The sequence below is a fragment of the Vibrio sp. Evd11 genome (genome assembly GCF_900382755.1).
In the GTDB taxonomy this organism is placed as follows: Bacteria; Pseudomonadota; Gammaproteobacteria; order Enterobacterales; family Vibrionaceae; genus Vibrio; species Vibrio lentus.
This window is the reverse complement of record NZ_OSDX01000031.1, coordinates 1-52992: the sequence shown is the minus strand read 5'-3', so window position 1 is coordinate 52992 and position 52992 is coordinate 1. Positions and strand designations below refer to the sequence as shown.

The window sequence follows — 52992 nt, the reverse complement described above, 5'->3', positions numbered from 1 at the left end:
ATAGCCTCAAGGAACAATCACCACCGCCCTAGGCGGTGGTTTTGAGGAGCCAATAAAACTAATATTAATAGAAATTAGAGATTGGTTCACGTAATTGTTTCAATAAAATTAAGGTTGTTTAGTTATAGTGTATTATGTTTGATTATTCTGTGATATGGAGGCGGATGTACTTTTCAGGAAAGCTGTATTTGAATTTTTTCTTCCTCGGTAAGTGCTTTTTAGCTTGTTTGCATGCTTTGCTGTCGCCTGATGCCCTAACCTTTTTAATTATGGCATAACCTTTAGAGTGCTTCATTTCTATCATCAGGTCGCAATAACCATCAAAATCAACATTACTCTTGTTAAGCCCTTTCAGCACTGTGACTTTGATTTTTTTGGCTACAGGGTTAGTTAATGCATCATCGGCGAGTAAGCTTGGCGACGTAAAGCATAACAAAAATACGAGATATTTCATACTGTTCTCAACTATGTGGCGTTGAAAACAGTATGCAAATTATTGGGAGAAGTATGAGGTTAAATTAGTACTAGAGATTGGTAAGCAAACCATAGTTTCAAAAGTTATGCCTTCTTTGAGCCTTTAGATTTGAAACCATTGTGAGGAAATACGTTTCGAATACGTTGTTGAATATTCTTAGGAATATCTTTCGTGAACTTCAGGTTATAACCTGAACGCTTTGCGTAAACCTTAAGCTCTCCTTGAAATGCATTGTTGTGGCCGATTTCTTGAAGGTTGTGCTTAAAGCTAGGCGGTAAATGCCCTTTTACTTGTTCAATCGCACCTTCTTTGAACTTTATCTTCAGAACCGGCCTATCAATTGCGACGAGCCAAAAAACCAATACGGCTCCGATTAAGATTACATACATCATAATGCCACCACTATTACTGCTTATTTGTCGTCGGAAAGAAGTTTACTCAAATCTTCTTTGAGACTGGTTACTGTTTTGCTGGCCTGCTCACTTCGAGACGCTTCACTAACCAAATACTCTATCGCATCAGATAACGTACAACCGAGCTCGTTTGCTCGTTGAGATAGCTTTTCCCAAACGCGATAATCAAGGTCGATAGACTTCTTCTTAGTATGAACTTGTTCGGCGTTGAAGTGACGTTTTCGCTTGGCTCTGATCGCTTGTTTAAGCTTGTTATCAAGCTCTGGCGACATGTTATTTGAGATCCACTCAAGAACGCCTGTAGGTTGGTGTTCTAGCTTCAACAAAGCTTGCACGGCAACATCAGCTTCACTTGAATCAATATGGCAAGTGATCGAATCACCTTCTTTCCATTTTTTTACCAGGTAGTTCCATTTCCAACCACATTCTAAATTTTCAAGCTGCTGATATTTCATGTCTAATCTCGAGAGTTAACCTAGTGACAGCGTAACCCATAATGGGTTATTTAACAATTATTGTCTTGAAAGAATAGACCAAGATCATACTTATATTAGCTTAGTGTTTAGTAACTACAACATAGACCTATATGACTCCCCGCTTTTTCTATATACTCCCTACCTTATTATCATAATCAGACATTTAAATGACTCAAGTAGATTGGCGACATGTAACGCCTCAGTACAATGAATATAGCGCTCAACTAGAGCAATTCCCTGACATCTCTCCTTTCACATTCTCAGATATTCAACATAGATTTAGAGATGCGCTAACCCGTTTTGTACGCCTATCCAATCTTTCACGAGTTCTACTTGTTAATGCGCCTGACAATTCGATCTATCGTCAACTCATCGTTGAATCTTTAACGACGGAGTTAAACAACGAAGCTCAGCCTGTTGTAAAAACCGAATCTTTAAATGCAGCCACTTTGTTTGACCAAGTTCAGTCTAAAAATGGTGACATTGTAGCAACAAAGCCAGGCCTACTTTCTAGAGCAAACAATGGCTATCTGGTTGTTTCTGCCAATCTGATCCTAGCAAACCCAGGAAGCTGGCTATTATTGAAATCAGCGCTTCTCGGTGAAGCTGTTGAGCCAATTAGCAGTTTTCCTGAACATCTAAATCAGGCACCTATCGAGGCACTGACATACAACATTAAGTTGATTGTTGTCGGAGACCGCGCTCAACTTGGTGATCTGGATTATCTAGATGGCGATATTCAAACAGGGTTTTGTCTATTCAGTGAAATAGAACAAGATATTAAGCTCTCCAATGAAAGCCTAATGCAATACCTTGGCTATCTTAAGTGGTTGCAACGTCGCTATAACCTTCCAACGATAACTCAAGAAGCTTTGGTAGGAATCCTAACGGCAGGCGCAAGAGAAACGGAAGATCAGAGCTACATACCGCTATGTCCGATTTGGCATAACGCGCTGTTGAATGAAGCGCTCATCGAAGCAAATGGTGGTGACATTGATATTCACCATATTCAGCAAGCTCAACAACACAAATACAACCGCGAGTCTTACCTTCCTGAACGTGCCCTCGATGATATTCGAGATGGCCAAGTCATCATCGAAACTGAGGGTGAGCAAGTCGGCCAAGTTAACGGCCTGACGGTTATTGACGTTCCTGGACACCCTATTTCTTATGGTGAACCGGCTCGTATTTCCTGTGTTATTCATTTTGGCGATGGCGACATTACCGATGTAGAAAGAAAAGCAGAGCTTGGTGGCAACCTTCACGCTAAAGGCATGATGATCATGCAAGCGTTCGTAAGCAGCGCGCTAAACCTTGAAGATCCGTTGCCATATGCTGCTTCTGTTGTGTTTGAGCAATCATACTGCGAAGTTGATGGCGATAGCGCTTCCCTTGCTGAGCTTTGCTCTCTGGTAAGTGCTTTGTCGGAATACCCTATTAATCAACAAATAGCGGTAACCGGTGCTGTCGACCAATTCGGTCGTGTACAAGCCGTTGGTGGGCTAAACGAGAAAATCGAAGGCTTCTACCATGTGTGTAAACACAACGGGCTAACTGGCGAACAAGGAGTGATCCTTCCAAGATCTAACTTAAGACATCTTGCTCTGAAGCCAGACCTAATTGAAAGCATCAAAAACGAAGAATTCCATATTTGGTCTGTCTCTAATGTAGATGAAGCTATTCCTCTTATTATGAACGCACCATTTAGAGACGAAAAACAAGAAAGCGTTCTGAGTAAAATCGCGGAACGTATTGAAAACTTTGAAAGACATGAACACCCAATTGGAATTGTTAGACGCATTAAAAACTGGTTTGTCTAGTACTGATCGGACTTGTTTAGCGTACACCTGTTCACTAATATGCACCTATCAAAAATCGGAGTAATTGATAATGCAAAACAAACGTGATTCTTACACTCGCGAAGAGCTTCTAGCATCAAGCCAAGGCGAACTATGGCCAGAAGGCCCTCAACTTCCAGCACCAAACATGCTAATGATGGATCGCATCACTAAAATGTCTGAAACTGAAGGTGATTTCGGTAAAGGTTTGATTCTTGCTGAGCTGGATATTACTCCTGACCTATGGTTCTTCGATTGCCACTTCCCTGGTGACCCAGTAATGCCCGGTTGTCTTGGCCTAGATGCAATGTGGCAACTTGTTGGCTTCTACCTTGGTTGGGTTGGCGGTAAAGGCAAAGGCCGAGCTCTAGGTGTTGGTGAAGTTAAATTCACTGGCCAAATCCTACCTACAGCTAAAAAAGTGACTTACGAAATTCACATGAAGCGTGTTGTTAATCGTCGCCTAGTAATGGGCCTTGCAGATGGTCGCGTTCTTGTTGATGGTAAAGAGATCTATGTGGCTAAAGACTTGAAAGTTGGTCTTTTCCAAGATACATCTGCATTCTAGTTTAATAGTTAGATTTTTAATAAAGCAGCCAATGGTTGCTTTATTTTTACGCCAACACCTTTAGTTATAGTGCATTAAAGTGTGACTAAATAACTCTGATCAATTATATGTCCACCAGCGAAACAATCTTAAATCACTTTATAAACGGCCCATTCGAGGTTTATAAGGCACTGTATAACTCTCAGAAACTAACAAGGCTCCAGTTGTTTAATCACAACATGGAGCCTTGACCTTTGAATATGTTCGCCCTATCTACTTATAGAGACCTGAATGCTTATCATCTTTGGCATCACGCCAACCACCTAGCCAATACGATTTAGAATCCATTTGGCTATATGGGCAAGCTTCTTGTGACCTGCCATTTAAACCAGCTTTGTAACCTTGAGATTGTGCTCGTTCTAGGCGATCACGCTTTTGTCTCTTCATAGTGCAGTCCTCATACGGGTGTTCGTTTACTAACATACAATGATTACAACTTCGTGGAGTTTTGTTGACTCCAACTTTAAGAATCGACCACTTTTGAACTTTTCTCAAGGCGAAAAAAAGCCCAAGTTCAGAATTGTGAACTCGGGCTCAAGAGATAAAATTATTTAAATTTTCTACGGAACCCTAACAGGCCAAGTACAGTCAGAGCTAACCAACCTAGGCTACCGCCTTGACGATCAACTTTATGTTCATCCATACCACGAGCTTGAATGTTAGAAGCATCACTCCCTTGTTTAGGAATCAATTTAACAGCAACGATCTCTTCAGTAGTCGACGAAGACTCTGCATCATTACAATAAGAATTGTGTGCCGTTGTGTCATAAGGGCGCGCGGAACCGTTGACGGTACATCTAATCGCAGTCGCTGAAATTACACCAGCATCATTAATATCTGAAGCATCGATAATTCGATATTTGTTATTGTTTCCAGAAGCATTACCGTCGTTTGTTAAATCATCCAGCCACCAAGCTTTATTGTTAAACAAGCTAGCTCTGCTTGCTTCTGTACCAGTCGCTTGATATGGATAAATAAAGCCTCGATGGCGTCGCTGCTTACCACCGCTTTCACGGATAGTTTCTGAGTCAATCTGACCAACAATTTCATTGAAGTTATTAATTCTACCGATTTTTCCTCCCGCACCATTAAAGAAAATAGATTGTGACCCATCGTTTAAGAACTTAGCACGACTCCATGTATCATTACCTTCATACGTAGACACAAACAATTTATCAGGAAAAGCGCCATTCTCCGCATTACTCTTATTATACAATTTAGCTTGTCCAACAATATTAAGGTGCTTGTTAATAGAACTCCCCGTCGAATTAGCATATGTGTCATCATCACCAACCTGAGAACCGTCAATCACTCTCTTGGTCCAGGATGCAGGAAGTGCGTTAGTATCAGAAATATAAACTGTCGCATTCATATGCTGATCATCGTAAGTATTGTAGCCAACCGCATAGATTTTAGTCCCGTCAACCGCAAAGTCCCTCAAGCTTCCTTGTGCTAGAAGCTCATCTTCTTCTTCCTTAGCTTTGGAATCCCAATCTAGCAATTGAGTATAGGATGAGTCCCAAATCGCAGCTTTAGAATTATAGGTGTTAAACGGTGTGGAACCCTCGTTTTCGTTTGAACGAGCCGTCGAAACGCTTCCTACAGTATAAACTCCATCAGTAGCCCATGCTCGTGATTGAACGGGAGTACTTGTCACATCCCCCCCAACAGTAACAGAAGGGAAAGCTTGGTTACGCTCAACAACAGAAGTACTGCGGTTCCCTATAGCTTGAGCATTGGAATCTAGAGAGTTGATTACCGTATTAAGACCCGAAGGCTCAATTTGCCCAGTCGAACCTTCAACAAAAGCTTTGAAATTAGATTGGCCGTTTCTTTCACGCTCATAAGCATACCAATATTGATCACCCCAGCCCCCCGATGTATCACAATTATCATATCCTAAGTAATCTCTACAATACGAACGAAAATAATCAGAGCCATCATCAGTTTGTGCGTAATAAAAAGCATTATCCGAACCAAAAGGCACTTCCTCTCTATGGCTCAACCCTTCAACACCTTGACGAGCTTCACCTGCGAGCAAATATCCATCACACTCAGACGCTGTCGCATTCTCATCAAAGCATCCAAGTGTACCAAGAGTGCTATTGCTAGAATCTTGAATTGCAACACCATGAACTTCATTGCCTGATACAGGGCTGTCCACTTCAATAATCGTATAAAGCGCAGCGTTGGCATTAGTTGCAGCAAAGACTAACGCTGCAACTGTTGTTAATTTAAATTTAGTACAAGTCATTATTACTTCTTAACTTTCCTGTTGTAGTGCCTCGAGCTCTTCCCAGCGCTCAAAAGCAACTTCAAGCTCCTGCTCTACTGCAGATAGCTTATCTAAAACTGGTTGTGTCTGCTCTACAGATTTTGAGAAGAAGTCTGGATCATTAACTTCTTGCTGCAGAGTTTCAATCTCGGTTTCCAATTCTTCCAAACGCAAAGGTAACGTTTCTAATTCTCGTTGTAGCTTATACGATAACTTCTTAGGTTTAGCTTTAACTGGCGCAGTTTTGGGAGTTTCCTCAACAACTTTCTCTGCCTTTGCTGGCTTTTCAGCCTGACGATACTCCAGTGCTTGTGCTCTTTGTTTCTGAGCATCGTGGTAACCACCAACAAACTCTTCAACTACACCGTTACCTTCAAATATCCAACTTGTCATTACCGTATTATCAACGAACTGACGATCGTGGCTCACGAGAAGCAACGTACCCTCATAGTTGGCAAGCAAATCTTCTAAAAGTTCCAATGTTTCGATATCTAAATCATTGGTAGGCTCATCGAGAATCAACAAGTTATTCGATTTAAGGAAAATACGAGCTAATAACAATCGGTTTTTCTCGCCACCAGACAGTGCTTTAACAGGGGTACGAGCACGTTTAGGAGAGAACAAGAAATCTTGTAAGTAGCTCAGTGCATGACGCTCACGTCCGCCGACTGTTACTTCTTGCTTACCATCAGCCAGGTTATCAATCACCGACTTCTCAGGGTCTAGAATTTCACGGTATTGGTCGAAGTAAGCCACTTCCAACTTAGTACCACAATGCAAGCGACCCGAATCAGGTTTAAGCTGATCAAGAAGCAGTTTAAGAACCGTACTCTTACCACAGCCATTTGGCCCGATAAGTGCGATACGATCACCGCGCATGATGTTGAAACTAAAGTCTGTAACGATCTCTTTGCCTTCAAATGCAAAGTTAAGGTTCTCTGCTTCAAATACGATTTTACCTGAACGTGTAGACGTATCGATTTGGATATTCGCTTTACCTTGTACTTCACGACGATCTTGACGCTCTTCACGAAGCTTTTTAAGAGCACGAACACGGCCTTCATTACGCGTACGACGCGCTTTGATGCCTTGACGGATCCAAACTTCTTCTTGTGCTAGCTTTTTGTCAAATTCAGCGTTTTGCATCTCTTCAACACGTAGCGCTTCTTCTTTCTCTAGCAAGTAGTTGTCGTAGTCACCAGGGAAAGAACTTAGCTTGCCACGGTCAAGATCAACAATGCGTGTTGCCATTGATTTGATGAAAGCACGGTCATGCGAGATAAAGATGATTGAACCACGGAAATCTTTTAAGAAAGCTTCTAACCATTCGATCGTTGCTACGTCTAAATGGTTGGTAGGCTCATCAAGCAATAATACGTCAGGGTCGCATACAAGCGCACGTGCCAGTGCGGCTTTACGTTGCCAACCACCAGACAGTTCCGTCAGTTTGGTATTTGCTGTTAGTTTAAGAGCGGCAAGAACATTACTTACGCGATCTTCAAAACGCCACGCATTGGCATGATCCAATTTTTCTTGAACGCGAGTAAGACGGTTTAAATTCTTTTCGCTAGGATCTTCTGCAATCACATCAAGTAAGTTGTGGTATTCCTTAAGCAACTCACCTATCTCAGCTAAACCACCAGATACGTATTCGTAAACAGAGCCTTGCTCATTACGCGGTGGATCTTGCTCTAAACGAGATACAACCACATCTTGTGTGATCTGCATCTTGCCGTCATCCATGGTGATGTTGCCAGACAAAATCTTCATCAACGTTGATTTGCCTGCACCATTACGGCCAACCAAACACACGCGTTCGTTTTCTTGCAGTGCGAAATCCGCACCATCTAATAATGGGTGATCGCCAAACGCTAATTGCCCATTATGAATTGTAAGTAATGCCATTCTTCTTTAACCAATCGTTAAGTTCTAACAAGCCAAATGGCCAGTTAAGCTCTGAGTGTTGAGACAAGTCAGAGCTTTCAAATTTAAGTACCGGAATAGTGACCCCGTAACGGGAGAAGAGCTCATCATCCAATGCGATATCCACCACATTGATCTGATGACTTATATTCAGCTGTTCCGTGAGTTTGAATGCCATCTCACATAGATGGCACCCTTCTGTACTGTAGAGAGTCAGCACTATATATCCTTATACAATCTCTTAATTACTTATGAGTAATCAACCAGCAGTTATGAATGTGCTTGTTGCGAGAGAAATCCAGAGGCAACGTCTTAGACGAGATATTCTGAGCTTTAAGACCCAGCTCTTCCAGACCTTCCATATCCATCTTGAAATGACGCTTATTGTTAGAGAACACAATCGTGCCTTCTTCTCTTAGAAGACGCTTTAAGTCTTCCATCAACTGGATGTGGTCACGTTGAACATCAAAAGATTGATCCATACGCTTAGAGTTCGAGAATGTTGGTGGATCAATAAAGATCAAGTCGTAAGATCCTTGCTCTTTCGCCAACCATTGTAAGCAGTCAGCTTGAACAAATTGATGTTGACGACCAACACGGCTGTTCAGTTCCATGTTCTCTTTTGCCCACTCAAGATACGTGTTCGACATATCAACAGTCGTTGTAGAGCGAGCGCCACCGACTGCAGCATGAACAGAAGCACTGCCTGTGTAAGCAAACAGGTTCAAGAAGTCTTTACCACCAGCCATCTCACCAATACGACGACGAGTAATCTTATGATCCAAGAACAAGCCTGTATCTAAGTAGTCATGAAGGTTAACAATCAGCTTAACGCCGTATTCGTTTACTTCTAGGTTAGAAGAGTCTTGAGCCATCTTCTGATATTGAGAACGACCCTTCTGCTTCTGACGAACCTTAAGCACGACGTTGTTCGCTTCAACGCCAGTCACTTGGATAGAAGCACGGATGATATCGGTTAAGCGACGCTTAGCTTTGTCTTCCGGCACATCTTTAGGTGCTGCGTATTCTTGAATCACAAGGTGACCCGGGTATACGTCAATCGCTACATTGTATTCTGGTAAGTCAGCATCGTAGATACGGTAACAATCTAGTTGCTCTTTCTTAGCCCACTTACCGATTTTGCCGATGTTCTTTTTAAGACGGTTCGCAAAATCAGGCGCAATCAATTGTTCTTGCTCACCAGTTGGACGCTCAGACATAGGACGGTCAGAAATTGAGTAGTTCTTCTGGTGACACGGTAACGCACCGTTGTTCAGTTTGAACTGTTTGTCTGCACGCATGCGCAAACAGCTAAGTAATTCATCAGAACTTGAGAAGATAGAAGCGTTGCAACCGCCAAACTCAGCCTTCAGTTGAGCACCAAATGCTGTGTAGAGTGCAATCAAGCCAGGCTCTGTACCTAAACGCTCACCATAAGGCGGGTTTGACACAATCACACCATCATTGAACTCTGCAGGGCGTTTAAGCTTTGCTGCGTCACCTACTTCGAATTCAATCAACTCTTCAACGCCAGCGCGGCGTGCATTGTCACGCGCCGTTTTGATCATTCGCTCGTCATTATCGTAACCGAAGAACTTACATTCTACTTTCTTAACGCCACGACGGCCTTGAACGTTTGCTTCTGCTTTCACTTCAGCCCAAAGCTCAGGTTCGAAATCTTCTAGTGATTCAAAACACCATTTCTGACGTTTCACACCAGGTGCCATGTTTGCAGCCATCATCGCTGCTTCAATCACTAGCGTACCTGAACCACACATAGGATCTAGGAAAGGTTTCGTTGCATCCCAACCACTACGAAGAAGAATCGCTGCAGCAAGAGTTTCACGCAGTGGTGCGCGACCTGATTCTGGACGGTAGCCACGTTGATGAAGGCCACTGCCTACCATATCCACACCAAGAATCGCTTTGTCGCGATGCAGACGAACGTGAATACGAATATCTGGATTTTCTTTGCTAATAGATGGGCGCGGTAAAGACTTCTTCTCGAAGCAATCTACAACGGCATCTTTTACTTTCATCGCACCGTATTGGCTATTACGAATTTCGTTGTTCGTACCATTGAAATCAACAACGAAACGCTTAGTGCTATGGAATTGATTTACCCAGTTAACCGCAGTGGTCGATAGGTAAAGATCCATGTCATCCATACAAGTGAATTCTGAAAGGACACGTACAAATCGAGAAGCCAAACGGCTCCACAAACAACAACGATAAATTTGCTCATTGGTGGCTTTGAATTTAACACCTGCTTGAACAGGTTTTGCGTTTGTAATCCCTAGTTGGGTTAGTTCTTCAACTAATAAATTCTCAAGGCCATTTGAGGTAACCGCTAGATATTGATTCATAGTGTTCTTTTATTGATAAAAATGAGCTCGATTATACCTGAATTTGCTATTAGAGCATCACACTAAACTCGTCTTTTCATTGAATCTTTCTACTAACTGCTTAGCAAATGCTCAGTCATGAAGCGATCGCTTACTCGCATCCCCTTACAACACAACAACTCTCAATCTCACAGAAATAACACTCATCATTAGGCTTAAACTACCAAGTGCATTTATATTCACCTGTGAATTGGTATATACCAAGCAAGAATTAGCACTGAAACTTAGCAACAAAAGACCCAAAACAGGGAATAAACAGAGGAAATCCGCTATCGATAATGAGAGAATCGATCGAAATTGAGGTTAAAAAAAGATACGTTTTTTACAAATTAAATAAGTGAACAACGTCATTCAAATGAATGAACTACGTCGTATTTATTGAGATAGGCTTTTTTAGGCACAAAAAAAAATCGGCTATTAAGCCGATTATGGGGAAGGTATTACAGGTTTATTCGTAGCGATGGTTGGTCGAAATAATGCTCTAGTGACGCTCTAGATTAGAGAATAGAGAATAGAGAATAGAGAATAGAGGTTAACCCACCATCGCAATATGCGCTTGATGAAGGATGGCATTTGCGTCAGTCATTCTATCGTGCATGACTTTAATCGAGTCTCCAAAGCGTAACCCTTTTGAAGGCGTTAGGAGGAACTCTTCTAAGTCTACAAATGCACATAAGCTCGCACACTCTCCTACTTCTAATACAATGAAGTAACCAAGGCTATGCTCGTTATTCATTTGTACAATATCCCCTTCTTGAGGATATTCATGGCCAGCGCCTTGTGAGTCGAAGAACCAGCTTTTAGGCTGTACAGGCTTATGAAAACGCTTCGCGGCCACACAATAAAGTGCAAGCTCGGCTTGTCGTGGCTCAGACAGTTCTAAGCCAGAAATTTGTTCTTTGAAGGTTTGGTAAGAAGATGCATCATCAACAGTGAATTCATTATCTTTAAAAGCGCAGTCCACCAGCTTATTGCGGACCAGATTCGTTTTAAAAATCATATCCTCTCCGAGGTTTAGCATCAATGAACATTGCTGCTCATCGTAATACCAACTCCATGTATCGCTAGGTTTAAGCATCATTTCGTCTCACACTGTTGAACCATTCCGTTAGGTAAAACGCAAAATTACCTTCAATTACAGTAATTTTACTGCTCAACAGGCAAAAAAAAAGAGGAAATGAATTCCTCTTTCTTATCGCTTTTCTCTACAACTCAGTGAGTTACAGTGTCTCTTTTATCAAGACAATACCGGATTATAGATTTTCAGTGACGACTATTAGTTTTCAACCTATAGATCTTACGAACTACCGATTTTACGAACTATAGATTCTTAACGATGTCACGAACAAGGCCTGGACCTTTGTAGATGAAACCAGAGTAAACTTGTACAAGCTTAGCGCCTGCCATCATTTTCTCTTTTGCAGCAACGTAAGAGTCAACACCACCTACCCCAATGATCGGTAGTTGGTCACCTAGCTCTTGATGAAGTTTACGAACAACTTCAGTACTGCGAGATTGAACTGGACGTCCGCTTAGACCACCCGCTTCGTCACAATGCTTCATGCCTTCAACGATACTGCGATCCAATGTCGTATTGGTTGCGATCACACCATCGATCTTATTTTTGATCAATGATTCGCAAATCTGGCTAATTTCGTCATCACTTAGATCCGGAGCGATCTTAAGAGCAAGCGGGACATATTTGCCATGCTTCGCTTCTAATTCGGATTGCTTGGTTTTTAGTTCAGACAACAGATCATCAAGTGCTTCACCATATTGTAACGAACGAAGTCCTGGAGTATTTGGTGAAGAGATATTTACCGCAATGTAACCCGCGTATTGGTAAACCTTCTCCATACAGATAATGTAATCTTCTGCGCCCTTTTCAATTGGCGTGTCTTTGTTCTTACCAATATTGATACCTAAGATGCCGTCATAGTTCGACTTCTTAACATTCTCAATTAGGTTATCTACGCCTAGGTTGTTAAAGCCCATGCGATTGATAATACCTTCGGCTTCAACAAGACGGAACAGACGTGGTTTGTCATTACCTGCTTGTGGACGAGGAGTAACAGTCCCTACTTCTACAAAACCAAAACCCATTGCGCCAAATGCATCAATACATTCGCCGTTTTTGTCTAGGCCGGCAGCAAGGCCAACTGGATTTTTAAAAGTAAGACCCATGCACTCTACAGGTCGATGAGGTAATTGTTGGCGATACAAAAGATCAATAGGTGTGCCGGTGAAGCGTTTGAAATTTTGGATTGCAAGATCATGTGCCTTTTCGGCATCAAGTTGGAAAAAGCCAGTTCTGGCTAGACGGTAAAGCATTGTGCCTCCGATAGAAAAAAGCGCCGTGTAAACGGGGCGATATTATTTACTTATTTACCCAACTATTCAATCTATTACTGTCTGTAAGGGTAAGATAATCGAGTTTGCTAACGAAAGAGGTTTATTATTAAGCAAACGTTACCGTGTCCTCCAGTGAATGGTCCATTTGACTATCATTCAGTAACGAACATCGTTTAACTCGGCCAATTAGAAGCGAACTTTATCAAGCATAAGTGACTCAACGAAATAATTGGACACGTCATTTACTATTCAGCAATACGATACTGTTCAGCCAAACGAAAAAGGCAGGCCATTAGGTCTGCCCTTGTTTCTTTTCGTTTTTATCTAATCGCTAGTCTGTCGACATGCAGTTTAGATTCAATAGCATCAATTCACGTAGTGCTACTGAGAACTTGGCAAACTCATGAACCGAACCCACTTTGAATTCGTTCAAGATGCTTTCCCAACGATGTAAAGACACAGAATTACTTTCCATCCAATCATCGAGCGCTTTAATCACATCGATGTCTGAAGCACAACCGCAGTTAAGCACTTGGCCAGTTAGCTGACGTTGTTGCCAATCCAGATCTTCTCTGAATGCTGCACGTGCCAGCGCTTGCCAGTTGTTGTCTACTGCTTGACCATTGATTTGCTTCAAGAACCAGTGCAAAGACAAACGGTCACCGAGGTTGAAGTAAAGCTTAGACGCTTGTTGTACTGTTTTACCTGTTTCACGAGCCACTGTGGATATATCCAGTGCTGAGTACAAGCTAGACAAACGCGCAACTGAATTAGCCAACTCAGCGTTTACGCCTTGGTCAATCCATAATTGTGCCATTGCGTTGTGCTCTTCTACTTCCGAAGCCACTAGGTTTTCATCCAGTTTCTCTGTGATAGTAAGAACATCGCCTTGGTAAAGTTCAATCAGTGCTTTCACTGACTGTTTACCTGTACGGTTTCTTAACAACCAACGCGCCAAGCGACGAAGTGTACGACGAACATGGTAGATCAATTCGTATTGAGCTTCAGAACTTGAAACATTATCCAGTTCACGGATGCTCTTCAGAACATGACCAAGACCGTAGATTTCACGTGATGCTGCGTAAGCATTTGCAATATCAACAATATTTGCGCCCGTCTCTTCTTGTAGACGAGTGACGAAGTTACAACCCATCTCGTTAACCATTTGGTTAGCCAGTGCCGTCGCAATGATTTCAGAGCGTAGTGGATGGTTATCCATATGCTGAGAATAGTTACGACGTAACGCTGTTGGGAAGTATTGCATAAGCTGTTGAGCATGGAATTCATCATTAGCGATATCATCACTAACAAGATCTTCTTTAAGCACCATTTTTCCGTAAGCAACAAGTACAGAAAGCTCTGGTCTTGTTAGGCCTTGGCCCTGCTTTTCACGCTCAAGCAGTGTTTCGTCATCTGGGATGTATTCCAAACCACGATCCAAGTACCCTGCTTTTTCCATAGTATGGATGAAGCGGATTTGCTCTTTGACTAAGCCAACACCTTGATGCTCAGTAACCGAAATAGACTCAGCTTGGCAATATGCGTCGTCTAGTACGATTTCGCCTACTTCATCTTCCATCGATTCAAGCACTTGGTTACGTTGCTTAACGGTTAGATCACCGTTAGAAACTAAACCATTCAAGAAGATCTTAATGTTTACTTCATTATCCGAACAGTCAACACCACCAACGTTATCAACGAAGTCAGTATTAACGCGGCCACCCGTCAGCGCGTATTCAATACGACCCAATTGAGTCATACCCAAGTTACCGCCTTCACCAACAACCTTAGCTTTCAGGTCACGGCCATCGATACGAAGCACGTCATTTGCACGGTCACCTACGTCAGTATGAGTCTCGTTTGAAGACTTAACGTACGTACCGATACCGCCATTCCAAAGAAGATCAACCTGCATAGACAAGATCGCTTTGATCAAGTCATTTGGTGCCATTGATGCTTTCTTAGTACCTAGCATTTTCTGAATTTCAGGCGTCAAAGAGATAGACTTCGCCCGACGAGAGAAGATGCCACCACCTTGAGAGATAAGATCTTTGTTGTAATCTTCCCAGCTTGAGCGAGGTAGATTAAACAAGCGCTCACGCTCTACCCAGCTTGATGCTGATTCTGGATTCGGATCGATGAAGATATGCATGTGGTTAAACGCAGCTTGCATACGAATATGCTTAGACAACAGCATGCCGTTACCAAACACATCGCCCGCCATATCACCTACACCAATAACGGTGAAGTCCGTTGTTTGACAGTTGATGCCCATTTCACGGAAGTGACGCTTAACGGATTCCCAACCACCTTTCGCGGTAATACCCATCGCTTTATGGTCGTAACCGTTAGAACCACCAGAGGCAAATGCATCGCCTAACCAGAAGTTGTATTCATCAGATACTGAGTTTGCGAGATCTGAGAACGTTGCTGTACCTTTATCGGCAGCAACAACCAAGTACGGATCATCTTCATCGTGACGAACAACACTCTTCGGTGGGATAACCTCGCCTTCAATGATGTTGTCTGATACGTCTAGTAGTGCACGGATGAAACGTTTATAACAACGTTGACCTTCAGCGAAGATCTCATCACGGCCAGACATCATGTGCTGACGCTTACAAACGAAACCACCTTTTGCACCAACCGGTACAATTACTGTGTTCTTAACTTGCTGTGCTTTAACTAGGCCTAGAATCTCAGTACGGAAATCCTCTTGACGGTCTGACCAACGTAAACCACCACGAGCGACTTTACCGCCACGTAGATGCACACCTTCAATGTCTGGTGCGTAAACAAAGATCTCAAACGCAGGAACCGGTGCTGGGATATCTGGAATCTCGCTTGGTCTCATTTTCAGAGCCAACCAAGGTTTAGACTGTTTGTTGTCGTCTAACTGGTAGTAGTTAGTACGAAGCGTTGCTGTGATCATTTCCATGTAGCGACGAATGATACGATCATCATCCAAGCTTTCTACATGATCCAACTGTTCAGTGATCTTCTTGATAAGATCTTGTTGGCCTTTCGCGCTGCCCTTCAATTTTGGATCAAAACGCTTGCCGAATAAGCTCACTAACCCTTTCGCTAGATCTGGGTAATGAGACAATGTGTCTTCAATGTATTGTTGACTAAATGGGAAACCAACTTGGCGCATGTAACGCGCATACGCACGTAAGATTGAGATTTCACGTCCAGAAAGAGCAGCACCCAATACCAAGCGGTTGAAACCATCGCTGTCTAACTCACCCGCCCAAATCGCAGCAAAGGCTTGTTGGAATAGATCGCGAGCTTCACGAAGATCAATCGTCTTGTCACTCTTATGCAGCATCGAGAAATCAAGGATCCAATAAGTCACCCCATTGGTCTTGCGTACTTCATAAGGTGATTCACCAATAACGCGCAGGCCAAAATTTTCAAGCATTGGCATAACATCAGACAGATGAATCGGCTCATCACTGTGGTAGAACAATTTCAAACGAACGGCTTTAGAGTCTGCCGCCTCTTCTTGAGGTCGGTAGAAAAGCATGCCAAGCTTGTTGTCTTCACTCAGAGCTTCTAGACGCTCGATATCTGCAACCGCAGAACCCGGCATCATGTCTTCTTTGTACGAACGTGGGAATGCACGCATGTACTCTTTCGATAATGGAAGACCTTTGCTTTCACCGAAGTTAGCAACGATTGATTCAGACAGGCGGTCATCCCACGTAGACGATACTTCCATTAAATTTTGCTCAATTGTTTTCACGTCCACATCCATGTTGTTGTTATCAACACGAACAATATAGTGCGTTCTTGCCAGTGGGCTTTCAGAGAAGTATGTCGTGAATTCAACTTCTTCTTCGCAACCGAAGTATTGCTTCAAGATACGCTGGGTTTGACGACGAAGCTCGGTGTTGTAACGATCTTTTGTTACGTAAACCATGCAGCTAAAGAAACGGCCAAACGGGTCTTTGCGAACGAACAAGCGCAGAAGATCGCGGTCTTGCATTTGTACAACGCCCGTACCAACTTCAAGTAGCTCTTCTTCTCGAGCTTGAAGCAGTTCATCACGCGGATAGTTTTCTAGAATATTGTGCAGTGCTTTGTAAGAGTATGAACCCTGACGGTAACCACTTGCATCTAAGATACGCTCTACTTTCTCGCGAACTAGAGGAATGCTTTCAACGGTTTGGTTATAAACAGCAGAAGTATAAAGACCCGTAAAACGGTGCTCACCGATTACCTTGCCGTTTTTATCAAACTTCTTGATGCCGATGTAATCGTTGTAAGCTGGACGGTGAATGCGTGAAGCCGTGTTGCCCTTTGTTACGATCAATACATACGGTTTTTTCGCTTCTAAGCGCGCCGAGTCAGAAAACTCAGACAGCTTAACGTTACGTACGCGATCCGAATTCGCAAACAAACCAAGACCTTGCTCCTTGGTCGGTTGCAGTTCAGTGTCGCCATTTACAGAAACAAGGTCGTATTCCTTGTAGCCCATAAACGTAAAGTTGTGCTCACCTAACCAACGAAGGAACGCAAGCGTTTCATCAAAGCGCTGACCATCAACTGGAATCGTCTCTTTTTGTTGTTCAACTTGATTTGTGACTTCTTCAAGTCTTTCTACCATTTGTAGCCAGTCATTAACCACAAGACCTGTATCGGTAAAGATATCCAACAGCTCTGTTTTAAGCGCTGTCATTTCAGCTTTGCTGCTAAGACGGTCAACCTCGATATGGAAAAGCGATTGGAATGCACCTTCATTGTTGCTGACACCAACTACACTTCCCTTATCAGAACGGGAGATTTGTGTTGGGTTGTGAAGCATAAGGTGAGAAGAGAGATCGAGGCGAGTTAATGCCATTTTTACAGAATCAACGAGAAATGGGCTATCTGGTACCACTATCTCAACGATAGTGTGAGTCGATTGCCAGCCTTGACGACTTACTGTCGGGTTAAAAACACGGACAGAAATTTCGTCGGCTTTCTTTTCATTGATGTGATGCCATAAGCTAACTACAGCACCGTATAAATCGGATTCGTTTCTCTGAGTTAGGTCGTCGTGAGAAACGTTACTAAACAAGTGTTGAGCAAGTTGAGTTACGAGAGGTCGATGAGCAAGGTCAAGTTTGTCTTGAATCAGTTTGTACACTTTTTCAAGTAAAACTGGAACCACAGTTTCACGTGCGGTCATAGTCACACTCCACAATTAGAATTATATTTTATTATTAGGGGGCTTACTTAAGCTGGTGTTTGAATTGAGCCGTTAAGCTCTTTCCTACTAACGAGTTAAGTAAAGGTAATGCATTCATTTATTGTAAAAGCATTATTGAGAAATAGTTAATTGTTTTGGAGGTGGTAGGAGGTGAAATGTTTGATTATGTGATTAAGATTCCTTTTAACTCACTAGGCACGCCAAGGTTTACAGAGCTTCTAACTTAATAAACTTATTTTTTTGGTCAGTTGTCAGTCTAAACTGCCCTCTAACCCCTATTTGTGTAAGAAATGGTCTGAACCGAGTTGCAGGTAACTGTAAACGTAATCCGGTTGTTGTGATCACTTGGACTTTACTTGCCGCACCAGAATAGCTGGCCAAAAACTGCTGATATGAGATGTTAAGTTGGAAAATATAGTGTTTCATACGATACCTGTACAAATATACAGTGCCGGTATTTTCTGGCACAAAACGATGTTTAACAGTGGAAATGTTGAACGGCGAAAATTGTTTAAAGGTGAGAACGTCTAAGTTTGACAGCTTGTCTAAGAGACTAACCTTACATTGATTCTGATTTCTCTTAATGTTTAAACAAAGGTTTAGCTTAAACAATGATTTTTGCCTAAGCAACCAATCTTGTTTGCAAAACGAGTACCCAAAAACAAAAAATCAGTGGCAGATATTCTCTACCACTGATGGTTTTTCGGTATTAATAAACAGTTTATTAGTAAGCCGCTATTAGCAAACAGTTACCTGAATGAGCGCGAACTTAAGCCTCTAGTGCTTTCGTCACTTTCTCAAATAAGTCTTTTGCTAGGTTGTCCATGTTCTTTAACGTCTCAAGTTCTTTTCTGATCAGAACTTGACGGGCATCGTCGTACTTACGGAACTTAAGTAGAGGGTCAATCAAACGAGAAGCCACTTGCGGGTTGCTGCTGTTCAGCTCACGTAGGATCTCACCAGCAAACGCATAACCTTGTCCTGACTTGTCGTGGAACTGAACCGGGTTCATGTTTAAGAACGAACCAACCAAGTTACGAGTACGGTTCGGGTTCTTCAAACTGAACGCTTGGTGTGACATAGACGCCTTAATCACCTCAAGTGCGTTTGAACTCGGGTTTGTTCCTTGAAGAGCAAACCATTTGTCCATGACAAGACCATCGTGTTTCCACTTGTCACTGTAATCCGCCATTAAAGTTTCACGACATGGGAGTTGTGCACTGTTCGCCGCGCCCATTGCTGCCATGGTGTCTGTCATGTTGTTCGCTTGCTGATACATAGCAACAACCAAGTCATTCCCCTGCTCAGTAAAAGCTAAGTAACTTAGACAAACTTTACGCAGAGTTCGCTTACCAATTGAATCGTGGTCGATCGTGTATTCTGTCAACGCGTTGCTGTGGTAAACCGCAGAAAGTTCATCTTCGAGCTCTTTCGCTAGCATCACTTTCATCGCTTTCAATACAGATGCAACAGCATCGATATCGACACGCTCATACCAACCAGACACTTCATTATGACTTGGTAAAGAAAGCATCTCTGCAATAAACGCTGGCTCTAAAGAATCACTAAGCAGTACGCCACGGAATGCATCAACAACAGAAGCTGAAAGTTCAAACGCTTGACCTTGTTGAACCTTCTCAACGTTACTACGGATGTACTTCGCCAATAGCATTTGACCCGCATCCCAACGAGAGAACTCATTGCGAGCATTCACCATCAGGAAGATCAGCTCTTCATCTGAATAATTGTATTCTAATTTCACTGGCGCAGAGAATTCACGAAGTAGCGATGGGACCGGTTGCTCGTTTACATTCTCAAACACAAACGTTTGTTCCGCTTCTTTCACATCTAATACATTGTGAACTGGCTGGCCGTTACATTGTAACTCAATCACGTCACCCGACGTTGCGTATAGTTCGATGTCTAGAGGAATATGCAGAGCCTGCTTTTCGGTTTGCTCATGAGTTGCCGCTGTTACTTGGCGAGTCGTTAACGTGTACTCTTTTTTCTCTGCGTCGTAATGGCTTTCAACAGACAGCATCGGCGTACCAGACTGGCTGTACCATAAACGGAATTGAGACAGATCAACACCCGATGCATCTTCCATTGCAGCTACGAAGTCTTCACATGTTGCCGCCGTGCCATCGTGACGTTCAAAGTACAGCTTCATACCTTTTTGGAAACCGTCTTCACCCAACAATGTGTGGATCATTCGGATCACTTCACTGCCCTTTTCGTATACCGTCAATGTGTAGAAGTTGTTCATTTCTATCACTTTTTCTGGGCGAATTGGGTGAGACATTGGGCTCGCATCTTCAGCAAATTGTGGACCGCGTATAGTTCGAACATTGTTGATACGGTTTACTGCACGAGAACCAAGATCAGAAGAGAACTCTTGATCACGGAATACCGTTAAACCTTCTTTCAAGCTCAACTGGAACCAATCACGACAAGTGACTCGGTTACCAGTCCAGTTATGGAAATATTCGTGACCAATGACTGCTTCAATACCTAGGTAGTCAGTATCGGTTGCTGTTTGGTCATTCGCTAAAACGAACTTAGAGTTAAATACGTTTAGGCCTTTGTTTTCCATCGCACCCATGTTGAAGAAATCAACGGCTACGATCATGTAGATGTCTAAGTCATACTCAAGATCGAAACGCTCTTCGTCCCATTTCATTGAGTTAATCAAAGAAACCATCGCGTGGTTTGCGCGGTCGAGGTTGCCTTTGTCGACAAATATTTCTAGGTCAACATTACGACCTGATTGTGTGGTGTATGCGTCACGAAGTACATCGAAGTCACCCGCAACTAAAGCAAACAAGTACGCTGGTTTTGGATGTGGGTCTTGCCATTTCACCCAGTGACGACCATTTTCAGCTTCACCTTCGTCTACTCGGTTACCGTTACTAAGTAGGAATGGATTCTCTGTTTTGTCTGCGATAACCGTTGTCGTGAATTTCGCCAACACATCTGGGCGGTCCATGTAATATGTAATACGGCGGAAACCTTCAGCTTCACATTGAGTACAGAATGCACCACCCGATTTGTAAAGGCCTTCAAGAGCACTGTTCCCTTCAGGGTTAACTTCAGTCACGATCGTGAGTGTGAAATCTTTCGGTAGTCCGCTCAGTGTCAGTTGAGTTTCAGATTGCTCAAATTGCGTCCACTCTTGACCCTCAACTAAAACAGAAACCAACGTCAAACCTTCACCATCAAGTACTAATGTCGAGCTTTCTTTCTCCTGCTTAACACTAGAAACAGCGGTAATGATGGATGCTGAATCGTACAAATCGAAAGTAAGATCGATTTCAGAAATAGTGTGAGATGGTGATTGATAATCTTTACGATACTTGGCTTGAGGTGTATGTGCCATGACGGGTTCCTTTTGATCGTTATACGTAATTATTTTTTAACTGTATATATCTAAAGGTTGAGCGCCAATAAAACAAGGGGAATATTAAAAAAAGGAGGCATTGTAGGAAAATGCCTCCATGTTTTGCTATTTTATCAATCAAATCAGACAGGAACGGCTAAGAAATGAACTGTGAACCATATTATCAACGAACCCGACTTTGTAGCGAGATATCGTGCTTATCGAATACGATTTAGCACCGCGAACATGTCTCCTTCTTCACCTTGAAGCGTCAATACATCACTGTTTAATGTGTAACGAGTACCATGTTCGCCATTTTCATACAGTAGTACTAGCTGGTCGCCTTCCGTGTAATACACTCCACGACGAACCACTTCACTGCCCACTTCATCAGACACTCGGAACATAAACACAAAGTCAGGTTGGAGTACTAGATCCATTTTTTGGATATTACTTGCACGTAAATCACTACCTGAAAGTTCAGCACTCGACCAAATACCAGCCAGTGCATTCGGTAAGGCTTTAGTAAACATGACGCCATTGAGGTTCAACATATTATGGTTACTGCTGTAGGCGTAAACTTGAGGCTCTGAGGTATTCAAACCCAAAATAATTGTGTCTTCATTGGCATTATACAAACCTTCCCAATGGTCGACACTATAATCTTTCTTTTGAATATCAATGGAGAATGAGTAGTTTGAATCGAGGGTAAGCTTGATTGCTCTAAAATTTTCAGTACCTTTTTCAGGGGCTGAGTTCATCAAATACCAATCACCAAGTAACAAAGGAAGGTCAAAATGAGATAGATTGCTATCACTTTTTGATTGTTGATCGCTCGGAGCGACCTCACTCCCAAAAGCAACAAAACTTAAACAAGATAAAAATAGTAGAACCCATTTCATACGCACGCCCTCGTTTTTTTTAAGCTTAGGCACGTAATGAATAGAAAGCGAAAAAATATGATCCAAGTCACTAAATTTTAAGTGCGAAGTAACTGGGTGACATAATTACTCGCAAAAACAGCTCTTAAAAATGAGTAATTCAGAATATTTTCAAGCTTAAATTGACAAAGAAACACCTTATTTTTGTCAAATCCCAGATACAAAAAAAGCGAACCTAAGCTCGCTTTTTACCAAACGCCACCTTTAACAAGGTACGTTAGGGTCTATTTCTTTATCATATCTACCATGATAGCGACTGACTCATCAAGATAGGCGTCTGGGGCTTCGTAGTCTTTAGGAATATCATCTAACGTTTTAAATGCCTCTAATTTAGCGGCTTTTTGACGTTGGTTGATACGCTCTAAACGAAGCACATCTGCATCATCACTTTCTTGCTGACGTACCTTTTCATTCAAAGAAAGGTCGTTATCGTCTTTATCTGCCTTATATTTTTCAATATCTTGCGCGATAAAGCTAAATTCCATGTCAGTAGCAATGCGAGCTTGATGTTGGGCAGTCAAAGCAATAATTTCTTCATCGTTACGCTGTAACACTGCGTAATTTGCTTTATCAATACTGTCCCAAGGCAGAGCATTATCTTCAACACTTTCACCAGTATCAGCAGGATCAATTGGTGTTGGGTAAGCAATATCAGGTACTACACCTTTGTTTTGCGTACTCCCACCATTGATTCGGTAGAATTTCTGGATTGTGTATTGAACGTAGCCCAACTCTTTATCGAATAAATCATAGATATGATTCAAAGAGCGATGTTGTTGCACCGTTCCTTTACCGAAAGAGTTTTCGCCAAGGATGATTGCACGACCGTAATCTTGCATCGCTGCCGCAAAGATCTCAGAGGCTGAAGCACTATAGCGATTGACCAATACCGTTAGTGGGCCTTGGTAACTAATTTCGCCATCAGTATCACTGTTCACTTTGACACGACCGTAGCTATCACGCACCTGAACAACGGGTCCCTCTTTGATAAACAAACCAGAGAGTTCGGTTGCTTCAGTAAGTGCACCACCACCGTTGTTTCGTAGATCAACAATAATACCTTCAACACCTTGCTCTTTAAGCTCAGAGATCAGTTTGTCGGTATCTTTAGAAAGGCCAACATAGAAGCTTGGTACTTCTAGTACACCAATCTTCTTGCCATCTTTCTCGATAACTTCTGATTTAACAGCGCGGTCTTCTAAACGAATCTTATCGCGTACAATTGTGACAACGTGACTTTTTGCATCTTTACCATCTGGCAAGATCTGCAGCTTAACTTTAGTCCCTTTCGGTCCTTTAATTAATTGCACTACATCGTCTAAACGCCAGCCGATAACATCAACAATATCTTCGCCATCTTGACCAACACCAACAATACGGTCACCATCGCTCAGTTGTTTGCTATTGGACGCAGGGCCACCAGCAACGAGAGATCGGATAACGGTGTAGTCGTCTGTCATTTGAAGTACAGCACCAATGCCTTCTAGAGATAGATTCATCTCAGACTGGAATTGCTCTGCATTTCTTGGAGAAAGGTAACTGGTATGAGGGTCAACTTCTCGCGCGAATGCGTTCATGTAGATCTGGAAAGCATCTTCGTTGTGCGATTGCGTAATACGCTTCATCGCATTGTTGTAACGCTTTTCCAAAACTTCTTGAATCTCTGGCCACTCTTTACCTGTAAGTTTTAGATTCAACGCGTCGTATTTAACACGCTTCCTCCAAAGCTCATTCACTTCAGCGATATCTTTTGGCCATTCCGCTTCGCTACGATTGAGCTCAATACTTTCATCAGTATCAAACTTAATCTCAGTATCTAGTAAAGACAGCGCATATTGGAAACGTTCAAAACGCTTCTGCATGGACAAATTATAAACATCGAATGCAATTTGGTTATTACCGGCTTTCAGTTGGTCATCAATTTGTTTAGATGAAGTAGCGAAAGAGTCAATATCAGCTTGAGTGAAGATATTACGGTTATAATCCAGCATCTCTAAATAACGATTAAAGATAGCTTGGGAGAAATCATCGTTGAGATTGAAGTGTTTATAGTGGGAACGAGTAAATCGAGAAGTAACACGTTTACTAGCAGTTTGGTGTTGAACCTCAGGAGCGAGTAGAGGTAAATCGTCCTGATTTAATTTGGCTTCAAGAGCCTGAGCTGAAGCTGCTAGCAAAAAGCTAGCAGCAATCAGTGTCAATTTTGAACGGCATTTCATGCGTAGGAGTATCTCCTTTAAGCGCGCAAGTGCTCCGCTTTAACAACCATTTGTAGGCCGTTTGCTAACTGAACACGCACATCTTCCTTATTGATTTCAACAATGGTCGCAGCCATGTTTCCTGTACCCATGTTCACATTTACTTCTTTACCAGTGATAAATTCATCGGCGTTCAAAGCGCGTGTTTCTACAGGCTTTTCTACTTTCGGTGCTTTAGGCGCTTGACGACGAGGCTGTTGAGCTTTCTTCGCTTTAGCTTTCGCTTTGCCTTCGTCACGAGCTTTCTGTGCTTGTTCTTTACGACGAGCCTGAACTTTCGCTTTGCTTTCTGCAAGTGTCGCTTTAGCGTGCTCAACGTGCTCTTCTTCTAGTGTGCCACATACGTTGCCGTCTAGGTCAACACGTTCTGCGCCAGCTTTTACGCCGTGCAGGTAACGCCATGATGATGTGTACTGTCTTAACGCTGCACGAAGCTGAGTCTTACTTACTTTTTCGTCTTCATTTAGACGTTCAGCAAGATCTTGAAAAATACCAATTTTAAGTGGTTTCGCTTCACCTTCTAGAGTAAAGCATTTAGGGAAACATTCAGCAACATATGCGATAACTTCTTTGCTGTTTTTTAACTTTTCAGTGTTTTCCATGTGGGTTCCTGGTTTTTGCGGTTTTCCGCGAGCATTAAGAAAATATTTTTACGTATTATAGAGAGATGCTTGGGAAAAACCACAGTAAGAGAATAATTTATGCCTTGTTCGCGTGCGAATTAAGCAGCTTTTCCACTTCTGCCATGAAAAATGTTAATCCGTCCTCGTCAATTTGAGAAAAACGACCAACATTTGGGCTATCGATATCAAGAACGCCCGCAATTTTCCCGTCAATCGAAAATGGTATAACGATTTCTGAGTTACTTGCAGCGTCACAAGCGATGTGACCTTCGAACTCATGCACATCATGAATGCGCTGAACTGTATTCGTCGCAACCGCAGTTCCACAGACTCCACGCCCTACAGGAATTCGAACACACGCAGGTTGACCTTGGAATGGACCAAGCACAAGCTCATCTTGTTGCATTTGCTTATCTTGCTTCATTAAATAAAAACCAGCCCAATTAAGTTCATCTAATTCCATGAACAATAGTGAGCTAATATTTGCAAGATTTGCAATTAGATCGGTTTCTGATTCAATTAATGCAACGGCTTGTTTGGTTAAGCGTTGGTAATGTTCTATTTTCATATTAACTTCCAATTAAATTGAGACTTCCATTATCAAGAGAACGCAGTAAGATGCGGCCATCAAACTAAATAGGACTTATTCTCATTACAATGAACAATTCAGAAGACACTATTAGCCGTTCTTGGTTGATAACTCAAGTAAAAAAACACAAGTCCAAATTACTGTTTGCTAACTTTGTTGCCATTCTTGCAACCTTAATTAGCGTCCCTATCCCTCTGCTTATGCCACTCATGGTTGACGAAGTTTTGCTTGATAAGCCGGCTTCAGGGTTAGAGATGATGAATCACCTACTTCCAGTCTCGCTGCAAACGCCAACTGGCTATATTGCTCTTACTCTCTTGTTAGTTATCCTGATGCGCTCTGCTAGCCAAGCGTTGAATATTCTACAAGGTCGTCAATTCACTTTGGTTTCCAAAACGATCACCTACCAAATGCGTAGCAAGATGATCGATAAACTTGGCCGCATTAGCATCCGACAATACGAAACCAAAGGCAGCGGCGGGATTAATGCTCACCTTATTACAGACATAGAGACTATTGATAAGTTCATTGGCTCGACCCTTTCTAAATTTATCATCAGCTTCTTAACGGTGCTCGGTACCGCTATCGTCTTACTATGGTTAGAGTGGCGTTTAGGGCTGTTCATTCTACTGGTCAATCCTGTTGTTATTTATTTTTCTCGTAAACTCGGTAGCCGTGTTAAACACCTCAAAAAATATGAGAACCAATCTTTTGAGCGTTTTCAGAATCGCTTAGTTGAAACCTTAGATGGCATCTACCAGCTTCGTGCCGCTAACAAAGAACGTATCTTTCTGGACGAACTGAAAGTTCAGGCAAACCAAGTAAGAATCGACGCCGATAAATACGCATGGCAATCTGAAGCCGCAGGTCGAGTGTCCTTTTTACTGTTTCTATTAGGTTTTGAACTGTTCCGTGCTGTGGCAATGCTGATGGTGTTATTTAGTGATTTAACCATTGGCCAAATTTTCGCAGTCTTCGGCTACTTATGGTTCATGCTCGGCCCTGTTCAAGAGTTATTAGGCATTCAGTTTTCGTGGTATAGCGCGAAGGCAGCGCTTCAACGTATTAACGACCTACTGCTACTTGAAGAAGAGCATCGACCGGTGAGTAAAGTAAACCCGTTCAATGAACACCAAGAAGTGACCGTCGATATTGAAGATGTTACATTCTCTTACACATTAGAAAACACTGTTTTAAATAGGCTATCCTTACACATACCTGCAGGTAAAAAGGTCGCTCTAGTCGGTGCCAGTGGCGGAGGTAAATCGACATTAATACAGTTGCTGATTGGGGTTTATCAAGCCGACTCTGGTTGTATTCGTTATAACGGTGAAACAACGGACGACATCAGCTTTGACGTAATTCGTAATCAAATTGCCGTTGTTTTACAGCAACCTATACTTTTTAATGACACATTGAGGCATAATCTGACCCTCGGCGCCGAATACGATGAAATGTCGCTATGGCGTGCGCTTGAAGTGTCTCAGATGCAAGATGTGATTAAGCAGCTAAGTAACGGTTTGGATACTCAAATTGGTAGGAATGGCGTTCGACTGTCTGGTGGTCAACGACAACGACTGGCCATCGCCCGTATGGTGTTGAGCAATCCGAAGTTTGTTATTCTTGATGAAGCAACATCAGCACTTGATACCGCGACAGAGTCAGCTCTGCACAAAGCGCTAAGCGAATTTTTGAAAGATCGCACAACTTTGATTGTGGCCCATCGATTATCAGCAGTGAAACAAGCTGATCTGATCTATGTTTTAGAAGATGGGCAAGTCACACAGACGGGAACACATGGTGAATTGGTTGAACAACAAGGACTTTATCAAACACTCTATGGCAGTGTGCAATCGCACGCCTGAAGTTTGTCGTTCTAGTAAGTTAAGTCATTTCGATGTTTTGACCAATGCTTCAACTTGGGAGGTCTTGTGACCTCCCCCTTTCATCCTGTCACCGCAGAATCGTTACCAAGCGATCAACCATCGTCCGGACAACCACAAGGTAAGCACTTGTGCGACAGCAGTTCTGTACGACTATGCCAAGGCTGTGAACTTCCAATAGACAAGATGGACATCCCACATGGGAAGTCAGCTTACTGCCCTAGGTGCGGAACTCAGTTATACCGCGGAGGCACACCTAGCCTCTCTGGAAACCTAGCGATCGCAGTGACTTGCTTATTGCTATTTATCCCTTCTCATTTCTTTGAATTCATCAGTATCCGCCTCATTGGTGTCATGATACCTGCCACATTACCTTCAGGTGTATTTACCTTGATGGGAGAAGGCTTCCCACTGCTTGGATTACTCATTTTATTTTGTAGCTCTATCGCGCCATTCCTTGTTTGTACTTCTGTGCTTATCACACACGCATCATTGCGTTTTAAAATTTTCACACCATTTCGTTATTCGCTAACGATTATCCAAACCTTAAAGCACTGGATGATGTTGGATGTGTTTTTGGTGAGTGTGGCCATCTCATGTTTCAAACTACAAGACTATTCCGATATTTTTGTTGGTCCCGGTTTAATTGGATTGATTCTACTGCAGCTATTCAGCGTTCTATTGGTAAGCCGCATTAGTGTGCGACGTTACTGGGAAGCTTGGGCTAAAGAATCAGACTACTCTTTTACAGAAAGCAAAAATGTTCACTGTCACAACTGTCATCTATCTCAGCCTGAAAGCGACGCTTGTGTACGTTGTCACCATGACTTATATCACCGCAAGCCCTACTCTATACAAAAGACTTGGGCACTGTTATTTGCGGCTTCCGTAGCCATAATACCAGCGAACGTTATTCCAATTTCAATCGTAATCACCAATGGGCAAAGGTTAGAAGACACGATCATTTCGGGTGTCGCCTCACTCATCAATACTGATATGTACGGCATCGCTGCGATTATTTTTATTGCAAGTATTGTGGTTCCAGTGGCCAAGATTCTCGGTCTCACGTACATACTGCTTTGTATTCAAATGAAACGAGCACGCTATCATAGGCAAAGAATGATCATCTATTTCATCGTGAAATGGGTCGGTAAATGGTCGGTGATGGATCTCTTTGTTATTTCGATCATGATGACATTGGTCGACCGTGGACAAATTTTAAACTTTACACCAGGTTATGGTGCTGTGGCTTTCGGTGTCGTTGTTGTTATGACAATGCTGGCAGCGGAAAGCTTAGATCCTAGGCTAATTTGGGATAACCACACCTCTAAAGATGAGTCAGTGAATGAACAACAATAACCAATCACAAACGTCATATTCACCAGAAGTTAGAAAAAACAAAGGGATCTCACCTTTGTGGATTCTGCCGATTCTAACCGTAGCACTTGCTGGTTGGCTGGTTATGAAGTCAGTACACGATGCAGGACAACGTGTGCAGATCTACTTCTCGGATGCCGCGGGGTTAGTCGCAGGGCGAACCACGATTCGCTATCAAGGTTTAGAAGTGGGTATGGTTCGTGATATCACGTTGTCCAAAGACCTCTCAAGCATTTATGTTGATGCAGACATCTATCCTGAGGCTCAAAAGCTTCTTTCAAAGGGAACGCGTTTCTGGCTGGTAAAACCAACAGCAAGCCTATCTGGCATTTCTGGTTTAGACGCCCTAGTTTCGGGTAACTATATTGCGATTCACCCTAGTGAAACCAAAGAGAAACCAGAAACGGTGTTTCACGCCTTGGAGTCGTCACCTTCTGACTTATTGGCGTCGAAAGGTCTCAATATATCGTTGACGACTAAAGACCTTGGCGGCGTATCTGTCGGTTCACAAATTGTTTACCGCAAGATCCCGATTGGTGAAGTTTATAACTATCAACTCAATGAAAATGCTAAGTCGGTAACCATTCAAGCGGCCATCAAAGACGAATACAGCCATATCATTACCGACCAAAGTCGTTTTTGGAATGTAAGCGGTTTGGGGGCGAGTATCGGCTTCTCTGGTGTTGACGTACGATTAGAGAGCTTAAGTGCCCTACTTGGCGGCTCCATTGCGGTCGACTCTCCGGGAGAAGGCCAGCCCGTTGAAATGAACACCGAATTTAAGCTCTACCCTGACTTAAAAACCGCGGGTCGTGGTATCTCAATCAAGATAGCGGTACCAGACGACAACAAGATCAGCGCAACTGGCGCACCTATCATGTACAGAGGCATCGAAATCGGTCAGGTTACCGATCTATCGTTGAGTAAAGGTCGTGAAAATGTCGTCGCTTCTGCCGCTATTCAACCTGCATTCAGCGACTTTTTGAACAGCGGAAGTAAATTCGTTCTAGAAGAGGCTGAACTATCTCTAACGGGCATGAAAAACCTTGCTAACTTAGTGACAGGTAACTTCCTGACATTAGTACCCGGTGAAGGTGAAAAATCTCGCCGATTTACCGCTATCCGCAAGAACGAATTCAGTCAGGAGCAAGAAAAGTCTGTTGCGATTCGTCTAACCTCTAACAATTCATTTGGTTTGGATGTCGGAACCCAATTGCTTTATAAAGGCATAGCCGTTGGCTCAATCATTGATGTTGGGCTGGTTGAAAGTGTTGGAACCGGTAGCGACAAGCATGAAGTATTCATGGACGCGCTGATCGACAACCAATATGCACACCTTATCAAAAGTAATAACCGCTTCTTCGTGACAGGCAGTGCAACGGCAGAGCTTACAGAGTCAGGGTTAAGCGTCACTGTCCCGCCAGCCAAACAGCTGTTGAGCGGGTCTATTAGCTTTGTAAGTGAAGGCAACAGTAAGTCTCGCTCTAACTATCAATTATTCCAAAGTAAGTCATTAGCAGAGATCGCGAAGTTCAATCAAACTGGGTCTAAAAAGATGTCGTTGTTTGCCAGTGAACTGCCTTCTATTTCGAAAGGAAGTCCTCTGCTCTACCGTAACCTTCAAGTCGGTAGTATTTCTAACTTTCAGCTTGCCGATGGTGGCGTAAGAATCGAAGTAACCATCGAAAACCGTTACACGCACTTGATCAACAAGCACACGGTTTTTTGGAATCGCTCAGGTGTTGAAGTCGATGCCTCTTTATCAGGTATCAGTATTAAAGCCGCGCCGGTTAAAACATTGATTCAAGGCGGTATTGCCTTTGATTCACTACCAGGGATCGACAACAAGCTGGGTAACGTTTGGAAGCTATATGCCGATTCGAAATCTGCAAGAAAGTTTGGCCGTGCGATTACCATCACCTCTTCTGGCGACCAAGAAGTCAGCAAGGGCATGGCGATCAAGTATCAGGGCGTAACAGTTGGTGAAGTGACTCTCGTGATTCCGAACTTTAACAAAGGTGGCATCGAAATTACCGCTCGCGTTTTACCGGAATACGTTGAGAAAATAGCCGTCGCAAACAGCCACTTTTGGTTAGCAGAGCCAGAGATCGGCCTAAACGGTATCAAAAACGTATCAGCACTACTCTCTAAACACATCAATGTTGAACCAGGAAAAGGCGGCAAAACCACGGCATTTAAGCTCAGCCAAGGCCCCGTTCAACCTGAAGGCAAAATGTTTACGTTGCAGAGTGAAACAAGAGGTTCGGTATCTGAAGGCACACCAATTCTATTCAGAGAACTAGAGATTGGATCTGTGATTGACGTACAGCTAGGTGAATTCGCTGACCGTATTATCTCAACCATTCAAATCAAACCTGAATTCGCCTATCTGATCCGCTCAAACAGCGTTTTTTGGAATGTGTCAGGGGTTGATGTCTCAATCGGTTTATCTGGCGCAAACATCAAGGCTGGTACAGTAGATAGCTTGTTAAGAGGCGGGATTACTTTCTCAACGCCACCAACGAATGAACTCCAACCGTTGGCAGAAGAAGACCAATCTTTCTATTTATATCCTCAAGCCGAGGATGAATGGAAATCTTGGAGAACCGCCATACCTCGCCCTTAGCGAACTAAGTATCTACACTGAAACACACACGATTCAACTTAAAATGCAGCCAAACGGCTGCATTTTTATTGTTTGAAGCAAATTTGGTTTAGGACAATCTCATTTTGCTTTAAACTGCGCGCATTAACGCTATAAACCGAGATACCCTTTTGCACGCTAACGTATATATCCCAGAAGAATTCCTGACTCATATTGAAGGCATCATGCCAAGCCATCTAGATATGGCTTCATTTGTCGCTTCTTGTCAAAAGCCACTTCGTAAAAGTATTCGAGTGAACACACTGAAGATCAGTGTTGAAGATTTCCTCGTACGCGCGAAAGACAAAGGTTGGGAACTGGAACCAGTACCTTGGTGTGAAACGGGTTTTTGGATCACTGCAGATGAAAGTGAAGCGCCTTTAGGCAATACAGCAGAGCACATGTCTGGCCTATTCTACATTCAAGAAGCCAGCTCGATGATGCCACCGTCAGCTCTATTCCAACGTGAAGAGAATTATCAAGCCGTGTTAGACACCGCTGCTGCACCCGGCTCAAAAACGACTCAAATAGCGGCCTTGATGAATAACCGTGGCGTACTGGTTGCTAATGAATACGCAGCAAGCCGTGTGAAAGTCCTGCACGCCAACATCGAGCGCTGTGGCGTGCGTAATGCAGCCCTAAGTAACTTTGATGGCAGAGTCTTCGGCGGTTGGCTACCAGAGCAATTTGATGCTGTGTTGTTAGACGCACCCTGCTCTGGTGAAGGTACGATTCGTAAAGACGCTGACGCGATGAAGAACTGGACGTATCAGTCTGTGGTCGATATTGCTGACACTCAAAAAGATCTGATTGAAAGTGCTTTTCATGCTCTCAAACCTAACGGCGTGCTGGTTTACTCAACGTGTACACTAAGTACCGAAGAGAACCAACAAGTATGTCACCATCTAAAAGAAACGTTTGGCGACGCAGTTGAATTCGAGTCTTTAGAAAACTTATTCGACGATGCAAAAGCGACGACGACCGAAGAAGGCTTTCTTCACATCTTCCCGCAGGTTTATGACTCGGAAGGTTTCTTCGTTGCACGTATCCGTAAACTCGCTTCTGTGACACCACCAGAAGTGAAAAAACGTTTGGGTAAATTCCCATTTGAAAAAGCCAATAAGAAAGCGCAGCAAGAAGTCGCTGATCAGCTTTTAGGCGCACTGGATATCGAGTTACCAAGTGACACGCAGGTATGGATTCGTGACAAAGATGTTTGGCTATTCCCTGAAGCACTAGAGCCGATGATTGGCGAGTTCCGTTTCTCTCGTATGGGCATCAAGATCGCAGAGACCCATAAGAAAGGCTACCGCTGGCAGCATCAGGTAGCGACAACGCTCGCAACGGGCAACGAAGCCAACGTTGTAGAGCTGAATATTGAAGACGCACGTGAATGGTTTATGGGACGAGATGTTCGCCCAGAAGGCTTGTCAGGTAAAGGCGAAGTGCTGGTTAAATACAACGGCGCGATCATTGGCCTTGGTAAGTGGGTTGGCAACCGAGTGAAGAACGGTTTACCGCGAGAGCTAGTACGCGATAAGAACCTGTTCTAATTATGCTTAAAGCATGCGAATAAACAAAAAGCCCAAACAACGTAAATTGTTTGGGCTTTTTCTATTCACATCAGATAACTCGGTGCGATTAAAAACAATGTCGAATCAACACTTAATTACATAAATATCAATTCAAGTCACTATTTGCGTTATGGAAAATCGCACATCGAGAAATTTAAACTAGACTTCAGTCTATCAGACAAAGAATTACAACGATTAGCGTAGGCTCTTTGGAGCCCTTTCCCCTAAGCCCAAACAGGAAAGTTTGGGCTTTTTTTTAACCGAGAGACGCGCTTATTCTGCTAAGCGAATGCCTTCTTTATCAATAGAGATTTTACCTGACTTGTACAGACCACCGATGGTCTTTTTGAACGTACCTTTACTGGTTCTGAATGCCGTAAAAATCGCTTCAGGTGAAGACTTGTCGTTCAATGGTAAAAAGCCGCCTTTCTTCTCAAGCAGATCTAGAATCTTAGTGCTCAAGTCATCCATCTTCGCAACACCGACTTTTTGAAGAGATAAATCAATCTTACCGTCTTCTTCACGAATGTTTTTGATGTAGCCTTTTAGTGATTTACCAATGAATAGCTTACCAATAATGTCTGATGGGAAAATCATTCCCCAGTGTTCGCCATTAACGATCGCTTTGTAGCCTAATTGGCTGCGCTCAGCGATGATAAGGTCAACTTGTTCGTTTTGCTTATAAGTCGCAGGCGTGTTGTCTAACCATTTGTTGAACTTCGTTGTTCCAACAATACGGCTCGATGCTTTATCGATATACACATATACTAAGATTGACTGACCTTCGTTTAAACGGCCACGCTGCTCGCTGAAAGGAACCAGAAGATCTTTGCCTTTCACACCCCAGCTCATGAATGCACCAGTGCTGTTTACACCTTCAACCGTCATCAAACCAAACTGCCCTACTTGAGCGATAGGTTTTTCAGTGGTTGCAGCGATCTGGTTGTCAGAATCAATGTATAAGAAAACATCTAGCTTTTGACCAATTTCAACACCTTCAGGAGTAAATCGTTTCGGCAGCAACACCGTTCCATAGTCGCTAGCGTCAAGGAATACACCGAAGTCCGCTTGTTTTACTACTTCTAGGTTGTTTATTTGACCAATATTAATCATCAAGATTGTCTCTACTTTAAATTTGGCGGTGATTATACGTGATCTCTGATATGCTTTCGCTAGTTTCATTCATATTTTTATATTCTAGGAGACATCGTTGATCACCGTTGATAAACAAGATGCGATAACACTTAAAATTAACCATGCGATGGCTAAGACAAAAAAGCTCGATATGGACGTTTATCTATTCATTCCCGGTGAACTCGGACTGACGCCTGAAGTCCTTTCTGAAAGCGCATTTTTCTACAGTTCAATTACTCAGAAACGCGCTTACTACAGTGATAAAACGCTGCTGCCTCTAGTACACAGCCGTTTAGCAAAACGTGGTCGACTCTCCATCACGCAGTATCGTGTTAGTTTGAGTTTGTTCGCTTATCAATATGTTATCGCGTTAGACAAAGCCGTCAGCAGCTTGAATAAAAATGAGAGTGACAATGTCACGGCTGATGAAGTTGATGAAGTCATCGAACTGGCTCTCGATATATTAAAGAAACTGCGCCGAAGTATTCCTTATGAAGAAAACCTTAAACGCTACTATGCAAATATAGATAACTACCTGTCTTGGTACACAGAGCAAAGGTTTTTATCGCTGGTTTCACATATGCCACGCGGCAGTGAATATTCCACCATCAAAGAGCGCCTATTAACGCTTTGTGATAAAGAAACTGCCCACCGCAAGCTGAATCGATACAACTCAGCCAAGGTTCGAGAAGATGTCACTCGTTTGAGTAACAAGATGCGATTGCTGCGTCGTTTGATTGAGCACCCTATCGTCCTCAAAGAAAAGACGACATCAATGGGTAAGAACGTGAAGAGAGCCGTTAAAGGTATCGCAACGGGCTTGGTCATGGTGGTGGTTACCACGACCGTCATATTAGCTCGTGACTTCCTAGGAGAGATTACCGCGTCTTTCATCGTGTCCATGTCATTCATCTACGCTTTGCGTGAAATCTTCAAGGATGATTTAAGGGATATACTTTGGCGTTGGCTGCGCAAAGGAAAACCAAAGTGGAAGCGTCGCTACTTTGACCCGACAACAAATAAGTCAGTCGGTCATAAACTTGAATGGTTGGATTACGCCAATTTCTCTAAGTTAGCGGACAAAATTCAGTTGATTCGTAAGAAGCGAGTTGTTCAGCGCGAAGAACAAATTTTGCATTATCGTTCTCAAACCGAAATGTCGACATCGACGTTTATGAGTGGTTACGAAGAGACGCGTGAAACACTGTCCGTCAGCCTGAGGGCTCTCACTCGTTTGATGGATAAGAGTTCAAATAACGTATATCGACTAAATGAAGGTCAAGTAAGTCGTGAGTCAGTAGAAAAACGTCACCTGCTGAACTTGATCATCAAAGAGAACAATCATGATAGCGAACCGACTTATTACCGTTGGAAAATCGTAATGAACCGTTCAAAAATCGTTGATATCGAGCAGATCACTCAAGAGTCATAATCTTTAGATATGTAGATACGAAATAGGGTATGTGGGTACAAAATCCACATACCGCTCTTTCAGTTCTCAAGCGTTTCTTACTGCCTTCACAAAGCTTTTAGCTACTTTCTAGAAGGCACTTTCTTAATAGAAAGCGTTAGCGTGAATTCAGCCATCGGTTCATCGCCATGCAGAGACGGACAAGTCGCGATAATCGTCACAGGTTGGTTAACACGCTCTCCAGTCGACATGGTTTCAGCCAACATGGTATTGATTAGCTCTCCATCGTTACACGTAAAATGTACATCTCCCTCAGGGCGCTTCAAAAAATTGCCCGTCACCTCTTTAAATGCCAGCGAAATTTTTTCACCTTGTTGCTGCGACTTACTCATGGCAAGAAAACCGCCTGCGACATCAGCACCTACAGCCAACACACCAAAATACATGCTATTAAGGTGATTCTTCGTTCGCCTTTTAAGAGGGATTTTAACTTCAACATGTTGGTTATCCAATGCGAGTAGCTTTGGGCGACACAACCAGATCAATGGCACTTTGAAAAAGCCAAACATACTTAAATAGAAATTTGCTTTTTGTAGAGGGGTCAACATTCGGATTACCTAATCAAATCAGTCATCAGACCAGTTAATCCGTTAGCGATAGAGATGTCAAAAAAATGTTACAAAAAAGAGATATCACGTCTCCATGATATCTCTTCATTTTCAAACTCTTGCAACAAGGGAAGATTAAGCCGTAATAACGGTATCAACCCCTTCCAGATCCGCAATATACCCTTGAAGTCTTGGGTAATCGACCAAACCTTGAGTCACGATTAGCACAGGCTTCTTCGCGTGTTGAGTCGCTTTTACGATGCTAGAGATTAACGTAATCACCGCTTCGTTCTGTGGGTCAAACGCATGTTGTTGCGCTTCATTCTGCTTATCAACGCCCAACGCAAATTGAGTCAGACTATCAACGTTCACCGCCGCACCGTCAAAGTAATGCAGAAGTCGCTCACTAAGTAGAACGGCAGAAGGGACATCACACGAGAAGAGCACTTTTAGGCCATTCAAGCCGCGTGGTAAACCTTGCTCAGCTAACAGATCAATGATTTTCGCTGCATCACTCAGAGCTCGGACATAAGGAACAACGATTTCAACGTTGATGCCTTGCTCACGCAGGGTTTTGATCACCTGACACTCTAGCGCAAAAGCCTTGCTGTATTCTGGTGTCGCATAACGCGCTACACCGCGTACACCCAGTGCAGGGTTTACTTCTTCAACTTCGCAGTTGCCGCCAAGTAGAGAGCGGAACCCATAGCTGTCGGCACTGCTCAGCGCAACACGAACCGCATTATGGTTTGGCTGAACTGCAGCTTGAATAGCGACAACTAAGGTTGAAACAAAATGTTCATCAACACTTTTATCACCAAGAATAGCGTCTAAAGAGGTTTTCTCAATATCAGACAAAGTATCTAAGTGGCTTTCAATACTTGGATGATAGAACACACGATCCATGACCAATTCAGACAGGGAAACGTACAAGTGGTTGGAATTATTATTATCATTATAAGAAGGCAGCACATCACCTAAGACAAGTTCTGGGTGCAAAGTGCTTTGATTTTCTTGAGTCATTGCTGCTCCAGCATTTTTATGTTGTGTTCAAACGAAAATACCGATAGCTGCCTGTTAATACAAGTGAAAATCCCCTATTTGACGCTGGCCTGCTGATAAAAATAAGAATATTAGCAATAACTGAGATAACTTTGACGTAAGAGAGTTTATTCCTCTGTTCAATTCCGTTATCTTAACCACTTCGCAATAGAATAAAAAAGCTATCACATGCCATTAAAAACTGATGAGTTGAGAACCCAAGCTCTGGGTCCTATGCCAACTCCTGCCGAATTAGGCAATGCACACCCTATTACTGACGACGTTGCTGAGCGCATTAAAAACTCTCGCCGCCAAATCGAAGATATCCTAACGGGTCGTGATGACCGCCTATTAGTTATCGTTGGCCCTTGTTCTGTTCACGATACAGATGCGGCACTTGATTACGCTGAGCGCTTAAGTCAGATTCAAGACCAGTATAAAGATGAACTGTTCGTTGTCATGAGAACCTACTTCGAGAAACCTCGTACAATTGTAGGTTGGAAGGGTTTGATTACCGATCCGAATCTAGATGGTTCATACGCACTTGAAACTGGCTTAAACAAAGCACGTAAACTACTGCTTGATATCAACAAGCTTGGCCTAGCTACCGCGACTGAATTCCTTGATATGATCACGGGGCAGTACATTGCAGACCTTATCACTTGGGGCGCGATTGGCGCTCGTACGACAGAATCTCAGATTCACCGTGAAATGGCTTCAGCGCTTTCTTGCCCAGTAGGCTTCAAGAACGCAACCAATGGCAACATCAAGATTGCAATCGATGCGATCCGCGCTGCGCATGCTTCACACTACTTCTATTCTCCAGACAAGAATGGTCGTATGACAGTTTACCGCACTTCAGGTAACCCATACGGCCACGTTATTCTACGTGGTGGTGATAAAGGCCCTAACTTTGACGCTGAATCTGTTGAGAACGCATGTAAGCAACTGGCAGAAGTTAACCTTCCTGAGCGCTTAGTTGTCGACTTCAGCCACGCAAACTGCCAAAAGCAGCATCGTAAGCAGTTAGAAGTGGCACAAGACATTTGCGAACAGATCAAATCTAACAAAAACCAAATTGCAGGCATCATGGCAGAAAGCTTCATTAAAGAAGGTAACCAGCCAATGACTGACATCAATAACCTAGAATACGGTAAGTCAATCACTGACCCTTGCCTAAGCTGGGAAGATACTGCAACCATGCTAGACATGCTTGCAACTGCAATTAAAGATAGAAATTTAGCTTAAGGAACGAACACAATGCCATCATTTGACATTATCTCTGAAGTAGAAGCAGTAGAACTACGTAACGCTGTAGACAACGCAAACCGTGAGCTATCGACTCGTTTCGATTTCCGTGGCGTTGAAGCTAGCTTCGATTACAAAGACGAATCAGTAAAACTGACAGCGCAAGATGACTTCCAACTAAAGCAGATGCGCGACATTCTTCGTAGTAACTTAACGAAGCGCAACGTTGATCCGAACGCGATGGAAGCGAAAGCAGCAGACCAAACAGGTCGCACTTGGCACCAAACGGTTATCTTTAAGCAAGGCATCGAAACTGACGTTGCTAAGAAGATCGTTAAGCTAATCAAAGACAACAAAGTGAAGGTTCAAGCGTCTATCCAAGGCGACAAAGTTCGTGTAACTGGTAAGAAACGTGATGATCTACAAGCTGTTATGGCTTTAGTTCGTAGCGGTGAACTTGGTCAACCTTTCCAGTTTGATAACTTCCGCGACTAATTTCTGAGTTTTAGCGACTTCTTATTTAGGTTGCTCATTCATCAGCACAATATCGTGTTCGAAATAGCAAAAAGCCACTTCTTCGGAAGTGGCTTTTTATTTATCTAGAGGTTTTATTCAAGGATCGTAAGGTAAGTACGAACTGAACTAGATAGTTCTAGTCTTAGCTAATAACTTTAGCGGAAGACAGTTTCAAGTCTTTGCCGATTAATAGATTGAACTCAACACTTGCTGGTGGAATAAACACACACACACGTAAGTTCTCTTCCCTTGCCTTCTCAAGCTTTGTCGATAACTCTCCACTATCGCTGAAACCCTCTCTCTCGGCGTCTCTGCGGCACAAGTCAATGTAATCAAATGGGCATTCTTTAGGTGACAGCACCAATTCTGCTTCTTGCATCAGACGCAGCGCCTTCATTGAGAGAAGTTCTACATCTTGCTCGAACTCAATCCAAGTCACTTGCCCTTCATTATCGACAGGTTCCGCCAAAGATTGCTGATAATAAGCTTCAAGTTGCTCGCGTTCCGTGGCTTGATTGATGAAACTGGAAGACAAAAAACGCTCCCAGAATTTGCGGCGTTCATCAACAGTAGGAAAGGACTCTTTAATCGAATTGCGTTTTGATGCACCAAAGTCTGCGATCAAACCAATATTCTGAGGCAAGACGGTTTCGAGTTTTTCTCTAATATTTCTCACCAAAACAGGTGATGCCCCCCCGCTTGAGATCGCAATTTGGATTCTTCCGCGATTTATCATTGAGGGAGTGATGAAGTCACAGTAGGGTAAGTCGTCGACCACATTGACAAGAATACCCAACTTTTTTGCATCATTATGTACTTGATGATTTAGGTCTGGGTTGTCTGTGGTTGCCCACACTTGTAAGTAGTTTTTCGAGATAAGTTGTGAAGAATAAAAGTTTTGAACCCAATGGACTTTATTATCATCAACAAGCTGCTTTAAGTAAGGCTCTACCTTGGGGGACACTAAAGTGACATCCGCCCCAGCTCTTAACAAGCTATCTACTTTTCGGCAAGCAACCTCACCCCCACCCACCACTAAGATCGGCTTATTTTCTACATCTAAAAACATTGGGAAATAACGCATGTTCTTCCTTGAGATGACTTCAATAACTATTCAGCCATGCTACCAAATTTGGAGCATATTAATAACTATCCAAGTGCAATAAAAATATTTATTCACCAAATTTCAATCTTTCTGAAGTTTAATGTTTCATCATTGTGATATTGATTCAGAATATTTAGCTAGTCAATTGTCAATATAAAAATCTAAATCTCGTTGCACCAACAGTGTGAACCGCTGCACTATTTACATTAAGTTAACATTTGGTCATTCTAATTGTGTTCGGATTTGTGATTTCATTCAAAATTCTTTTTAAATTATACATTTGTGAAAGTACGGATCCTCTCCTAACCTTATAAATAGTTGTTTAAATCGCACACAGTTTCATTTGCAAAATGCAACCAGTTTGATTTGAGTAACAAGGTCTTAAAAAGCACAACACATATAGAAAAACTCAAATGAGCACGAGTATCAGGTGTCACCTGGTTAACAAGGAAGGATACAAATGACAAATAAACTAACACTTCTTGCTTCAGTAGTAGCTGCATCAACTGCGATGATGGCAACATCAGCATCAGCGGCAGAAAGCACTCTGGACAAAGTCACATCTCAAGGCTTTTTAACTTGTGGTGTAAGTACAGGTCTTCCAGGGTTCTCTAACCCTAACTCAAAAGGTGAATGGGAAGGAATCGATGTTGAGTATTGTCAAGCTCTTGCAGCGGCTGTACTCGGTGACAAGACTAAAGTTAAGTATGTACCTTTAACAGCGAAAGAACGTTTCACTGCCCTTCAATCGGGTGAAATCGACGTACTATCTCGTAACACAACATGGACACTACATCGTGACACTGCTCTAGGTCTGAACTTCGTAGGTGTTAACTACTACGATGGTCAAGGCTTCATGGTTAAGAAAGAACTTGGCCTTACAAGTGCTCAAGAACTTGATGGCGCTTCAGTATGTGTACAATCAGGTACAACGACTGAACTTAACCTAGCTGATTACTTCCGTAACAGTGGTATGTCTTACAAGCCAGTAGTATTTGATACTGCAGCACAAACGTCTAAAGGTTTTGATGCGGGTCGTTGTGATGTTCTTACAACTGACCAATCTGGCCTATATGCACTTCGCTTGAACCTAGCCGATCCTAAATCTGCGCAAGTACTTCCTGAAATCATCTCTAAAGAACCACTAGGCCCTGTTGTTCGTCAAGATGATGACAAATGGTTCAACGTAGCTAAATGGACACTTTCAGCGATGATTAACGCGGAAGAGTACGGCATCTCTTCTAAGAATGCTGATGAAATGCTTAAGTCAAAAGATCCAAACATCAAGCGTATTCTTGGCGTTGACGGTCCTAAAGGTAAAGGTCTAGGTATTCGTGACGATTGGGGTTACCAAGTAATTAAACAAGTTGGTAACTACGGTGAGAGCTTCGAACGTACTGTTGGTACAGGTTCACCACTACAGATCTCTCGTGGCGTAAACGCACTATGGAATGCGGGCGGCTTTATGTACGCTCCACCTATCCGTTAATAAATTTCCAAGCATCAATTAGGGCGGACTTTTCCGCCCTATTTATTAAATGGATTTGAGGTTATAGCAGTATGAAACCTAATGAAACTATTTCTCCAGCTCAGGCAAAGCCACAGCCCAAAAGTGCCAACCTTTTTTACAACCCCACTTTTCGCTCAGTTATTTTCCAAATTCTCGCTGTCGGAGCACTCTGTGCTTTCTTTTACACGATCGTAAATAATGCACTCACTAACTTAGATTCCCGTGGTATCGCCACTGGTTTTGATTTTCTCTCCCAAGAAGCTGGTTTTGGTATCGGCTTAACTCTCATTGAATACGACGAAACATTCTCATACGGTCGTACTTTCTTTATCGGTCTTCTCAATACCGCTTTAGTGTCTGTGCTAGGCATCATGCTAGCCACGATACTGGGCTTTAGTATGGGTATTGCTAGGCTTTCTTCAAACTGGCTAGTGAGCCGATTTGCGGCGGTCTACATAGAAATATTCCGAAATATCCCTCTTCTTCTACAAATATTTTTTTGGTATTTCGCCGTTCTACAAGCGTTACCTTCCGCTCGTCAAAGTATGAGCCTGGGTGAAGCTATTTTCTTGAATGTACGTGGTCTGTACTTCCCTGCCCCTGTCATGGAGCAAGGCAGTAGCATTGTTATCGCATCGCTAATTGCCGGTATCATCGCTACGTTTGTTATCAACATCTGGGCTAACAACAAGCAGAAATTAACGGGTCAGCAAACACCGATGGTGCGCATTGCCGCAGCACTCATTGTGGGTTTACCACTGGTTACTTACTTTGTTATGGGCATGCCTATCTCTGCTGAATACCCTGTTTTAAAAGGGTTTAACTTCAAAGGTGGTATTAGCATCATTCCTGAACTTGCCGCATTGATGCTTGCTTTAAGTATCTACACAGCTGCATTCATCGCTGAAATTGTGCGTTCAGGTATCAACGCGGTAAACCATGGGCAAACAGAGGCAGCGATGTCTCTAGGGCTCCCGCGAACAAGAACTCTTAAGCTCGTAATTATTCCGCAAGCATTAAGAATTATTATCCCACCACTAACCAGTCAGTATTTAAACCTGACTAAAAACTCATCACTTGCGATGGCCATTGGTTATCCCGATCTTGTATCTGTATTTGCAGGGACAACATTGAACCAAACTGGACAAGCTATCGAAGTAATCGCGATGACAATGGGCGTCTACCTAACTCTAAGCCTATTAACATCCGCTCTAATGAACATATACAACCGCAAAGTAGCGTTGGTGGAGAGATAAGATGAGTACACATCAATTTCAACCTGATCTTCCGCCTCCAGCGAATACCGTTGGGCCTGTCGGTTGGTTAAGAAAAAATCTATTTAATGGACCAGTTAACAGTGTCGTCACTGTGGTGCTTGCTTATTTTGCTTTCACTATATTGTGGGCAATAGCAGATTGGGCATTCATTAATGCTGATTGGATAGGAACGACACGAGATGCTTGTACAAGTGATGGTGCTTGTTGGGTGTTTATTAGCGTGCGTTGGGATCAGTTCATGTATGGCTTCTACCCTGAAGCTGAACTATGGCGCCCACGCTTATTCTATATCACGCTAGCGATATTCGTTGCTTTGTTAGCCTACGAAAGAACACCAAAGCGTACTTGGATTTGGTTATTTTTTGTAAACATCTACCCTTTCTTGATCGCTGGTCTTCTTTACGGCGGCATCTTCGGACTAGAAGTCGTCGATACACATAAATGGGGTGGATTGCTAGTTACACTGATCATCGCGCTTGTGGGTATTGTGGTATCACTGCCAATTGGTGTCGCACTCGCACTGGGTCGACGTTCAGAAATGCCAATCATCCGAAGTATGTGTACCGTTTACATCGAGATTTGGCGTGGTGTACCGCTGATTACGGTTCTATTCATGGCCTCGGTAATGCTTCCCCTCTTTCTATCTGAGGGGACAGAAACCGATAAGCTGATCAGAGCGCTTGTTGGGGTTGTACTATTCAGTGCGGCTTACATGGCAGAGGTAATCCGTGGTGGTTTACAAGCAATACCAAAAGGTCAATACGAAGCGGCTGATGCGCTAGGGTTAAGCTATTGGAAAAAAACCGGGCTTATCATTCTGCCTCAAGCTCTAAAAATCACAATCCCTTCAATTGTGAACACCTTTATTGGTTTGTTCAAAGATACCAGTCTAGTTTTGATTATCGGTATGTTTGATGTACTAGGGATTGGCCAAGCCGCGAATACCGACCCTGAATGGCTTGGTTTCTCCACAGAAAGTTATGTATTTGTCGCGTTAGTGTTCTGGGTGTTTTGTTTCGGCATGTCGAGATACTCGATTTGGCTAGAAAACAAACTTCACACCGGTCACAAACGATAATTAACAAGATCAAGGACGTATTATGACGCAGCAAACAGAAAACAACTCTCAAGGTCTTATGATCGAGTTAAAGGACATGAACAAATGGTACGGTGAGTTCCACGTTCTTAAAAACATCAACTTGGAAGTTAAAAAAGGCGAGAAGATCGTTATTTGTGGCCCTTCAGGTTCAGGGAAATCAACGATGATTCGTTGTATTAACCGCCTAGAAGAGCACCAAAAAGGCCATATATTTGTATCAGGTAATGAGCTAACTGAAGACCTGAAAAACATTGAAGCCGTTCGCCGCGATGTCGGTATGTGTTTCCAGCACTTCAACTTATTCCCTCACCTAACGGTATTGGAAAACTGCACCTTAGCACCAATCTGGGTGAAGAAGATGCCGAAAGAGGAAGCAGAAGCCATCGCGATGAAATTCCTCGAGCGTGTAAAAATACCAGAGCAAGCGGATAAATTCCCAGGCCAACTGTCTGGTGGTCAACAACAACGTGTGGCAATTGCTCGTTCTTTATGTATGAACCCGCAAGTTATGCTGTTTGATGAACCTACATCAGCGCTCGATCCAGAAATGGTACGTGAGGTACTCGATGTAATGGTCGAACTTGCAGAAGAAGGCATGACGATGTTGTGTGTAACGCACGAGATGGGTTTTGCTAAAGAGGTTGCTGACCGCGTTATCTTTATGGATGCGGGTGAGATTATCGAAGAAAACAACCCAGTCGATTTCTTCGAGAACCCACAATCGGATCGAACTCAGAACTTCTTGAGTCAAATCTTGCACCATTAATGTGATACTATACTGATATAGACAGAGGCGGCTTCGGTCGCCTCTTCGTTATTAAAGCTTCTTAAAATTGTAAACATGAAACGCTAGCAACAATTTGTTACATCTTGAGAAACACTTAAACGACTATTTTGATTATTATTTTAAGTATACAGAAGGAATGAAAGACTTGATTTTTCGAACTTTCAGCCCCATAAATGTACTAATAACTATTGAAGTCACCTTACGAGGAAGATTATGAACAGCCCTATGTTTTCACGCACAGCAACTCAAGAGAATGCTCTGCAAACCAATAAAGTGTTGCGTAACACATACGCACTACTGTCTATGACACTACTTTGGTCTGCTGTTGTAGCAGGCGTATCTATGGCGATGAACCTTCCTCGTCCTGGTCTTATTATCATGCTGGTTGGTTTTTACGGCCTACTATTCCTAACAGAAAAGAACCGTGACAACGGCATGGGTCTTGTGTTTACGTTCCTGTTTACAGGTTTCCTAGGCTACACGATCGGTCCAATCTTAAACATGTATGTCGGCGCAGGTATGGGTGATGTCATCCTAACTGCACTTGGCGGTACTGCGCTTGCCTTTATGGCAGCATCAGCTTATGCACTAACAACTAAACGCGACCTTTCATTCCTTAACGGTATGTTGATGGCTGGTTTCGTTGTACTGCTAGTGGGTATGGTTGCAAACATCTTCCTACAGATGCCTCTACTATCATTGGCAATGAGCGGTATGTTCATCCTGTTCTCGACTGGTGTTATCTTGCTAACAACGCAAAGCATCATCCGTGGCGGTGAAACGAACTACATCTCAGCAACTATCAGCTTATATGTTTCGATCTACAACATCTTCATCAGCCTACTAAGCATCTTAGGCATTATGAACAGCAACGACTAATCATAGTTCGTTCAAAATCGAGCCCAAGAACCTGTCTCTTGGGCTTTTTTGTATCTGTAGACGCAATATTCCTAGAGATAACGACAATATCTCTTGAGAAAGGTAAACGTGGTCATGTACCCTATTTACTGAGTTAAACTGATTCTGGACTAAACATGTTTGAATATAACGGCAAGCAAATCGAAACCGACGCTCAAGGTTATCTGTTGGATTACACTCAATGGGAAGAAGGTATGATTAAAATTCTTGCTCAAGATGAGGAAATTGAACTTACTGATGCACACTTAGAAGTCGTACATTTTGTAAGGAGCTTTTACGAAGAATTCAAGACCTCTCCAGCCGTTCGCATGCTCGTAAAAGCGATGGAAAAAGCGCACGGCCCTGAAAAAGGTAACAGCAAGTACCTGTTCAAATTATTCAAGAAAGGCCCCGCAAAACAAGCAACCAAACTCGCCGGTTTACCTAAACCAGCAAAATGCTTGTAGAACTAAAATAGCGCTAGGTTGATCTCAACGTAAAAAGTTAAATACTGTAGTGTCCTACAGTATTTTAAACTCCCCTACACGTACCTCCTGCCGCTCATGATCTTTAACTTGATGCATGGCGACATTGTCTACTGTTGCGCTCGGTGGTCCAAGATTAAGCCAAGCGTGTAACTTCTCAAGTTTCAGCACCTCTCCGACCGCTAACACTTCAACTCGACCATCATTTAGGTTCTTTGCATAGCCGGAAATGCCCAAATCCAGCGCCTGCCTACTGGTGTGATAACGAAATCCAACACACTGAACTACGCCTGACACGACAAAAATATACTGCAGAGTTTCCATAACGTTGCCTCATAAATTATATGGATGATATAGTTGCGATTCTATTCATTCACCATTTATTGGTGGGCTTACTTCGAGTATTACAATTATGAAAGAAATCCCGTTTCGTTGGATTGACAAATATCTCATTCACCTAAAAATCCAAGAAAAGTTCTATCTACTATTCTTATTACCTCTTATCGCCCTGGTTATACTGACTTTAGTTTTAGATAGCGCCGCGGACTCTTTACTTGCTCACCTTTATCAGGATGAATTGCTCCTGATGAAAGGGCTGATTGAAGCTGGACAACTCACCAAAGATCAGGTCGCTCAACTCATTAGCAATTCTGACACCATCTCTTTAGGATATGGCGCAGGATCTGTTTCTGTCATGAATGGAGCCTTCAGTTTAGTCGCAAGCCATGACCAAAACTTATGGTCAGCTCTATCTACTACTCAGGTATCGATTATTGCCGTTACTCTATCTCTGATCGTGTTAGGCGTTTATTACATAATGACGTTCATTGGCGGTGCGATGTTCTCTATGAACAAAGCATTAAGCACGTTAGCGAATGGCGATCTCACCTGTCGTATGAACTACTTCCTCGTTCGTGATGAATTCAGTGAGATCGCAATTACTATTGATAAGGTAGCCGAACGTGAACAAAACATGGTGCTATCGATTCAGGAGTCTGTCGCTCTCATGCAGCAGATCAGTTCTGACTTAAACCAATCAACACAACAAAGCTCAGACATCTCAGGTAATCAACAGGAACACTTGAATAGTCTAGCAAGTGCTACAGAACAAATGGCAGCAACGATCCGTGAAGTCGCAACGCTTGCTCACGAGTCTAGCTCTCAAACCATGGATGCCCGCGGTGTTGCACAGAGTGGCCAATTGAAGGTTTCTAATACTCTAGAGTCTATCTCCAATTTATCTCAAGAGATCCAGTCGGCTTCACAAGCAGTAGAAGAACTTGATGCCAACGCCGCACAGATCGATGAAGTGGTTGCGACCATTAATGGGATTTCAGAACAGACCAACCTATTAGCTCTCAACGCGGCTATCGAAGCTGCTCGAGCTGGTGAACAAGGTCGTGGTTTTGCTGTTGTTGCTGACGAAGTTCGTGCTCTTGCAGGACGTACCCAACAAGCTACCGTCGAAATTCAAAGCATGATTGAATCATTACAACGTAACAGCCAATCGCTCACCAAACTGATGGAAGTGACGGTTAACAATGCGAATGAAGGTCAAACGTTGATGTCAGAAGTGAACGTTGAGATCGGCTCGTTAGCTGAGAAGAATCAATCAATATCTGACAGCAGTACCCAAATCGCGACCGCCTCTGAAGAGCAAGGTGTCGTTGCTGATAATATTGCGCAGAGCGTTGCAGAAATTCGTCACCAATCGGACAGCATTTGCGAAATGATCAGTAAGAGTAATTCCAATGTCGATCAGCTGCGCAAGCAGAGCGACTCCATGGAAGGCTTACTAACAGGTCTGAAAGCATAATCATTAAGATCTGAACATAAAATATCGATACTTGGGTTGCTTCTGCAGCCCTTTCTTATTTGCTTTTCGATTTGACTTCCCCGACAATACGTCTCCTTCAAATTTCAACCAACAGAGTAAATCATGACTCCTTCTATTCATCTAGCTAAAGCCCGAGACAAATCGTTACGTCGTAAACACCCATGGGTATTTTCACGCGGTATCGATAAGGTTGAAGGCGAGCCACAACAAGGTGAAACTGTAGACGTATATGCTCAAAATGGTCAGTGGCTTGCAAAAGCAGCTTACTCTCCTGCTTCTCAAATTCGTGCTCGTGTTTGGACATTTGAAAAGGAAGAAATCAACAAAGCGTTTTTCATCAAAAGATTTAAAGACGCACAATCACTGCGTGAAGATATTATCGAACGCGATGGTTTGACAGGATACCGCTTAACGGCAGCTGAATCTGACGGCCTGCCAGGTATTACTATCGACAAATACCAAGACTTCTTAGTTTGCCAACTACTGAGCGCTGGCGCAGAGTTCAACAAGAGCATTATCGTTGAAGCGTTAGTCGAGTGCTTCCCTGATTGCAATATTTACGAACGCTCTGACGTAGCGGTTCGTAAAAAAGAAGGCTTAGAGCAAACTGTCGGTGTACTGCATGGTGAAGAGCCACCTAAGTCAGTGATCATTGAAGAAAACGGTGTGAAGATCAGCGTGAACATAATGGAAGGCCATAAAACGGGCTTCTACATGGATCAGCGTGACAGCCGTAAAGAGTCAATGAAGTACGTTAAAGGCAAAGATGTTCTTAACTGCTTCTCATACACTGGTGGTTTTGGTCTGTATGCCCTAAAAGGCGATGCTAAGCGTGTAATCAACGCAGACGTATCTCAACTGGCTCTTGATACAGCTAAGTTCAACGCTGAACTGAATGAGTTCGACATCTCGAAAAAGCGTGCTGTATTCCTAAACGCAGACGTATTCAAACTACTTCGTGAATACCGAGATCAAGGCACTAAGTTTGATGTCGTTATCATGGATCCACCAAAGTTCGTTTCAAGCAAAAACAACCTAACATCAGGTGCTAACGGCTATAAAGACGTTAACATGCTTGCGATGCAAATCCTTAAGCCGGGCGGAACACTACTCACCTACTCTTGCTCTGGTTTAATGGGTGCTGATTTATTCCAAAAAATCATCGCTGATGCCGCTCTAGATGCAGGCAGAACAGTGAAGTTTGTTGAACGCTTTGAGCAAGCTGCCGATCACTTGATCGATACAGCTTACCCAGAAGGTTTCTACTTGAAAGGTTTTGCTTGTAAGGTTCTTTAATTTCAGAGCCTTAGAATCAAGCTTCTATAGCAAAACAGATGTATTAAAAAAGGGCCTTTCGGCCCTTTTTTGTTATTGGTCTGGTAAGTTCACAAAGAGTTGATTAACCAAGTTACTCAAATCACTGCTTATCACACTACCGTCACCTTGAGCGTTCACAGAGTCAAACTGATTCCCCGTATTATCGAGTACAATCGTTTGTGTCTGACCACTGTTATTGGCACCTTCAGAGATAGTGATCACCAGATCTTTATCACCACCGCCGTTATCCACTTTTTCAATAGCGATGTGTTCTAAAAGATCTGACATATTATTCTCAGTCGGCAGCAGTTGAGAGATATCCAAATGGTCTTCACCCAAAGCAAAGTCGGTAATGGTATCAACATCGCCTTGGAATGGTTGGTCAACCCATTGGAACAAATCGTCACCGTCATCCCCGGTTAAAATGTCATCTCCAAGGCCACCAATAAGGATGTCATTACCATCCTCACCTCTCAAATGATCATCTCCTGAGCCTCCAATAACAATATCATTACCGCTACCGGCACGAATGTAATCATTTTCTGAGCCACCATCTAGATAGTCATTCCCAGAACCGCCAGAAATCAAATCTATGCCAGACTCACCTAAAATCACATCATTTCCAGCACCACCTTGACCTACATCAGCCCAACTTGGCGCCACGTACGGAGATTCAAGAGTACCGTCTTCATTGTTCCCTTGGTAAATATCGTCAACATCCAGTTCAACGAACTCTGTAGCATCCTGCAAATCGAATGCCGCATTGCTGCCACTATCGCCAAGATGGATAATGTCATCAAAATCACCACCTTCTACATGGTCATTATCACCACCGGTAACAATCAAATCCGCGGCATCAGTCAGTGAAGGGTTTTGCTGGCCGCGTTCTACTTTAATACCGTTAACGGTTATAGATGGTTCTGGCTGATTTTGCCAATCATCGCCATGGTTACTTGAAACGGTCCCTTGAGGCATATAAACCGCATTGATACCTACTCCATCAGATATGATGTTTCCGCTGTGCCCTGTCATCGTAACTGACATAGTAGCTGTATCACTATTACCATTCTTATCGGTAGCTGTGTACGAAATTTCCACTATGTCACCAGCACTAGCGCTATCGTTCGGCACAAACAAAACTTTACCATCGACAATTGATACTTGACCTAAAGCTGGATTGACCAAAGCCACACTGGATAAAATCAAAGCTGATGTCAATGCATGTGGGTTGTAATCATTCGCTAGTACATCAATCAAAACAGGAACCAACTCAATAGTTGATGTCACGTCATCGTTAGCATCGAGCACTGGAGCTTGGATATTAAAAGTCATACTGCTATTGCTCGTATCGCCATCTAAGTCGGATAGTTCATAATCAAAATCTAACGAAATATCGTTATCAACAACAGCAGCGAAGAATTGGTAAGACCCTGTAGCCATGTCTAACACTAACGTATGACTATTGTCGATAAAATCGATATTTCGCTACCGCCTATCGCAGTACTAACACCTGATTCCAAACCTGAAACAGATACTGTACTACCATCATAAGAAACTGTTGTTCCACCGTATTTCACTTCAGAGACGTAACCGCCATCAGCTCCAAAACCACTAATAGAACCGTTGCTGCCGTCGTTCACAACCTCACCTGAAATAGGATCAACAACCGATTGAAGAATGATTGGTGGAAGCTGAGTAATATCAGGAACAACAACGGCTCCTATTTCACTGTCTGTTGCGCCGTTATTGGTACGGCTTCGCCCATTCCGTAAGCCAATGCCGTAATATCGTTAGATTCTACGAAGCTTTCCCAGCTAGATTTTTCCGAGTCTGTTAAGGCACCGCCAGAATTTGGCGCACCATCAGATAAAAAGTAAGTAATGTTAGATGGGTTACCGTCAACCTTACCTACGTCAGTCCAGTGGTCCATCGCCGCATCAATAGCACTGTCGTAATAAGTTGCGCCATCTGCCGTCAAATTATTAATAAGATCTAAGGCTTCGGTAACAGACATCCAGCTTGTACCACTTGCGCCATCTTGGGCATTTGAACTGCCTGAAAACGTGACTATTTGAACCTGTGTTACACCTAAGCTTTGGTATTCAGCAAGCAGCTGTTTCGCCGCGTCTTGCATAATCGACAATCTAGACTCGTTCGTAATAGTGCTTTGACCCGTAACTGAATCCCACGCCATAGAGCCGGATACATCCTAGATAAGCTGCACGTTTGCACCAGCTTTTGCTGAGGGTTGTAAGTCATTAATAATCGGCTGAGCGACAGGAACATCATCATCGATAGTTAGAGAAATAGATCCGGTTTGAGTACCAGTTTCGTTACTTACAACGATCCCAATATCAATGGACATTTCGTCTAATGGAACATTGGCGTCTAAATGATCGACCGGCCCATTGAGAGTCACAGAGTAACTCCCAACATCATCGATAATGGCAGTAATCACTGCTAGACCATTCGCACTACCAATTAAGGTTTGGCCACCGTTTGATGAAGACCAAGTGATATTTTGTCCCGCTGATGTATAACTCTCCGAAGGCTCTTCTAAAACTATACTATCCGCGTATAAAACCTCTATATTGCCAGAAACAGTTTGTACTGAATCAAAATCTTCAGAAACATCTCGAGAAACACTCGTAACCTCTGGTGACGGTTTTACTATTGAATCCGTAACGATCGTTACCTGTGCTGACGCACTCTCTAAATCAGTAGAGTCTTCCGCTTTATAATCAATAGTCTCGGTTACTTTGGCGTCCACTACGTCTACGCCTTTAAAAGTAATATTTGAATTTCTATTTGGATTAGCGGAGCCATCTTGGGTAGTAAAAACTCTTAACTCTGTAAATGGTACAAATCCGCCGTTGCCATCTGGGATAGATACATTAACTATAGAGTTGCCATTACCGTCTATAGAAAGCGTATATTCATTACCAGAATTTGAAGTGTTTTCAGTATTAAAGTTAAATGCCCCAACGACATTGCCAGATGCGTCTAGTGCAACGACATTAATTTCACCATCTGCACTACTGTTAGCATTGTAGTTACCAAAAACGCTTCCAAATTCTAAATTAGCAGACAAAATTTCGGCGCCACTATTTCCAAAATCAACAGAAATAAATTCTTTTGATGTAACGTCTAACTCACTTTGACCGCTCTTACTGGTTGAGACGCCAAAGCCATCTTCTACTCTATAGCCATCGTAATTAAGTTAAACCCCTGGATTACTCACTACGTCACTACCTACTGGGGAATTACCAGTATAAGTTCTAGCTGAAATAGAAACTAGGTCGTTGAAGTAACCGATTGATGTACTTCCATTCGAAGTGTCAATTAGTGATGAAAGATCTGACGCGCTAAAACTAAGCTGCTCGGCAATATTTGAATCGACAACATATTCAAAGTTGTCCGAATCGCCATACTCTTGACCCAGGGCAAGATCATGAAAACCCCTTATGGAATAAGGGATGACGTGAAGTAATATTTTC

The 52992-nt window shown here is 42.9% G+C and carries 44 protein-coding genes; 17 read left to right on the top strand and 27 right to left on the bottom strand.

Going from position 1 to position 52992, the window contains the following annotated elements:
- Positions 1 to 142 precede the first annotated feature (142 nt).
- The 3 genes from ED652_RS14265 to matP form a co-directional block, all read right to left on the bottom strand.
- Positions 143 to 454 carry a hypothetical protein gene (locus tag ED652_RS14265; RefSeq protein ID WP_122055240.1) on the bottom strand — a complete coding sequence of 104 codons (312 nt, stop codon included), beginning with the start codon at positions 452 to 454 and terminating at the stop codon, positions 143 to 145.
- 104 nt (positions 455 to 558) lie between these two features.
- The gene (locus tag ED652_RS14260; RefSeq protein WP_076672107.1) at positions 559 to 867 is read right to left on the bottom strand and encodes a DUF3634 family protein; all 309 of its coding nucleotides are present in this window, start codon (positions 865 to 867) and stop codon (positions 559 to 561) included.
- A gap of 20 nt (positions 868 to 887) precedes the next feature.
- A complete protein-coding gene (matP, locus tag ED652_RS14255; protein ID WP_017106977.1) occupies positions 888 to 1343 on the bottom strand; it encodes a macrodomain Ter protein MatP in 456 nt (151 codons plus the stop codon).
- Positions 1344 to 1531: 188 nt separating this feature from the next.
- Between matP and ED652_RS14250 the strand changes: the two genes are divergently transcribed.
- Together ED652_RS14250 and fabA are read left to right on the top strand one after the other, a co-directional pair.
- Positions 1532 to 3184, top strand: coding sequence for a Lon protease family protein (locus ED652_RS14250; RefSeq protein WP_122055239.1), 1653 nt, complete (start codon positions 1532 to 1534; stop codon positions 3182 to 3184).
- A 70-nt stretch (positions 3185 to 3254) separates the two neighbouring features.
- Complete coding sequence (gene fabA, locus ED652_RS14245; protein ID WP_029223508.1) at positions 3255 to 3770, top strand: bifunctional 3-hydroxydecanoyl-ACP dehydratase/trans-2-decenoyl-ACP isomerase; 516 nt, start codon at positions 3255 to 3257, stop codon at positions 3768 to 3770.
- Positions 3771 to 4022: 252 nt separating this feature from the next.
- Here fabA and rmf read toward each other — a convergent pair whose 3' ends face one another.
- The 14 genes from rmf to ED652_RS14175 all read right to left on the bottom strand — a co-directional run bounded on the left by rmf (position 4023) and on the right by ED652_RS14175 (position 25724).
- On the bottom strand, positions 4023 to 4196 hold the full coding sequence (gene rmf, locus ED652_RS14240) for a ribosome modulation factor (RefSeq protein ID WP_017074275.1): 174 nt from the start codon (positions 4194 to 4196) through the stop codon (positions 4023 to 4025).
- Between the two features lie 160 nt (positions 4197 to 4356).
- Complete coding sequence (locus tag ED652_RS14235; protein ID WP_122055238.1) at positions 4357 to 6063, bottom strand: DUF3466 family protein; 1707 nt, start codon at positions 6061 to 6063, stop codon at positions 4357 to 4359.
- A 9-nt stretch (positions 6064 to 6072) separates the two neighbouring features.
- Positions 6073 to 7989 (bottom strand): ABC transporter ATP-binding protein, encoded by a 1917-nt coding sequence (locus tag ED652_RS14230; protein WP_122055237.1) that lies wholly within the window; start codon positions 7987 to 7989, stop codon positions 6073 to 6075.
- Positions 7967 to 8227, bottom strand: a complete 261-nt coding sequence (locus tag ED652_RS14225) for a glutaredoxin family protein (RefSeq protein WP_017106982.1) — start codon at positions 8225 to 8227, stop codon at positions 7967 to 7969. The genes ED652_RS14230 and ED652_RS14225 overlap by 23 nt, the downstream gene beginning before the upstream one ends.
- A 25-nt stretch (positions 8228 to 8252) precedes the next feature.
- Complete coding sequence (rlmKL, locus tag ED652_RS14220; protein ID WP_076678184.1) at positions 8253 to 10373, bottom strand: bifunctional 23S rRNA (guanine(2069)-N(7))-methyltransferase RlmK/23S rRNA (guanine(2445)-N(2))-methyltransferase RlmL; 2121 nt, start codon at positions 10371 to 10373, stop codon at positions 8253 to 8255.
- Between the two features lie 571 nt (positions 10374 to 10944).
- Positions 10945 to 11493, bottom strand: coding sequence for a cell division protein ZapC (locus tag ED652_RS14215; protein WP_017086279.1), 549 nt, complete (start codon positions 11491 to 11493; stop codon positions 10945 to 10947).
- Between the two features lie 239 nt (positions 11494 to 11732).
- Entirely contained in the window at positions 11733 to 12743 is a 1011-nt protein-coding gene (gene pyrD, locus ED652_RS14210) for a quinone-dependent dihydroorotate dehydrogenase (RefSeq protein WP_017106985.1), read from the bottom strand.
- 352 nt (positions 12744 to 13095) lie between these two features.
- Positions 13096 to 17937 carry an NAD-glutamate dehydrogenase gene (locus tag ED652_RS14205; RefSeq protein ID WP_122055236.1) on the bottom strand — a complete coding sequence of 1614 codons (4842 nt, stop codon included), beginning with the start codon at positions 17935 to 17937 and terminating at the stop codon, positions 13096 to 13098.
- Between the two features lie 228 nt (positions 17938 to 18165).
- Positions 18166 to 18384, bottom strand: coding sequence for a DUF2835 domain-containing protein (locus ED652_RS14200; RefSeq protein WP_122055235.1), 219 nt, complete (start codon positions 18382 to 18384; stop codon positions 18166 to 18168).
- A gap of 343 nt (positions 18385 to 18727) precedes the next feature.
- A complete protein-coding gene (gene pepN, locus ED652_RS14195; protein WP_122055234.1) occupies positions 18728 to 21334 on the bottom strand; it encodes an aminopeptidase N in 2607 nt (868 codons plus the stop codon).
- A 218-nt stretch (positions 21335 to 21552) separates the two neighbouring features.
- Positions 21553 to 22236: a hypothetical protein gene (locus ED652_RS14190; protein ID WP_122055233.1), complete on the bottom strand. Its 684-nt coding sequence runs from the start codon at positions 22234 to 22236 to the stop codon at positions 21553 to 21555.
- Positions 22237 to 22499: 263 nt separating this feature from the next.
- A complete protein-coding gene (gene prc, locus ED652_RS14185; protein WP_122055232.1) occupies positions 22500 to 24494 on the bottom strand; it encodes a carboxy terminal-processing peptidase in 1995 nt (664 codons plus the stop codon).
- 17 nt (positions 24495 to 24511) lie between these two features.
- Positions 24512 to 25135, bottom strand: coding sequence for an RNA chaperone ProQ (gene proQ, locus ED652_RS14180; protein ID WP_009846654.1), 624 nt, complete (start codon positions 25133 to 25135; stop codon positions 24512 to 24514).
- A 97-nt stretch (positions 25136 to 25232) separates the two neighbouring features.
- Positions 25233 to 25724 (bottom strand): GAF domain-containing protein, encoded by a 492-nt coding sequence (locus tag ED652_RS14175; RefSeq protein WP_122055231.1) that lies wholly within the window; start codon positions 25722 to 25724, stop codon positions 25233 to 25235.
- 89 nt (positions 25725 to 25813) lie between these two features.
- On the opposite strand from ED652_RS14175, the gene ED652_RS14170 reads away from it, so the two are divergent.
- From ED652_RS14170 to rsmF, 4 genes are all read left to right on the top strand, one after another.
- Positions 25814 to 27610, top strand: coding sequence for an ABC transporter ATP-binding protein (locus ED652_RS14170; protein ID WP_017110703.1), 1797 nt, complete (start codon positions 25814 to 25816; stop codon positions 27608 to 27610).
- Between the two features lie 147 nt (positions 27611 to 27757).
- A complete protein-coding gene (locus ED652_RS14165; RefSeq protein ID WP_254051702.1) occupies positions 27758 to 28987 on the top strand; it encodes a paraquat-inducible protein A in 1230 nt (409 codons plus the stop codon).
- Positions 28974 to 31631, top strand: coding sequence for an MlaD family protein (locus ED652_RS14160; protein ID WP_122055229.1), 2658 nt, complete (start codon positions 28974 to 28976; stop codon positions 31629 to 31631). Before ED652_RS14165 ends, ED652_RS14160 begins: the two co-directional genes overlap by 14 nt.
- A gap of 149 nt (positions 31632 to 31780) precedes the next feature.
- Positions 31781 to 33202: a 16S rRNA (cytosine(1407)-C(5))-methyltransferase RsmF gene (gene rsmF, locus ED652_RS14150; RefSeq protein ID WP_122055228.1), complete on the top strand. Its 1422-nt coding sequence runs from the start codon at positions 31781 to 31783 to the stop codon at positions 33200 to 33202.
- A 294-nt stretch (positions 33203 to 33496) separates the two neighbouring features.
- On the opposite strand, the gene ED652_RS14145 is transcribed toward rsmF, so the two are convergent.
- Positions 33497 to 34405: a S1 RNA-binding domain-containing protein gene (locus ED652_RS14145; protein WP_017106996.1), complete on the bottom strand. Its 909-nt coding sequence runs from the start codon at positions 34403 to 34405 to the stop codon at positions 33497 to 33499.
- Positions 34406 to 34433: 28 nt separating this feature from the next.
- Here ED652_RS14145 and ED652_RS14140 point away from each other — a divergent pair, with 28 nt between their 5' ends.
- Complete coding sequence (locus tag ED652_RS14140; protein ID WP_122055227.1) at positions 34434 to 35789, top strand: hypothetical protein; 1356 nt, start codon at positions 34434 to 34436, stop codon at positions 35787 to 35789.
- 101 nt (positions 35790 to 35890) lie between these two features.
- Here the strand turns inward: ED652_RS14140 and ED652_RS14135 are convergent, their stop codons facing one another.
- Together ED652_RS14135 and ED652_RS14130 are read right to left on the bottom strand one after the other, a co-directional pair.
- Positions 35891 to 36376, bottom strand: a complete 486-nt coding sequence (locus tag ED652_RS14135; RefSeq protein ID WP_017082222.1) for a PaaI family thioesterase — start codon at positions 36374 to 36376, stop codon at positions 35891 to 35893.
- 135 nt (positions 36377 to 36511) lie between these two features.
- Entirely contained in the window at positions 36512 to 37399 is an 888-nt protein-coding gene (locus ED652_RS14130; protein WP_102326620.1) for a putative PEP-binding protein, read from the bottom strand.
- A 207-nt stretch (positions 37400 to 37606) separates the two neighbouring features.
- Between ED652_RS14130 and ED652_RS14125 the strand changes: the two genes are divergently transcribed.
- Together ED652_RS14125 and ED652_RS14120 are read left to right on the top strand one after the other, a co-directional pair.
- On the top strand, positions 37607 to 38665 hold the full coding sequence (locus ED652_RS14125; protein WP_017106999.1) for a 3-deoxy-7-phosphoheptulonate synthase: 1059 nt from the start codon (positions 37607 to 37609) through the stop codon (positions 38663 to 38665).
- A 12-nt stretch (positions 38666 to 38677) separates the two neighbouring features.
- Positions 38678 to 39160 (top strand): YajQ family cyclic di-GMP-binding protein, encoded by a 483-nt coding sequence (locus ED652_RS14120; RefSeq protein ID WP_004733632.1) that lies wholly within the window; start codon positions 38678 to 38680, stop codon positions 39158 to 39160.
- A gap of 163 nt (positions 39161 to 39323) precedes the next feature.
- Here the strand turns inward: ED652_RS14120 and ED652_RS14115 are convergent, their stop codons facing one another.
- Positions 39324 to 40265 carry a bifunctional precorrin-2 dehydrogenase/sirohydrochlorin ferrochelatase gene (locus tag ED652_RS14115; protein WP_122055226.1) on the bottom strand — a complete coding sequence of 314 codons (942 nt, stop codon included), beginning with the start codon at positions 40263 to 40265 and terminating at the stop codon, positions 39324 to 39326.
- A 481-nt stretch (positions 40266 to 40746) separates the two neighbouring features.
- On the opposite strand from ED652_RS14115, the gene ED652_RS14110 reads away from it, so the two are divergent.
- The 6 genes from ED652_RS14110 to ED652_RS14085 all read left to right on the top strand — a co-directional run bounded on the left by ED652_RS14110 (position 40747) and on the right by ED652_RS14085 (position 46323).
- Complete coding sequence (locus ED652_RS14110; RefSeq protein ID WP_004733634.1) at positions 40747 to 41775, top strand: amino acid ABC transporter substrate-binding protein; 1029 nt, start codon at positions 40747 to 40749, stop codon at positions 41773 to 41775.
- Between the two features lie 71 nt (positions 41776 to 41846).
- Positions 41847 to 43052, top strand: coding sequence for an amino acid ABC transporter permease (locus tag ED652_RS14105; RefSeq protein WP_122055225.1), 1206 nt, complete (start codon positions 41847 to 41849; stop codon positions 43050 to 43052).
- A 1-nt stretch (position 43053) separates the two neighbouring features.
- On the top strand, positions 43054 to 44151 hold the full coding sequence (locus tag ED652_RS14100) for an amino acid ABC transporter permease (protein WP_122055224.1): 1098 nt from the start codon (positions 43054 to 43056) through the stop codon (positions 44149 to 44151).
- A gap of 22 nt (positions 44152 to 44173) precedes the next feature.
- Positions 44174 to 44938 carry an amino acid ABC transporter ATP-binding protein gene (locus tag ED652_RS14095; protein WP_009846639.1) on the top strand — a complete coding sequence of 255 codons (765 nt, stop codon included), beginning with the start codon at positions 44174 to 44176 and terminating at the stop codon, positions 44936 to 44938.
- A 234-nt stretch (positions 44939 to 45172) separates the two neighbouring features.
- Positions 45173 to 45838 carry a Bax inhibitor-1/YccA family protein gene (locus ED652_RS14090; protein ID WP_017110713.1) on the top strand — a complete coding sequence of 222 codons (666 nt, stop codon included), beginning with the start codon at positions 45173 to 45175 and terminating at the stop codon, positions 45836 to 45838.
- Positions 45839 to 45993: 155 nt separating this feature from the next.
- Complete coding sequence (locus tag ED652_RS14085) at positions 45994 to 46323, top strand: TusE/DsrC/DsvC family sulfur relay protein (protein WP_086049486.1); 330 nt, start codon at positions 45994 to 45996, stop codon at positions 46321 to 46323.
- A gap of 54 nt (positions 46324 to 46377) precedes the next feature.
- Here the strand turns inward: ED652_RS14085 and yccX are convergent, their stop codons facing one another.
- Positions 46378 to 46665, bottom strand: a complete 288-nt coding sequence (yccX, locus tag ED652_RS14080) for an acylphosphatase (RefSeq protein ID WP_122055223.1) — start codon at positions 46663 to 46665, stop codon at positions 46378 to 46380.
- 88 nt (positions 46666 to 46753) lie between these two features.
- Between yccX and ED652_RS14075 the strand changes: the two genes are divergently transcribed.
- Positions 46754 to 48157 carry a methyl-accepting chemotaxis protein gene (locus ED652_RS14075; protein ID WP_122055222.1) on the top strand — a complete coding sequence of 468 codons (1404 nt, stop codon included), beginning with the start codon at positions 46754 to 46756 and terminating at the stop codon, positions 48155 to 48157.
- 123 nt (positions 48158 to 48280) lie between these two features.
- Positions 48281 to 49474, top strand: a complete 1194-nt coding sequence (locus ED652_RS14070; protein ID WP_017110716.1) for a class I SAM-dependent methyltransferase — start codon at positions 48281 to 48283, stop codon at positions 49472 to 49474.
- 72 nt (positions 49475 to 49546) lie between these two features.
- Here ED652_RS14070 and ED652_RS23990 read toward each other — a convergent pair whose 3' ends face one another.
- From ED652_RS23990 to ED652_RS23970, 5 genes are all read right to left on the bottom strand, one after another.
- The gene (locus ED652_RS23990) at positions 49547 to 50935 is read right to left on the bottom strand and encodes a M10 family metallopeptidase C-terminal domain-containing protein (protein ID WP_254051701.1); all 1389 of its coding nucleotides are present in this window, start codon (positions 50933 to 50935) and stop codon (positions 49547 to 49549) included.
- Positions 50936 to 50943: 8 nt separating this feature from the next.
- Positions 50944 to 51135, bottom strand: coding sequence for a hypothetical protein (locus ED652_RS23985; RefSeq protein ID WP_254051700.1), 192 nt, complete (start codon positions 51133 to 51135; stop codon positions 50944 to 50946).
- Positions 51136 to 51215: 80 nt separating this feature from the next.
- Positions 51216 to 51689, bottom strand: a complete 474-nt coding sequence (locus ED652_RS23980; protein WP_254051699.1) for a vWA domain-containing protein — start codon at positions 51687 to 51689, stop codon at positions 51216 to 51218.
- A gap of 15 nt (positions 51690 to 51704) precedes the next feature.
- Positions 51705 to 52586 (bottom strand): hypothetical protein, encoded by an 882-nt coding sequence (locus ED652_RS23975; protein ID WP_254051698.1) that lies wholly within the window; start codon positions 52584 to 52586, stop codon positions 51705 to 51707.
- 129 nt (positions 52587 to 52715) lie between these two features.
- Positions 52716 to 52992 (bottom strand): hypothetical protein (locus ED652_RS23970; protein ID WP_254051697.1); only part of this gene is annotated, 277 nt, incomplete at its 5' end.

Coding starts and splice junctions, on each gene's coding strand:
- ED652_RS14175 (WP_122055231.1), bottom strand. CDS start 25,724: ATGAAAATAGAACATTACCAACGCTTAACCAAACAAGCCGTTGCATTA.
- rlmKL (WP_076678184.1), bottom strand. CDS start 10,373: ATGAATCAATATCTAGCGGTTACCTCAAATGGCCTTGAGAATTTATTA.
- ED652_RS14090 (WP_017110713.1), top strand. CDS start 45,173: ATGAACAGCCCTATGTTTTCACGCACAGCAACTCAAGAGAATGCTCTG.
- ED652_RS14070 (WP_017110716.1), top strand. CDS start 48,281: ATGACTCCTTCTATTCATCTAGCTAAAGCCCGAGACAAATCGTTACGT.
- ED652_RS14115 (WP_122055226.1), bottom strand. CDS start 40,265: ATGCGTTATTTCCCAATGTTTTTAGATGTAGAAAATAAGCCGATCTTA.
- ED652_RS14205 (WP_122055236.1), bottom strand. CDS start 17,937: ATGACCGCACGTGAAACTGTGGTTCCAGTTTTACTTGAAAAAGTGTAC.
- ED652_RS14120 (WP_004733632.1), top strand. CDS start 38,678: ATGCCATCATTTGACATTATCTCTGAAGTAGAAGCAGTAGAACTACGT.
- ED652_RS23990 (WP_254051701.1), bottom strand. CDS start 50,935: ATGGCTACAGGGTCTTACCAATTCTTCGCTGCTGTTGTTGATAACGAT.
- ED652_RS14145 (WP_017106996.1), bottom strand. CDS start 34,405: ATGAAACTAGCGAAAGCATATCAGAGATCACGTATAATCACCGCCAAA.
- ED652_RS23980 (WP_254051699.1), bottom strand. CDS start 51,689: ATGGCGTGGGATTCAGTTACGGGTCAAAGCACTATTACGAACGAGTCT.
- pyrD (WP_017106985.1), bottom strand. CDS start 12,743: ATGCTTTACCGTCTAGCCAGAACTGGCTTTTTCCAACTTGATGCCGAA.
- ED652_RS14235 (WP_122055238.1), bottom strand. CDS start 6,063: ATGACTTGTACTAAATTTAAATTAACAACAGTTGCAGCGTTAGTCTTT.
- matP (WP_017106977.1), bottom strand. CDS start 1,343: ATGAAATATCAGCAGCTTGAAAATTTAGAATGTGGTTGGAAATGGAAC.
- ED652_RS14105 (WP_122055225.1), top strand. CDS start 41,847: ATGAAACCTAATGAAACTATTTCTCCAGCTCAGGCAAAGCCACAGCCC.
- ED652_RS14190 (WP_122055233.1), bottom strand. CDS start 22,236: ATGAAATGGGTTCTACTATTTTTATCTTGTTTAAGTTTTGTTGCTTTT.
- ED652_RS14075 (WP_122055222.1), top strand. CDS start 46,754: ATGAAAGAAATCCCGTTTCGTTGGATTGACAAATATCTCATTCACCTA.
- ED652_RS14250 (WP_122055239.1), top strand. CDS start 1,532: ATGACTCAAGTAGATTGGCGACATGTAACGCCTCAGTACAATGAATAT.
- ED652_RS14110 (WP_004733634.1), top strand. CDS start 40,747: ATGACAAATAAACTAACACTTCTTGCTTCAGTAGTAGCTGCATCAACT.
- yccX (WP_122055223.1), bottom strand. CDS start 46,665: ATGGAAACTCTGCAGTATATTTTTGTCGTGTCAGGCGTAGTTCAGTGT.
- ED652_RS14085 (WP_086049486.1), top strand. CDS start 45,994: ATGTTTGAATATAACGGCAAGCAAATCGAAACCGACGCTCAAGGTTAT.
- ED652_RS14095 (WP_009846639.1), top strand. CDS start 44,174: ATGACGCAGCAAACAGAAAACAACTCTCAAGGTCTTATGATCGAGTTA.
- ED652_RS14125 (WP_017106999.1), top strand. CDS start 37,607: ATGCCATTAAAAACTGATGAGTTGAGAACCCAAGCTCTGGGTCCTATG.
- ED652_RS14135 (WP_017082222.1), bottom strand. CDS start 36,376: ATGTTGACCCCTCTACAAAAAGCAAATTTCTATTTAAGTATGTTTGGC.
- ED652_RS14230 (WP_122055237.1), bottom strand. CDS start 7,989: ATGGCATTACTTACAATTCATAATGGGCAATTAGCGTTTGGCGATCAC.
- ED652_RS14215 (WP_017086279.1), bottom strand. CDS start 11,493: ATGATGCTTAAACCTAGCGATACATGGAGTTGGTATTACGATGAGCAG.
- ED652_RS14130 (WP_102326620.1), bottom strand. CDS start 37,399: ATGACTCAAGAAAATCAAAGCACTTTGCACCCAGAACTTGTCTTAGGT.
- pepN (WP_122055234.1), bottom strand. CDS start 21,334: ATGGCACATACACCTCAAGCCAAGTATCGTAAAGATTATCAATCACCA.
- ED652_RS14100 (WP_122055224.1), top strand. CDS start 43,054: ATGAGTACACATCAATTTCAACCTGATCTTCCGCCTCCAGCGAATACC.
- rmf (WP_017074275.1), bottom strand. CDS start 4,196: ATGAAGAGACAAAAGCGTGATCGCCTAGAACGAGCACAATCTCAAGGT.
- ED652_RS14265 (WP_122055240.1), bottom strand. CDS start 454: ATGAAATATCTCGTATTTTTGTTATGCTTTACGTCGCCAAGCTTACTC.
- ED652_RS14260 (WP_076672107.1), bottom strand. CDS start 867: ATGATGTATGTAATCTTAATCGGAGCCGTATTGGTTTTTTGGCTCGTC.
- proQ (WP_009846654.1), bottom strand. CDS start 25,135: ATGGAAAACACTGAAAAGTTAAAAAACAGCAAAGAAGTTATCGCATAT.
- ED652_RS14160 (WP_122055229.1), top strand. CDS start 28,974: ATGAACAACAATAACCAATCACAAACGTCATATTCACCAGAAGTTAGA.
- ED652_RS14170 (WP_017110703.1), top strand. CDS start 25,814: ATGAACAATTCAGAAGACACTATTAGCCGTTCTTGGTTGATAACTCAA.
- fabA (WP_029223508.1), top strand. CDS start 3,255: ATGCAAAACAAACGTGATTCTTACACTCGCGAAGAGCTTCTAGCATCA.
- ED652_RS14200 (WP_122055235.1), bottom strand. CDS start 18,384: ATGAAACACTATATTTTCCAACTTAACATCTCATATCAGCAGTTTTTG.
- prc (WP_122055232.1), bottom strand. CDS start 24,494: ATGAAATGCCGTTCAAAATTGACACTGATTGCTGCTAGCTTTTTGCTA.